Consider the following 56,209-nt stretch of genomic DNA (forward strand, 5'->3'; position numbering starts at 1 on the left):
TGGGCGCGCTGGGGTCGTTCTTCGGTTCGTGGTTCGTCGGCTATCTGAATGGCGCCACCGGCAGCCCGGCGGCCTCTTACATGTTTATGGCCATCGCACTGGTGGTGGCGGTGGTGCTGACGCTGATCGTCAAACCCGCCCGCAACGAGATCCAGCCGCAATTGGCTTGATCCGGTTATACTTTTTATCTGTTAACCCAACCGGGGGGGCGCCATGCCCCCTTTGGCCCAGCTGGAGTTCGTGATGAAGCCTTCTATCGTATTGTACAAAAGCCTGCCTGCCGATCTGCGTGAACGTCTGGAACAGCACTTCACCGTGCACGCCTTCAACGGCCTGCAGCCGGAGAACCGCGACGAACTGCGCCAGGCGCTGCAGCAGGCCGAAGGGATCATCGGTTCCGGCGGTAAAATTGACGAAGCCTTCCTGCAGCAGGCACCCAAACTGCGCGCGGCCTCGACCGTTTCCGTCGGCTACGACAACTTCGACGTCGAGGCGCTCAACGCCCATAACGTGCTGCTGATGCACACCCCGACGGTGCTGACCGAAACCGTCGCCGACACCATCATGAGCCTGGTGCTGGCGACCGCGCGCCGGGTGGTGGAAGTGGCCGAGCGGGTGAAGGCCGGCGAATGGCGCGGCAGCATCGGGCCGGACTGGTTCGGCGTCGACGTGCACCATAAAACCATCGGCATCCTCGGCATGGGGCGCATCGGCCTGGCGCTGGCGCAGCGCGCGCATTTCGGCTTCGGCATGCCGGTGCTGTACAACGCCCGCCGCACGCATGAAGAGGCGGAACAGCGCTTCAACGCGCGCCGCTGCGATCTGGACACCCTGCTGGCCGAGTCGGATTTCGTTTGCATCACGCTGCCGCTGACCGAACAAACCTTCCACATGATCGGCCGCGAACAGCTGGCGAAAATGAAGAAAAGCGGCATTCTGATCAACGCCGGCCGCGGGCCGGTGGTGGATGAGCAGGCGCTGATCGAAGCGCTGCAAAACGGCGTGATCCACGCCGCCGGGTTGGACGTGTTCGAGAAAGAGCCGCTGCCGGCCAACTCGCCGCTGCTCAGCATGCCGAACGTGGTGGCGTTGCCGCACATCGGCTCCGCCACCCATGAAACGCGCTACGGCATGGCCGCCTGCGCGGTGGATAATTTGATCGCCGCGTTGACCGGCACGGTGAAAGAAAACTGCGTCAACCCGCAGCTGTTGCGGAAATAACTCAGCGCGGCCGGTGCTCTGCGGATAACCGGCCGTGTTGCTCTTCCTGCTGCGGTGCGAACAGCGCCTGCAGCTGATGTTCTTCGGCGAAGTGCTGCAATTCGGCATCCTGAATTGCCTGAACGATCTCTTCTCGCCAGTTTTTGTCCGTCATCGCTAACCTCCTTTGATGTTCATCGTTTAATCTGCCGCAGCGCGCGCGCAAAGCCAAGCCGAATCAATCCGAAAACGCTCCGCCCTTCCTCTCCTCCCCGAAAACCCCCCGCAGGGAGGAGGCCATTTTTCCACCGTTTGCCACACTGGGCGCTACCCTGCGAAAAAACGCTTCCTGCCGCGCGTAAGGAGAGCCATGAAACTGTTACCCCTGCCCTTGTTGATGCTGCTGTCGCCTTCGGCGCTGGCCGGCTGGACGCTGCCGGGCTTCCCGGCCTTCGACGAAACGGCCGCCGGGCTGTTCGCCAGCCAGGCCGCGCTGCCCAAAGGCCAGCTGCCGCTGCGGCTGTATCAGGATAACCATTGCTGGCAGCCGGCCGAGGCGGTGAAGCTTAACCAGACGCTGTCGCTGCAGCCCTGCGGCACTCATCCGCCGGTCAGCTGGCGGCAGTTCCGCGCCGGCGACTATCAGGTGCGCATCGACACCCGCAGCGGCACGCCGACGCTGCAGCTCAGCCTGAGCAGCGCGCCGGAAAGCACCGCCGTTGCCGTCCGCAGCTGCCCGCGCTGGGACGGCAAGCCGGTCACGGTCGACGTCGCCTCCACCTTCGCCGAAGGCGAAACGCTGCGCGATTTCTATTCCGGTCAAACGGCGCAGGTGAGCCAGGGGAAAATCACGCTGCAGCCCGCCGCCGCCAGCGGCGGCCTGTTGCTGCTGGAATCCGCCGCCACGGCGAAACCGGCGGCGTTCAGCTGGCATAACGCCACGGTTTACTTCGTGCTGACCGATCGCTTTGAGAACGGCAACCCGGCCAATGACCACAGCTACGGGCGCCGCAGCGACGGCCTGCAGGAAATAGGCACCTTTCACGGCGGCGATCTGGCCGGCCTGACGCAGAAGCTGGATTATCTGCAGCAGCTGGGCGTCAACGCCTTGTGGATCAGCTCGCCGCTGGAGCAGATCCACGGCTGGGTTGGCGGCGGCACCAAAGGCGATTTCCCGCATTACGCCTATCACGGCTATTACGCGCTGGACTGGACTCGCCTCGACGCCAACATGGGCACCGAACAGGAGCTGCGCACGCTGGTCGAGCAGGCGCATCGGCGCGGCATTCGCATTCTGTTCGACGTGGTGGTGAACCATGTCGGTTACGCCACGCTGGCGGATATGCAGACGTTCCACTTCGGCTCGCTGTATCTGCAAGGTACAGAGGTGGAGAAAACCCTGGGGAAAAACTGGAGCGACTGGCGCCCCGGACCGGGGCAAAACTGGCACAGCTTCAACGACTACATCAACTTCAGCGACAAAGCGGGCTGGCGCCAATGGTGGGGGAAAAACTGGATCCGCACCGACATCAGCGACTATGACTCACCGGGCTATGACGACCTGACGATGTCGCTGGCCTTCCTGCCGGACATCAAAACCGAAGCGCCCGGCGCCAGCGGCCTGCCGCTGTTCTATCGCCACAAACCCGACACCGCCGCGCGCGACATTCCCGGCGCCACCACCCGCGATTACCTGACCGTCTGGCTCAGCCAGTGGGTGCGCGATTACGGCATCGACGGTTTCCGCGTCGATACCGCCAAGCACGTGGAAAAACCGACGCTGGCGCTGTTGAAACAGCGCGCCACGGCGGCATTAGCGGCGTGGAAAGCGGAGCATCCGCAGCAGGCGCTGGATGACGCGCCGTTTTGGATGACCGGCGAGGCCTGGGGCCACGGGGTGATGAAAAGCGACTATTACCAAAACGGCTTCGACGCGATGATCAACTTCGACTTCCAGGACCAGGCGGCGCAGGCATTGGGCTGCTTTGCCGACATCGATGCCACCTACCGGCAGATGGCCGAGCGGCTGCAGGATTTCAACGTGCTGAGCTACCTCTCTTCGCACGACACCCGGCTGTTCTTCGCCAGCGACGCCAAAGGCTCGCTGCCGCTGCAACAGCGGGCGGCGAACCTGCTGTTGCTGGCGCCGGGCGCGGTGCAGATTTACTACGGCGATGAAAGCGGCCGCCCGCTCGGCCCAACCGGTTCCGATCCGCTGCAGGGCACCCGCTCCGACATGAACTGGCGTGAGCTGCTGGGAGAAAAAGCCCCGCTGCTGGCCCACTGGCAACGGTTGGGGCAGTTCCGCGCTCGCCACCCGGCGATCGGCGGCGGCGTGCAAACCCCGCAGCCGCACGCCGCCTACTACGCCTTCAGCCGCCGGCTCGGCGACGATAAGGTGATGGTGGTGTGGGCCGGCGAACGGTCACAATAATCCAGTGTAATATGCTACCAATCGGCCAATGGGCGAAGTTTGTGCCCATTGGTCGATTTGTCGGCCGCATTGCAGCGGGATTTGTCTGGCGGTATGGTGGGGGATTACCTGCTAAGAAACAGTACTGCTGCACCTATGACTTTCTCACTTTTCGGCGAAAAATTTACCCGTTATGCGGGCATTACCCGTTTGATGGACGACCTGAACGAAGGCCTGCGCACCCCCGGTGCCATCATGCTCGGCGGCGGCAACCCGGCGCAGATCCCAGAGATGGAAGCCTACTTCAAACAGCTGTGCCAGGAGATGCTCGATCAGGGCAAACTGACCGAAGCGCTGTGCAACTACGACGGCCCGCAAGGCAAGGACGCGCTGCTGAAAGCGCTGGCCAATCTGCTGCGCGACGAGCTCGGCTGGGAGATTTCGCCACAGAATATTGCACTGACGAACGGCAGCCAAAGCGCGTTTTTCTACTTGTTCAACCTGTTCGCCGGCCGCTATGCCGACGGTTCGCGCCGCCGCGTGCTGTTCCCATTGGCGCCGGAATATATCGGCTATGCCGACGCCGGGCTGGACGAAGGGCTGTTCGTCTCCGCCAAGCCGAACATCGAGCTGCTGCCGGATGGCCAGTTCAAGTATCACGTTGATTTCGAACACCTCACCATCGGCGACGACATCGGCATGATCTGCGTTTCACGGCCGACCAACCCGACCGGCAACGTGATCACCGACGAAGAGCTGATGAAGCTCGACCTGCTGGCACAGCAGCGCGATATTCCGCTGGTGATCGACAACGCCTATGGCGTGCCGTTCCCCGGCATCATCTTCAGCGACGCCACGCCGCTGTGGAACCCGAACACCATCCTGTGCATGAGTCTGTCCAAGCTCGGCCTGCCGGGCTCGCGCTGCGGCATCGTGATCGCCGACGAGAAGGTGATCACCGCGCTGACCAACATGAACGGCATCATCAGCCTGTCGCCGGGCAGCATGGGGCCGGCGATGGCGACGGAAATGATCGCGCGCGGCGATCTGCTGCGCCTGTCGAACGAGGTGATTCGCCCGTTCTACAAACAGCGCGTCGAGCACACCATCGAGATTATCCGCCGCTACCTGTCGCCGGAGCGCTGCCTGATCCACAAACCGGAAGGGGCTATCTTCCTCTGGCTGTGGTTCAAGGATCTGCCGATCACCACCGAAGTGCTGTATCAGCGCCTGAAAAAGCGCGGCGTGCTGATGGTGCCGGGCCACTACTTCTTCCCGGGGCTGGAGCACGACTGGCCGCACACCCACCAGTGCATGCGCATGAACTACGTGCCCGACCCGGAGAAAATCGAGCGCGGCGTAGCGATCCTGGCGGAAGAGATCGAACGCGCGCATCAGGAAGGCTAACGCCAGCTGATTGAAAATCGACCGATAAAGATATACGATGCATATATCGTATATCTTTTTTTTGGAGGGCTAGCGATGACCCGCATCGTGATCGATTTACCTGAAGAAGACCTGCGGCAGCTCGACAATTTGAAAAATATCCGCCACGTTCCCCGGGCCGAAATCATCCGTCAGGCCGTCTCCCGTTATCTGACGGAGAACCACGTTGAAGATCCCAGCAATGCTTTCGGGCTCTGGTCCGGGGCGATGGGCGATGGCGTAGACTACGAAAATCGTCAGCGCGAGGAGTGGGAATAATGGTGGTTCAACGGGCGCTATTCGACACCAATATCCTGATCGATTATCTCAACGGCATTCCTCAAGCCAAAGACGTTCTGACCGAATACCACATCAACCCGGCTATTAGCGCCATCACCTGGATGGAAGTGATGGTGGGTGCCAAAAAACAGGGGCCGGCGCTGGAGCTGAAAACGCGCCAGTTTTTAGGGCAATTCCTGCTGTTGCCTATTACCGATGAAGTTGCCGAACGCGCCGTAGAACTACGCCACTCACAGCATGTGAAGCTGCCGGACGCCATTATCTGGGCCACCGCGCAGGTGGGGTTCCGGACGCTCATCTCCCGCAACCCCAAAGATTTCGGCACTGACAACGGCGTGTTAATGCCTTACCGGCTGTAGTCGGGCAGCGTTACAGCGTCCAGAACAGCACCGCCAGCAGCTGCGGCGACATGATGCGCAGGAACATCGCCAGCGGATACACGGTGGCGTAAGACAGCGCAGCGGCGCCGCTGGTAGGATGCAGACCGTTGGCGAAGGCCAGCGCCGGCGGATCGGTCATCGATCCCGCCAACATGCCGGACAGCGTCAGGTAGTTCATCTTGCCCACCGTGCGCGCCAGAATGCCGACGCTCAGCAGCGGAATGGCGGTGATCAGCGCGCCGTACCCGACCCACGTCAGCCCCTCGCCGTGCAACAACGTATCGATGAAGTTGCCGCCCGACTTCAATCCAACCACCGCCAGAAACAGCACGATGCCCAGTTCGCGCAGCGCCAGGTTGGCGCTCGGCGGCATAAACCAATACAGCTTGCCGATGCTGCCGATGCGCCCTAGGATCAGCGCAGCCACCAGCGGCCCGCCGGCCAACCCCAGCCGCAATGCCGCCGGGAAGCCGGGCACGAACAGCGGAATGGAGCCGAGCAGCACCCCGAGCCCGATGCCGATAAAGACCGGCAGCATCTGCACCTGCTGCAGTTTTTGTTGGGCGTTGCCGACGATTGCCGTCACCGCGTCGATGGCCTCCGGTCGACCGACCAGGTTGAGAATGTCGCCGAACTGCAGCGTCACGTTGCTGCCGGCCACCAGCTCCACGCCGGCGCGGTTGAGGCGTGAAATCACCACGTCATACTTCTGCTTCAGGTTCAGATCGCGGATTTTCTTGCCCAACACCTGTTCGTTGGTCACCACCGCCCTCACCACCTGCAGCGCGGTGCCGCGCGTCGACAGCGAGGCATCCACCTCTTCGCCGATCACCAGCCGGGCATTTTCCAGATCTTCGCGTTTGCCCACCAAATGCAGGTAGTCGCCAAGCTCCAGCCGCTCATGCGGCGCCGGCACCATCAGCAGCTCCCCGCGTTTGAGGCGCGAACAGACGATCGCTTCACCGTTGAGCAGCGGCACCTGCTTGATCGCCATGCCCTGCAGATTGGGATTGCGCACCGCCACGTTCATGGCGTGCAGCAGCTCACGCTGATTGCCCAGGCTGCTTTCAAACGCCTGCGCCTCGCGCTCGATGTTGATGCGGAAAAACAGCCGGATCAGCCACATCACCAGCAGGATGCCGCAAATGCCGAACGGATAGGCCATGGCGTAGCCCATGCCCATCCCGTCCACCAACGCCGGATCGGAACCGAGATCGGTCAGGATTTGTTGACCGGCACCCAGCGCCGGAGTGTTGGTGACCGCGCCGGAGAACACGCCGAGGATGATCGGCAGCGGCACGTCGAACAGCTTGTGCACCGCCGCCGCCACGACGCCGCCGGTCAGCACCAGCAGCACCGCGAAGGCGTTGAGGCGCAGACCAGAGACGCGCAGCGAAGAGAAGAAACCGGGGCCGACCTGAATACCGATGGTGTAGACGAACAGGATCAGGCCGAACTCCTGGATAAAGTGCAGCATGTCCCCGTTCAGGCTGATTTGCCCGCTCTGGGCGAAGTGACCGACCAGGATGCCGCCGAACAGCACGCCGCCGATGCCCAGTCCGACGCCGTACAGCTTCCAGTTCCCCATCCACAACCCAATGACGGCCGCCAGCGCCAACATGCTGACGGTCAGGGCGATATCGCTCATAGGTCACATCCTTGCCAAAGTTGAAACGGGAATTCACGGTTAAAAGCACACAATTAACAAGGATTATGACATCGGACAGACGGGGGGACTGTGGCGTGCGCCACATAACGCAGCGGGGGAGATCCGTCTGGATCTCCCCCGCATGATGATGACCGTTTTTCAGTCGGTTATTTGGCTTCCAGCTCCGGCGTCGCACCGATGGCGATGCGCTGCGGCTGCAAGGCTTCCGGCACCTGACGCACCAGATCGATGTGCAGCAGGCCATTTTCAAATTTGGCCTCGGACACCTGCAGATGCTCCGCCAGGGTGAAGGTCAGCTGGAACTCTTTGCACACCAGGCCTTGATGCAGGTATTCGACCTGTTTTTCCGGCGGCGTAGGTTTACCGCTGACGGTCAGCCGCGGCCCTTCCACCTCGATATTCAGTTCGCTCTGCCGGAAACCGGCCAGCGCCAGAGAAATGCGGTAGTGATTGTCATCGCTTTTCTCGATGTTGTACGGTGGGAACCCCTGGGGTTCCTGGCCCCCCATTGAACTGGCCAATTTATCAAAACCAATCCACTGACGCAGAAGCGGGGATAAATCGTAATTACGCATAGGAACAACTCCTTTCATTAAGCGAGATGTGTTTATTCAGCCCCCTGACGGCAGGCTAGGTATTATTTGCCGGCAGCGTACCTGCCGGCGAAACGGAAATTTATTTAATTTCGATGCGGCGCGGTTTTAATGTTTCCGGCACGATGCGTTGCATGTCGATATACAACAGGCCATTCTCCAGTTTGGCGCCTTTAATTTGAATATGTTCGGCCAGCTGGAATTTACGCTCAAAATTACGCTCGGCGATGCCCTGGTATAAATAGGTTTTTTCTGCCGGTTCGTTATTGTGCGCCCCGCGCACGATCAGCAGATTATCTTGCGTGGTGATCTCCAGCTCCTGCTCGGCAAACCCGGCTACCGCGATGGCGATGCGATAATGATTTTCGTCCACCAGCTCGACATTATAAGGCGGATAACCGCCGTTGCCCTGACTCTGACCGGCTTCCAGCGCGTTGAACAAGCGATCGAAACCAATGGCGGAACGGTATAGCGGGGAAAGATCAAAATTACGCATAAAACAGCCTCCTAAGGCACTTCAGCGAGGTTGAAATAAATACGCCTTCCACTCTGGACAGGCTAATTAAGCCAGAATTCCCTTACGGCGAATTCTCAATTCGGCTCTGATGATAAAATGGGGGTTGATTTCATCAATTCAACAGGCGAGGATCAAAAAAACTTCGCACCGATTAGGCGAAAGTTTTTTTACCACTTACACTAAAGTGAGAGAGCCGCCACAGAGCGGGATTTTGCTTCTTTAAAAGCAGCAACAGGATGTTATAAATCAGCTTAATTTAGGGGAACAGCAACCCTGCAGGATGGATTAATGACGACGATGAAAGCGATAGCGACGGGCTGCATGTTGTTGGCGACCAGCGGTTGCTCCAGCGTGATGAGCCATACTGGCCCGAATCAGGGTTACTACCCCGGCACCCGCGCCAGCGTGGACATGCTGAAGGACGACAACACCAGCTGGGCGATGATGCCGCTGGTGGTGCTGGATCTGCCGTTTTCCGCAGTGATGGACACCGTACTGCTGCCTTACGACTATCTGCGTTCCGGCAACGACGCCACCGCAGACTCGCCAAAAGCGCGCATCCTGCGCAGCGAGCAGCAGAATCTGGCGGCAACCGGCAATCCCGGCGAAGGCAACGACAGCACCGCCACCCACTAATCGCGCACGCAGCGGGCCGCCAGGCCCGCCTTACACCTCAACCACAAAGATCTGGTTGAACCCCGCTATCTCGCGCATAAACGCCACTTTCTTGCCATCCGGTGAAAACACCACGGCATCCGCCGACGGCGGCTGCGCGCTGCGCTGCGTTAAACGCTGCAGGCGGCCGCCGGCGACCTCGCACAGCATCACGCTGTTGTCGCACACCAAGGCAATCGCCCCGCCCTGCGGGTGCCAGCTGAACGCTGACTGGATGTCATGCTCGCTGCGGCTCACCTGCCGCGGCTCCCCGCCGTTCGGCGACACCGTCCACAGCTGCACCACGCCGCCGTCGTCCTTCATCAAAAATGCGATTTGGCTGCCGTCCGGCGAGCTGCGCAGCCAATGGCGCGGCGCACCGGCAACGCCCGGATAACGACGATCGCCGGTAAAGGTTACCCGCCGCTGCCTGACGCCCTGCGGCGGCGCCGGCAACTCGCTTTCCGTCCCCTGCAACGGCAAAGCGCCCGCCCTGGCGTAATCGGCATCGTTCTCCGGCAGATCGACAATAAACACCTCCGGCAGCTTCTCGCCGGCGGCGGACAGCGTATCGCCGATGAACGCCAACGCCCAGCGCTGCCGGCTGCCGTCGGCCTTACGGTAACCCTCGCGGCCGATCCAGCCTTCTTCGTAGGCGCGATTGATCTGATCGCTGCCCGGCTGCGGCTGCGGCACCGTCTCGCTGACCAGCACGCAATAGTGGCTACCGTCATACTCGCGCGGGTGCTGTTTCGGCGGATTGACCCCGTGCAGCGGCACGGCCACCCCGACGTTGCGCAGATCGCGCGCCGGATCGCGTTCGTGCATGACGTGGTCGTTGTAGGTAAAGCTGAGGCGGCTGCCGTCCGGACTGAAAACGTGCACATGGCTGCCGCCGCGCAGCGCACCGGGCGTGTAGGGGGCGGTGATATCCAGCGCGTCGAGGGTGATGGCCAACTCGCGATCCGGTTCGCTGACGATCACCCCGCGGCGGTGGTGAAAATCATACTGCCAGGCGCTGTCGGGGTGCTCCGGACCGTGGATAAAGGCATAGCGCGCCGGCGCATCGGGGCTGACCGTGACCACGCCGACGTGGGCGCCGTGCTGGGCGCGATAAACCACCTCCACCGCGCCGCTGGCGACGTTGACCCGCTCGATGCTCAGACCGGTGAAAGAGGCGCCGCGCGGGCGCACGTCATAAGCCAGCCATTGGCTGTCCGGCGTCCAGACGTTGATATTGGTTAACTGATGCCCGCGAGGGTCGAAAGTCAGTTGTTTTTCCCGATGGCTCATGGCGGTTCTCCTGCGCATGCCGGCACTGAGTCGCCATCTTACCGGATCGGCGACAGCGTTTCACATGGCCTGCGCGGGTAAGGCGGGAGGATTTTTCGGTTCGAAATGACGCAATTATTTTTCAGCGTCTTATCATTTAAACCGAACGACGGCGTCGGCAGGAAATAAGCGGCCGATTAGGCATTCGCATTCCTGGCGGCGAAACTCAACGGCGCCCATGCCGTATAGGCGGATGCCGCGAGCGCTATTTTTTTCATTCTCATTTCCTTCATCAAAATAAATCAGCGGCAGCACCTTCCTTAACGCAAATAAATAAAAAATCGTGTCGCTAAACGACAGGTTAATGATTATTTTCAACGCCAATGCGATGCTCTTCCCCGGCCGTTGCCGCTGGCGGGCCGGGTTGCCCGGCGGTCGGGCGACGGGGTTTACAATCAATACAAAAAAGTACAAACTGGATTTTTAAGTCCAAAACATTCTGGAGCCGGTATGAACGCCCTCTTCGATGCCATTGTTTCTGCCCATCAGCAACTGCGCCCTCAGGTACGGGTCACGCCCCTGGAGCGCAGCGTGCTGCTTTCACAGCAGCTCGGCTGTGAGCTGTATCTGAAATGCGACCATCTGCAGCACACCGGCTCCTTTAAATTTCGCGGTGCCAGCAACAAGCTGCGATTGCTGGATAGCGAACAACGCCGGCGCGGCGTGATCGCCGCCTCAACCGGCAACCACGGCCAGGCGGTCGCCCTGGCGGGGCAGCTGATGGGCGTTGGCGTCACGGTGTATGCGCCAGAGACGGCGGCGAGCATCAAGCTAGACACCATCCGCGCGCTGGGCGGCACCGTGGAATTGGTGCCGGGCGATGCGCTGAACGCCGAACTGGCGGGGGAACAGGCCGCACGCGAACAGGGAAAAACCTATATCTCGCCGTATAACGACGAGCAGGTGATCGCCGGCCAGGGCACCTGCGGCATGGAGCTGGTTGAACAGCTCACCGGTCTGGACGCCGTGTTCGTGGCGGTGGGCGGCGGTGGCTATATCGCCGGTATTGGCACCGTTTTGCGACAATTGTCGCCGAACACGCAGCTTATCGCCTGCTGGCCGGAAAACGCCACCAGCATGTACAGCGCGCTGGAAGCGGGCCATATCTTCCCGGTGGAAGAGCAAGAAACGCTGTCCGACGGCACCGCCGGCGGCGTCGAACCGGGCGCCGTGACCTTTCCCCTGTGCCAGCAGCTGATCGACCGTAAAGTGCTGGTCAGCGAGGCAGAGATCAAACACGCGATGCGCCGGATCGCCGCCAGCGATCGGTGGATTATCGAAGGCGCGGCCGGCGTGGCGCTGGCGGCGGCGATCAAACTGGCGCCGGAATATCAGGGGAAAAAAGTGGCGGTGGTGCTGTGCGGTAAAAACATCGTGCTGGAAAAATACCTTAAGGCCATCGCCGATGCGCATCCTTAATCAGCAGCAAATCCTCGCCGCGTTCGACGCCGAGGCCATAACCGCGCTGCTGAAGCAGGGGTTTATCGCCTATTCGCAGCGGCAGGTGCAACAGCCGCCGGTGCAGCATTTCCTGTTCGAACAGGCCGCCGGCGATTGCTGCATCAAATCCGCCTGGCTGGAAGGCGACGAGCTGTTCGTGGTCAAGGTGTCCGCCGGTTTCTATCGCAACGCCGAACGCGGCCTGGCCAGCAATCAGGGATTGGTGATGGCGTTCTCCGCCCAGACCGGCGAACCCCGGGCGCTGCTGCAGGATGAGGGCTGGCTGACCGCGCTGCGCACCGCACTGGCCGGCCGCATCGCCGCCGAGCTGTGCGCGCCGCCGCATATTCAGGCGATCGGCATGGTCGGCACCGGCCTGCAGGCGCGGCTACAGCTGCAATGCCTGAAACCGGTGACCGATTGCCGCGAGGTGTGGGTGTGGGGCCGCAACGAACAGGCGCTGGCGGCGTATCGGCGCGATGCCGAGGCAGAAGGTTTTCGGGTGCTGACCACGCAGGACGCGGCGGACCTGGCGGCGCACTGTCAGCTGATCGTGACCACCACGCCCAGCCGCGAACCGATCTTGCAGGCGGCGGATATCCGGCCCGGCACGCACATCACCGCCGTGGGCGCCGACGCGCCAGGCAAGCAGGAGCTGGCGACCGATCTGGTGGCCAATGCGGACGCGCTGCTGGTCGATGCGCTGGCGCAATGTGCTGACTACGGCGAGATCGCGACGGCTTATCGGCAAACTAGGCTCACTTCAACGCCAATCGTCGAAATGGGCGCCCTCTTGGCGCAGGGCGGGCGGTTGCGAAGCGAGTCGCAGCACATCACCATCGCCGATCTTACCGGGCTGGCGATTCAGGATCTGCAGATCGCCAAAGGGGTGTTGGCGGCAATATAAAGGGGCGCCGCAGCGCCCCATTTTATCAGCCGTTGAGCACGAACTTCTCGATGGCGCGCGCCACGCCGTCTTCGGTATTGGCGCTGGTGACAAACTGCGCCACCGCTTTCAGCTCGGGAATGGCGTTGCCCATCGCCACGCCGACGCCGGCATACTCGATCATCGCCGTATCGTTGGCCTGATCCCCCAGCGTCATGATGTTTTCCCGCGCCACGCCGAGATGCTCGGCCAGCATTCTCACCCCGGCGCCCTTATCGACGTTCTTATGCAGGATTTCGAGGAAGTAAGGCGCGCTTTTCAGAATGGTGTAACGCTCGCGCGTTTCCGCCGGGATGCGCGCGATAGCGCGGTCCAACAGCTCCGGCTCGTCGATCATCATCACTTTAGGGAAACGCATCTGGCGATCCATCTCTTCCACGCTGCGGTATTTCAACGGAATACCGGTCATTGCCGCCTCGTGTATGGTGTATTTGCCAATGTCCTTGTTCGGGGTATACAGGGTGTCGAAATCAAACGCCTGGTAGTGAACGCCGAACTCGCGCGCCATCTGCTCGAAGTGCAGATAGTCCTCGAAGCCCAGCGTTTCCTGCAGGATGCAAGCGCCGTCGACCGCACGCAGCACCAGTGCGCCGTTATAGGTTATACAGAAATCGCCGGGGCCCTGAATGTCCAACTGGCGCAGATAATCCTGCACGCCGACATAAGGCCGCCCGGTGGCCAGCACCACGTGCACCCCTTTGCGCCGCGCTGCCGCGATAGCCTGCTTTACCGCCGGCGTGATTTGGTGCTGCGGATCCAGCAACGTGCCGTCCATGTCGATCGCAATCAGTTCAATAGCCATTCAACGCTTCTCCCAGTGGTTTTTTCTCATGCTAACGCGTTTCAGCCTCGGCTGTCAGCGCCAAAAAAGGCGTAAAAAAATCCGCGCGGGTCGCCCGGCGCGGATTTTCACAGCCATTAACGCATCAGATATCGATGTTCGCCGCTTTCAGGGCGTTTTCTTCGATAAAGGCACGGCGCGGTTCAACCGCATCGCCCATCAGCGTGGTGAACAGCTGATCGGCAGCGATGGCGTCCTTGACGGTCACGCGCAGCATGCGGCGGCTTTCCGGATCCATGGTGGTTTCCCACAGCTGCTCCGGGTTCATCTCGCCCAGACCTTTATAACGCTGCACCGACAGGCCGCGGCGCGACTCTTTCACCAGCCACTCCAGCGCCTGCTCGAAGCTGTCTACCGGCTGACGACGTTCGCCACGCTCGATGAACGCACCGTCTTCGATCAGCCCGCGCAGCTTCTCGCCCAGCTGGCAGATCTTGCGATATTCGCCGCCGTGGATGAAGTCGAAGTCCAGCTTATAGTCGGTATCCACGCCGTGGGTGCGGATGCGCAGCGCCGGCTCGAACATCTGGCGCTCACGGTTCTCGAAGATCACGAAGTCATAGCTGCTGCCGTGCTGCTCTTTGTCGTTCAGCGCCTGCACCAGCGAAGCGATCCAGGTTTTCACCTTGGCTTCATCGCTGAGATCGCCTTCGTTCAGCGTCGGCTGGTAGATCAGGCTGTTCAGCAGCGCGCGCGGGTAGCGGCGCTCCATGCGGCCGATCAGCTTCTGCACGCCGTAGTGTTCGGCCACCAGTTTTTCCAGCTGCTCGCCGCCGAGCGCCGGTGCGCTGGCATTGGTGTGCAGCGTAGCGCCGTCCATCGCGATGGCGATCTGGTACTGATCCATCGCCTCGTCATCTTTGATGTACTGCTCTTGCTTGCCTTTCTTCACCTTGTACAGCGGCGGCTGCGCGATGAACACGTGGCCACGCTCGATGATTTCCGGCATCTGGCGGTAGAAGAAGGTCAACAGCAGCGTACGGATGTGCGAACCGTCGACGTCGGCATCGGTCATGATGATGATGCTGTGGTAACGCAGCTTGTCCGGGCTGTACTCGTCGCGGCCAATGCCGCAACCCAGCGCGGTGATCAGCGTCGCCACTTCCTGCGAGGAGAGCATTTTGTCGAAACGCGCTTTCTCGACGTTGAGGATTTTCCCCTTCAGCGGCAAGATAGCCTGGTTCTTGCGGTTGCGCCCCTGCTTGGCAGAGCCGCCCGCGGAGTCCCCTTCCACCAGGTACAGTTCGGACAGCGCCGGATCGCGTTCCTGGCAGTCCGCCAGTTTGCCCGGCAGGCCGGCCAGATCCAGTGCGCCTTTGCGGCGGGTCATCTCACGCGCTTTACGCGCCGCTTCGCGCGCGCGCGCCGCGTCGATGATTTTGCCGACCACGATTTTCGCATCGCCTGGATTTTCCATCAGGTAATCCACCAGCTTCTCGTTCATCAGCGTTTCAACCGCGGTTTTCACCTCGGAGGAGACCAGCTTGTCCTTGGTCTGAGAAGAGAACTTCGGATCCGGCACCTTCACCGACACCACGGCAATCAGGCCTTCACGCGCGTCATCGCCGGTGGCGCTGACCTTGGCCTTCTTGCTGTAGCCTTCCTTTTCCATGTAGCTGTTCAGCGTACGGGTCATCGCGGTACGGAAACCGACCAGGTGCGTGCCGCCGTCGCGCTGCGGAATGTTGTTGGTGAAGCAGTAGATGTTTTCCTGGAAACCGTCGTTCCACTGCAGCGCCACTTCCACGCCGATATCGTCTTTCACGGTCGAGAAGTAGAACACGTTCGGGTGGATCGGGGTTTTGTTCTTGTTCAGATACTCGACAAACGCCTTGATGCCGCCTTCGTAATGGAAGTGGTCTTCACGGTCGGTGCGCTTGTCCTTCAGGCGGATAGACACGCCGGAGTTGAGGAAGGACAGCTCGCGCAGACGCTTGGCCAGAATGTCGTACTCAAAATCGGTCACATTGGTGAAGGTCTGGTGGCTCGGCCAGAAGCGCACCATGGTGCCGGTCTGTTCGGTTTCGCCCACCACGGTCAGCGGCGCCTGCGGCTCGCCGTGGCTGTAAGTCTGTTCGTGTACTTTGCCTTCGCGGCGGATCACCAGCTCCAGTTTCTCCGACAGGGCGTTAACCACCGAGACGCCCACGCCGTGCAGGCCGCCGGAAACTTTATAGGAGTTGTCGTCGAATTTACCGCCGGCGTGCAGCACGGTCATGATGACCTCTGCGGCTGAAACCCCTTCTTCCGGGTGAATGCCGGTCGGAATGCCGCGGCCGTCATCCTGTACCGATACCGAGTTGTCGGCATGGATGGTGACCTGAATGTCACTACAGTGGCCCGCGAGCGCTTCGTCGATAGCGTTGTCCACAACCTCGAATACCATGTGGTGCAGACCGGTGCCGTCATCGGTATCGCCGATATACATGCCCGGGCGCTTGCGCACCGCATCCAGCCCTTTTAATACCTTGATACTTGAGGAGTCATAAGAATTCGACATCAACGTTTCTCGCTCATTTTAGTCCTGTGGTTGAACCTCTATTTTACCCTGTTCCACGCGGAACATCTTGCCCTTTTCACCGGCCATGTCGGTCACTTGTTCAGCGCTGACCGCGCTGACAAAAACCTGGGCCTGGGTGGCTTTCAGGCGATCGGCCAGCAACCGGCGACGGCCGGTGTCCAGCTCGGAGGCAAAATCATCAATCAGATACAGGCAACGCCGCCCGCTCTGCCGGGTGAGAAACTCACCCTGCGCCAAGCGCAACGCGCACATCAGCAGCTTAAGCTGACCGCGCGATAACAAATCCTCTACCGGCGTGCCGTCGGCACGAATGCGGAAGTCCGCTTTATGCGGCCCCACCGCGGTATAGGTCAACGCCCTGTCGCGCTCGAACTGGCGCTCCAGCAGCTCGCCGTAGTCGCTCTCTTTGTCCCAGCCGCGCTGGAAGGAGAAGCTCAGGGCGAATTCAGGCAGAAACTGCGCGCAGGTCGCGGTGATATCCGCGGCGATCGCGTCGCTGTATTCCGCCCGCCATTCGCTGATGCGCTCCGCGAGCGGGATCAGTTCCTGATCCCAGGCGCGGATCTGCGCATAGCGACTCACCTGGCGCAGCGCGGCATTGCGCTGCTTCAGTAACCGTTTCAGGTTGCTCCAGGCGGTGAAAAAACCGGGTTCGTTATGAAAACAGCCCCAGTCAAGGAAGGCGCGCCGGAATTTCGGCCCGCCGTTCAGCAGGGTAAAACCTTCGGGGGTGATCAGCTGCATGGGCAGCAGCTGCGCCAGCTCGGCCACCTTGTGGCCGTCGCTGCCATCGATGCGTACTTTGCTGTCACCCTGACGGCTCTTGCTCAATCCTACCGACAGCTCGCGCTCCGTACCTTCTATGCGGCCGTGCAGCACGAACTCCGGCTGGTCGTGACGGATCACCCGACCGGCCTGCAGGCTGCGAAAGGCGCGGCCGTGCCCGAGCGTATATACCGCTTCCAGCACGCTGGTCTTGCCGCTGCCGTTGGCGCCGACCAGGAAGTTGAATCCCGGCGCCAGCGCCAAATCCGCCGCCTCGATATTGCGGAAATCTTTAATCAATAAACGCGTCAGAGCCATGCAATCTCTTTACCGATGACGGTGCTGTAATTCAAGGTAACGAGACTACAACCGCATTGGCATGACAACGTAGGCCGCCGCCTGGCTGGCGCCGTCTTCGATCTGCACGCTGGAGACCGAGTCGGTCAACAGCAGGCGCACGTCTTCACACTTGAGCGCGTTCAACACGTCCAGCACGTAGCTGACGTTGAAGCCGATCTCCATCTCCGCGCCGTCGTAGCTGACGTCGAGGATCTCTTCCGCCTCTTCCTGCTCCGGGTTGTTGGCGGTGATCTTCAGCTGGTTCTGGCTGACGTACAGCCGCACGCCGCGGAATTTCTCGTTCGAGAGAATGGCCGCGCGCGCAAACGCCTGCTTGAGCAGATCGCAGCCGGCTTCCAGCGTTTTATCCGGGTTCTTCGGCAAGACGCGGCGATAGTCCGGGAAACGGCCGTCAACCAGCTTGGAGGTGAAGATGAAATCGCCGACGTGGGCGCGAATGTTGTTGCTGCCGATCTGCAGCTGCAGCAGCGAATCGCCGCCGTCCAGCAGACGCACCAGCTCCATCACCCCTTTACGCGGCACGATCACCGAATGCGACGGCAGCTGTTGGCCGATCGGCATCGAACACACCGCCAGGCGGTGGCCGTCGGTCGCGACGGTGCGCAGCTCTTCGCCTTCGGTTTCAAACAGCATGCCGTTCAGGTAGTAACGCACGTCCTGATGGGCCATCGAGAACTGGGTGGCTTCGATCAGGCGCTTCAGCGTCGCCTGCGGCAAGGTGAACTCCACCTCGCTCTGCCAGTCGTCCAGGTTCGGGAAGTCCGCCGCCGGCAGCGTGGACAGCGAGAAGCGGCTGCGGCCGGACCGCACCAGCATGCGCTCGCTCTCCAGCGTGACGGCGATCTCCGCCCCTTCCGGCAGGCCACGGCAGATATCAAAGAATTTACGCGCGGGCACGGTGGTCGCGCCCGCCTCGTGCGGTTGGGACAGGGCGACGCGCGCCACCATCTCCATCTCCAGATCGGTGCCGGTCAGCAGCAGGGAGCCTTCCGTCACCTGCAGCAGCAGGTTGCCCAGGATCGGCAAGGTCGGGCGGCCGCCCAGCGGGCTGCTCACCTGTTGCAGCGGTTTTAGCAGATGCTCACGTTCAACGATAAATTTCATAGCGCTATGAAGATAATGTTCTGATTAAATTGGAGAAATCTTCTTTGATGTCGTGACTTTCCTCACGCAGCTGCTCGATCTTCCGGCAGGCGTGCAACACCGTGGTATGGTCGCGGCCACCAAACGCATCGCCGATTTCCGGCAGGCTGTGGTTGGTGAGTTCCTTCGCCAGCGCCATCGCCATCTGGCGCGGGCGGGCAACGGATCGCGAACGCCGCTTGGACAGCAAATCCGCGACTTTAATCTTGTAATACTCCGCCACCGTCTTTTGAATATTGTCGATGGTGACCAGCTTTTCCTGCAGCGCCAGCAGATCGCGCAGCGCTTCGCGCACGAAATCGATGGTGATGGCCCGGCCGGTAAAGTTGGCGTTGGCGATCACGCGGTTCAGCGCCCCTTCGAGCTCACGCACGTTGGAACGCAGGCGCTTGGCGATGAAGAACGCCACTTCGCCCGGCAGGCGAATGTCGTTCTCGTCGGCCTTTTTCATCAGGATCGCCACGCGGGTTTCCAGCTCCGGCGGCTCGATCGCCACCGTCAGCCCCCAGCCGAAGCGGGACTTCAAACGATCTTCCACCCCGTTGATCTCTTTAGGGTAGCGATCCGAGGTCAGGATGATCTGCTGATTGCCTTCCAACAGGGCGTTAAAGGTATGGAAGAACTCTTCCTGCGAACGCTCCTTGTTGGCGAAGAATTGGATGTCATCGATCAGCAAGGCGTCGACCGAACGGTAGTAGCGCTTAAACTCTTCGATGGCATTGTTCTGCAACGCTTTGACCATGTCCTGCACGAAGCGTTCCGAGTGCATGTAGACCACTTTGGCGTTGGCTTTGCGCGCCATGATGCCGTTGCCGACCGCGTGCAGCAGGTGAGTTTTACCCAGGCCGGTGCCGCCATACAGGAACAGCGGGTTGTAGGCGCCGCCCGGGTTGTCCGCCACCTGGCGAGCCGCCGCGCGCGCCAGCTGGTTGGACTTACCCTCGACGAAGTTGTCGAAGGTGTGCTTGGGGTTGACGTTGGAGCGGTAAGAGAGCTCGGGTTGCGCCGCCGCGTTGTCCCAGCTCGGGCGCGAAGGCGCGGCCGTGCGTGCCGCCGGGGCTGCGGGGGCGCTGCTGACGCTGGCGGTCACGGTCTGGCTGATCACCTGCGTGATCGGCTTGCTGCCGACTTCAAAACGCAGCAAAGGCGCATCCGTGCCGCAGAAATCATTCAGCAGACCATTGATGTTGTTTAAGTACTTATCGCGAACCCAATCCAGCACAAAACGGTTAGGCGCGTACAGCGCCAGGGTGTTGTCACTCAGTTCCGCCTGCAATGGGCGAATCCACATACTAAATTCTGTGGCAGGTAACTCATCCTGCAATCGGGCAAGACACTGCTGCCAAAGCGAAAGTGACACGGCGGACTCCACTCGAACAAGATCAATAAAGAAAAGAAACGGGCAACTTTTTTATAACTCATGATTTTTGACACATACCCAGCATCGGCTGTTTGCCTGTGGGGGATGCGAACCGCCTTTCACGGTTTGTGTCCCTCACGATCCCGGTATGAGGGATCGCGATCGGAATGACGGATCATAGCGCAATCCGCGCAAGAGATCCTCCCCTTCCTCACAGATTAGATCCATTTTATCCACAGGCCGCAGCCGGCGGCGATCTTTTCGCCGCTGGCGCCGAATGGCCGCGCAGATCCCGGCCGCTGCGCCGCGTTTTTTACATTGTCAACCGGTTATACCCTGTTATCCACGCCGGATCCTGCGATCGCGCGCAAAGGATCTCACGGGGATCCTTGCGATTTCACCCCGAGTCCGTATAATCTTCGCCCTACGTGTGATACCTGGTTCCTTATGGTGCGTCATTAGCCAGACAGGATTCTGCGGTGACCACGGGCCAAGACCGGATTTTGTTCCGTTATTGGCAGACAACCAGGTAGGCTGGCGCGATGCGAATTGACTCAGGACTGTACAATTATTACAATCCCGCTTCTTTATGTATTGCGATTGAGGCGTCGGTCATCTTCACGCCGAGTAGCCAAACGCGTTTACTGATCAGTAATTATTTTAAGTTTAGGTAGAAATCGCTATGAAACGCACTTTCCAACCGTCCGTATTGAAGCGCAACCGTAGCCACGGTTTCCGTGCTCGTATGGCCACCAAAAATGGTCGTCAAGTTCTGGCCCGCCGTCGTGCGAAAGGCCGTGCTCGTCTGACTGTTTCTAAGTAATAAAGCTAACCCGCTGAGTGGTTAAGCTCGCTTTTCCCAGGGAGTTACGTTTGTTAACTCCCACTCATTTCACTTTCGTCTTCCAGCAGCCACAACGGGCTGGCACGCCGCAAATCACCATCCTCGGCCGCCTGAACCAGCTGGGGCATCCCCGCATCGGTCTTACCGTCGCCAAAAAACACGTCAAACGCGCGCACGAGCGTAATCGGATCAAACGCCTAACCCGCGAAAGCTTCCGCCTGCGTCAGCACGAATTACCGGCGATGGATTTTGTCGTGGTGGCCAAAAAGGGGATAGCGGATTTGGATAACCGCGCGCTGACGGAAGCTTTGGATAAATTATGGCGTCGCCACTGTCGCCAGGCTCCCGCATCCTGATCGGGCTGGTGCGGGCCTATCAGCTCGTCATCAGTCCGCTGCTAGGGCCTCGTTGTCGCTTCCAGCCGACATGCTCTCATTACGCAATTGAGGCATTAAGCAGGTTTGGCATGATAAAAGGCAGTTGGTTAGCATTGAAACGCGTATTAAAATGCCACCCTTTGAACCCAGGTGGCGATGATCCGGTGCCGCCAAAAACCGACGATAACAGAGAACACTAACGATGGATTCGCAACGCAATCTTCTCCTCATCGCTCTGCTGTTCGTGTCTTTCATGATCTGGCAGGCATGGCAAACGGACAACGCTCCGCAGCCGGCCGCACAGACCACGCAACAGACTTCGAACGCAGTAGCCGGTGATGCCGCCAGCCAGGCCGTGCCAGCCAGTGGTCAGGGTAAGCTGATTACCGTGAACACCGACGTGCTGTCACTGACCATCAACACCCGTGGTGGCGATATCGAGCAGGCTAAACTGTTGGCCTACCCGGATACTCTGGGTTCATCGACTCCGTTCCAACTGCTGGAAACCACTCCGTCATTCGTCTATCAGGCGCAAAGCGGCCTGACCGGTAAAAACGGCCCGGACAACCCGGCCAACGGCGAACGCCCGCTGTATCAGGCGGCGCAGGACAGCTACACCCTGCCGGAAGGCCAGGACGAGCTGCGCATCCCGCTGACCTACACCGATAAAGACGGCGCGGTCTACACCAAGACCTTCGTGCTCAAACGCGATCACTATGCGGTCGGCGTGGATTACAGCATCGACAACAAAGGCGCGACGCCGCTGGAGCTGACCCTGTTCGGCCAGCTGAAGCAGACCACCGAATTGCCTAAGCACCGCGATACCGGCAGCAGCAACTTCGCGCTGCACACCTTCCGCGGCGCGGCGTACTCGTCCAGCGATGACAAGTACCAGAAATACGCATTCGACAAAGACGAAAACCTGAGCGTCACCACCAAAGACGGTTGGGTCGCCATGCTGCAACAGTACTTCGCCACCGCGTGGGTACCGGCGACCAAGGGTGACAACACCTTCTACACCGCCAAACCAGGCGACAACCTGTCCACCATCGGCTTCAAATCTACGCCGGTCGTGGTGCAGCCGGGCGCTCAGCAGCAGCTGAACGCGACCCTGTGGGTCGGCCCGGAGCTGCAGGACCAGATGGCCCAGCTGGCGCCGCACCTGGACCTGACCGTGGATTACGGTTGGCTGTGGTTCATCTCCCAGCCGCTGTTCAAACTGCTGAAGTTCATCCACGGCTTTATCGGTAACTGGGGCTTCTCCATCATCATCATCACCTTCATCGTGCGCGGCATCATGTACCCGCTGACCAAGGCGCAGTACACCTCGATGGCGAAAATGCGCATGCTGCAGCCGAAGCTGCAGGCGATGCGCGAGCGCATCGGCGATGACAAACAGCGCATGAGCCAAGAGATGATGGCGCTGTACAAGGCGGAGAAAGTGAACCCGCTCGGCGGCTGCCTGCCGCTGATCATTCAGATGCCGATCTTCCTGGCGCTGTACTACATGCTGATGGGTTCGGTCGAGCTGCGCCACGCGCCGTTCGCCCTGTGGATCCATGACCTGTCGGCGCAAGACCCGTACTACATCCTGCCAATCCTGATGGGCGTGACAATGTTCTTCATTCAGAAGATGTCGCCGACCACCGTGACTGACCCGATGCAGCAGAAAATCATGACCTTCATGCCGGTGATCTTCACAGTGTTCTTCCTGTGGTTCCCGTCCGGTCTGGTACTGTACTACATCGTCAGTAACCTGGTGACCATCCTGCAGCAGCAGCTGATTTACCGTGGTCTGGAAAAACGCGGTCTGCACAGCCGCGACAAGAAAAAAAGCTAAGCGTATTGTAGGGGTTCGGCGCGCCGACCCTTGCAGTCACACCAAAGGCGGTCATTAGACCGCCTTTTTGCATCTTAATCGTCAGAGAGAACCGTTATGAGCACCACCGATACCATCGTAGCCCAAGCCACCCCGCCGGGACGCGGCGGCGTCGGCATTCTGCGCATTTCCGGAAGCCAGGCCAAAGACGTCGCCCAGGCGTTGCTCGGCAAGCTGCCGAAGCCGCGCTACGCTGACTATCTGCCGTTCCGCGACGCCACGGGCGCCACCCTCGATCAGGGTATCGCGCTGTGGTTCCCGGGGCCGAACTCCTTTACCGGCGAAGACGTGCTGGAACTGCAGGGCCACGGCGGGCCGGTGATCCTCGATCTGTTGCTCAAGCGCGTGCTGGCGCTGCCCGACGTGCGCATCGCACGGCCCGGCGAATTCTCCGAACGCGCGTTCCTCAATGACAAACTCGATTTGGCGCAGGCCGAAGCGATTGCCGATCTGATCGACGCCAGCTCCGAGCAGGCGGCACGTTCGGCGATGAACTCGCTGCAGGGCGCCTTCTCCACCCGCATCCACCAGCTCGTGGAAGCGCTCACTCACCTGCGAATCTACGTGGAAGCGGCGATCGACTTCCCCGACGAGGAAATCGACTTCCTGTCCGACGGTAAAATCGAGGCGCAGCTCAACGACGTGATGGCGGATCTGGACAGCGTGCGCGGCGAAGCGCGCCAGGGCAGCCTGCTGCGCGAAGGGATGAAGGTGGTGATCGCCGGGCGCCCCAACGCCGGTAAATCCAGCCTGCTCAATGCGTTAGCCGGGCGTGAGGCGGCGATCGTCACCGATATCGCCGGCACCACCCGCGACGTCCTGCGCGAACATATCCATATCGACGGCATGCCGCTGCACATCATCGACACCGCCGGCCTGCGCGACGCCAGCGACGAAGTTGAGCGTATCGGTATCGAACGTGCCTGGAACGAGATCGAACAGGCCGACAGAGTGCTGTTTATGGTGGACGGTACCACCACCGCTGCCACCGAGCCGGCGGAGATCTGGCCGGAGTTTATGGCGCGCCTGCCGGGCACGCTGCCGATCACCGTGGTGCGCAACAAGGCCGACATCACCGGTGAAACGCTGGGTCTGACAGAAGTGAACAACCACTCACTTATTCGCCTGTCGGCGCGCACCGGCGAAGGCGTCGATGTGCTGCGCGATCATCTGAAACAGAGCATGGGCTTCACCAGCAACATGGAAGGCGGCTTCCTGGCGCGCCGTCGCCACCTGCAGGCGCTGGAGCTGGCGGCACAGCACCTGGTGCAAGGCAAAGAACAGTTAGTGAGCGCTTACGCGGGCGAGCTGTTGGCCGAGGAGCTACGCCAGGCGCAGCTGGCCTTGAGTGAAATCACCGGCGAATTCACCTCCGACGACCTGCTGGGCCGCATCTTCTCCAGCTTCTGTATCGGTAAATAACACCGCCAGACGCCTTCACGGCCGGGACAAACCCTTGTTCCGGCCGTTTTTCTTTCCCGCGCTCGCTCTGCGCGCCGGCTCACAGAGCCGCTACCGCCCTCCACGCTATACTGAAAAGTCAGGAATCTCTCTCAGGAACGAGTCAACATGGCATTGACCCTCAAGGTACTGCTGGAAAACCGCCGCGCCGCCGGCGCCGACCCATTATTGCAGGCCAAGGCCGGGCTAAGCCTGCTGATTGAGGATGAGACGACGTCCATACTGTTCGATACCGGCCCCGACGACAGCTTTCTGCGCAATGCGGCGCTGATGGGCGTCGATCTCTCCCGTATTACCGCAACGGTGCTCTCCCACGGCCACTATGACCACTGCGGCGGCGTCGCCTGGCTGCCGGACAACAGCCGCATCATCTGCCACCCGCAGATCGGGGATGAACGCTATGCGGCGCTGAAGGTGCTGGGCCACACCCGCAAAATCAAAAAGCTCTCCTTGGATATCGACTACTCGCGCCACCGCATGCACTACAGCCGCGAACCGCTGGCGATCGGCGATCGCTTTATGTGGTCAGGCGAAATCGCGGTACCCGCCCCGCGCGCCTACGGGGTGATCGCCGGGGAAAACGCGGCGGTAGATTACGTGATCGACGAAGGGGTGCTGATTTACAAATCGGATCGCGGTCTGGTGATCGTGACCGGCTGCGGGCACCGCGGGATCGTCAATATCGTGCGCCATTGCCAGAAAATCACCGGGATCGATCGGATCCACGCCCTGATCGGCGGTTTTCATCTACGCTGCGCTTCCCCGCGCACGCTCTGGCGCGTCCGCCGTTTTTTACGGCAGTATCCGCCGGAAAAGATCATGGGCTGCCACTGTACCGGCGCCTGGGGCCAGCTATGGCTGCCGGCAGGGATCTCACCGGCCACCGGCGATACGCTGATCCTGGATTAGACGTACCGCCTTACACAAATAGCGTCGCTATCACCGCGATGCCGCAGCACAGCACCGCTATTCCCACCATCTTTTGCCGGCCGTCGCCCCGCTGTAAAAAATACAGTGATGGGATGAAAAAGACGGTCATCACGATAACGGGTATCGACCAGCTCGAGATGATCTTGATAATACTCGGATTAATCGTGCCGATAAGCGTACAGACAATAATGTTCCCCGCGATAATTCCCTTTTTTCCCGCCATGCCGAAGGACGTAATACCGTCGATTACACCAGTCAACGTGCCCATATAAGCACCACCGGTGAGCAAACACAGCAATAGGGCTGCGCCTAACCATGCCATCGAGTTGCCGGTCAAGCCGGCGGTATAAAACAGCGCATCCACATTACGGCCGTTAATGATCGAGATATCATCCAACGTCAGCAAGCGGCTGATAGCGATAACGATCATGGCGATAAACGCCAAGATCAGTATCTTGCCGAACAGAATACTGCGCGCCTGCGGCCGCACTGCGCTTTTCGCAAACCGCTGGATGCACGGGGTAAAGTTAAACGTAAAAAGAAAAATCGGCAGCAGCATCAACGTCTGCAATGAAATGCTCGGCGGCGCAGGCGCCAGCTGAGCCCCAGCAGGTTGTAACAGGAAAAACACCGTCAGGATCGCCACCATCACGATAGAAACCAGTGCCATTCTGGAGATCAGGTGCTCAATTCGCTGGCTAAACGCCAACCATGCAGCCGACAGCATCACACTCAACAACAGCGAAATGCCGCCCCGAATCCAGAATCCATCGTGGAGAAAAGACACGACGACGTTAACCAGGGTAATGAAATTTATCAGCACGATAATGATCATCGACAGAATAAACAGCACACAGACAATTGCCGCCGCCCGCTCGCCGATAAACGTCGATGATGCCGCCAGGAAATCTTTCTCCGGGTGCGAAGTGATGAATTTGAAAAAAAGATAGTGCGCCATCATCGATACCGACATGGCGATAACGATAAACAGCGCGAACGCTTTCATCCCCAACACGCCCGGCCCCACAGCCTGGGGCAAAAAGAAAATCCCGGCGCCGAATGCCGTGGAGAAAAAGGTAACTGGCCAATACAGGTGTGAAATTTTCATGATGATGCTCGACCATCATGGCTATGCGGCAACGCATAGCCAACTGGCACAAAAAATGTCATTCGAAACAGGATCTGCCGAAGAAGACCAGTAAGGAAGGCAAGGAGAAGTTATCGTAAAAAGTCGCGGCTGCACGATAGCCGTTAAGCACGTTAACGCACGAACACAGCGGAAAAACGCCAATATGCGACGTGTAATTATCGAAGACTTTATTGGAGGAAATGCGATACCGAATGGCCCTGAACGTCGCGGCATTTCCCGCCGCGCAGGTCGGTTTATTTTCCTTGATGATATCGAACCTATGCTCTCCCACCGTCATCTTCACATTGCCGTCTTGGCGCTGAAAATACGCCTCTTTATCCATACGGTTCTTAATATGGCGTTTAAAGCGATCCGCCATGTTTTTTTCACTGACATAAAATGTATTTATATCAATACTATGGCTTTGATTCGACGCCAGAATGTAGTCATTTATTTTTTCCGGAATAATATACGGCGATGTCGCTATCTTCCTGAATTCGTTAGCGCCGTCTATCTCGCTGCCATCGCTTTTTTCCATATAGAAATCATTTATTTCCATCAAGAAGTCAGGCTGAACATTGAGCTGTCGAATGGATTCGACTATGTAGTCAATGCAGAATTGCGCTGATTTTTCCACTTCATTGCTGACAGAAAAACGATCGTCCAAATTAACCACGGTATGCCCACCGGAAATCAGCACCTTATCCGTCAAAAAAGACGATGCCAGCGCGATGAGCTCTTCGACGTTGTTATTTGAAACCTCATTATTTACCACCTCAATGATTCCATTCTGATCGGCTTTGTAGACGATAAAACGATCTTCGCCCTTCCAACCTTTTTTGCAGTTGCATTTATATTCTTTAAAAACAACACGTTCAGCTGTCTTATAAAATTCGGCGCTTTGCAGCGGCATTAACTCGAGATCTGGCATGCCCTTCTTCCCTATTCGTAGCCAATGACGCCAATTTTTTATAACAATAGCTAATGTAAATTTAGTGATCTGACTCTGATAATTAACAACCACCCACATAAATCATGGTTTTTTTTGGCCTTGGTCACACTTCCAAGTTTAGGTTATTTTAACCATTTTTATTTTGTGGTTTTATGTGTCCAACAAACGGATGCGGAGAGGTGGGCGAGTGATTTAAGCCAGATTTAAGAAACTAACCGTTTCTTAAATCCACACGAGTCATCGTGTCGTAGGTTCGAATCCTGCTCTCTCCGCCAACTTTTTCTTATCTGATAGTTATTTTTATAGATTCATTAGACGCCGTCGATTCGAACGTGGTTGGTTTCGGTACTGATTAATTTTATGCGCTTATTCAGATCCGCACGCTCTTCTCCCTCCCCCGCCTATATAGCGCAAAAGCCAACAAATCGGATAAAACGCATAGTGTTTTTTGATGATAAATCCTCAACTTAGTCTTAATCTAACACCCCTGCGTTCTTAGCGACCCTCTGTCATGGAGTGAACAATGGCGTGTCATTTTGCCCGCTGGACCCCGGCCTCCGCTGTCCTGGATACCCAAAGACTCTCCGACGAAGTGATAGCCGCCACCCGCACCTTTTCCGTTAAACGCCGCACGCGCTTTCTGCAAGGGCGCATTCTGCTCGCCGAAATGATGTTCTATCTGTACGGCCTGCCGACGCTGCCCCCCATCGCCACCACGCCGACCGGCCGCCCCTGTTTCGCCGATCATCAGCTGCCCGATTTCAGCCTCGCTTACGCCAGCAACACCGTGGGCGTGCTGCTCAGCGACGAAGGCAAAGTCGGACTGGATATCGAAGTGATGCGCGCGCGCGGCACCCGGCAAAGCGCGCTGCAACACGCGCATCAGACGCCGGCAGAAAGTGCCTGGATCGGCGCGCAGGACGATCGGCTGGAGGCAGAGACTCAGCTGTGGAGCATCCGGCAAAGCGTGCTGAAAATTTCCGGCCTCGGCAACAGCGGCCAGGCTACGCTGCGTCTGCATCCCTTCTCCGGCCACCTGCGCTCCAGCGCCACGCCGGACGTTCAGGTGATGAGCGACGCCGACGAATACCTGAGCTGGGCCTGCGCCGGCAGCCCCGGCCTGGACCGCCTGCTGTGCTGGCGCTACGAAGAGCGCCGCGGCCTGCACAAAGACGGGGAAATCTCGCCGCGCAGCCCGGCGGCATCCTCGCGCTTCGTTAAACTGACGGGCCTGAAGACGCCCGGTTAACGCAGCGCAAAGCGGATAACGCTGTCTTTACCGCACAAGTTGCTGGATTAAATTGTAAAGACAGCTAAATGTTGAGCAATCGCCTATTCTCGACCCGCGCTTTAGCCTACTATTCGCCCATGTTGTACGCTGAATCTGCTCATTCGAAAGGGAGAATCACCATGTCAGACCAAGCCTTGAAAATCGTCACTCTGCTCGGCAGCCTGCGCAAAGGCTCCTACAACGCCATGGTGGCCCGCGCCCTGCCTGGGCTGGCCCCACAGGGCGTCACCATTGAAGCGCTGCCTTCCATCCGCGATATCCCGCTGTACGACGCCGACATGCAACAGGGTGAAGGCTTCCCTGCCGCTGTCGAGGCGATCGCCGAACAGATCCGCCAGGCCGACGGCGTGATCATCGTCACCCCTGAATATAACTATTCCGTGCCCGGTGGGTTGAAGAACGCCATCGACTGGCTGTCTCGCTTGCCGAATCAGCCGCTGGCCGGCAAGCCGGTCGCCATTCAAACCAGCTCGATGGGGCCGATCGGCGGCGCGCGCTGCCAATACCATCTGCGCCAGATCCTGGTGTTCCTCGATGCGATGGTAATGAACAAGCCTGAGTTTATGGGCGGCGTGATCCAGAGCAAGGTCGATGAACAGGCCGGTGAACTGAGCGATCAGGGAACGCTGGATTTCCTGACCGGCCAGCTGTCCGCGTTCAGCGATTTTATTCGCCGCGTGGAGTGACCGTCTCGCGGTGCCCGCGGGGCGCCGCAACAGGACATGAAGTCCGTCAATTCATTGAAAATTAAAGCCATAGCATCATGTATTTTTTCATTTTAGCGTTATTTTTTGTTTCCATCACCAGTCCCGCTTTCGCCGCAGACATGCGTTATCCCGCCGGTGAAGAGCCGCTGGAGCTGCCGGCACACAGCGCGCTCAACGCCCAGCTGTCGCGATCCGCGCAAAACCAGGAAGACAAAAAGCTGGGCGCCATGTCGCTGTACCTGACGCTGATGCGCGAAGACGGCCGCAACGTCTGGGCGCCCTACCAGCTGGCGGTATCGTCGGCGGAGAAAGGCCAAACCGAGCTGGCGGAGCGCTACCTGCAGCTGAGCGCCGACCGCGGCCTGTGGTACTACTACAACCTGCTGGAGGACGACGCCTTCAACAGCATCCAGCACTCCGCCACCTACCAATCGATCCTGGCCGCCACCAAAGCGCGCTATCTGCAGCACGCCCGTCACTATGAAGGCAAGGCCAGCTACGCGATGCCGGACGGCGAAGCGCCGCCCGAAGGCTGGCCAACGGTGATCTTCCTGCATACCTACGGCAAAGCCGCCGCCATCAGCCCCGAAGAACGGCTGCTGTTCGGCGAAATGGGCGTGGCGTACATCGAGATCAACGGCACGCAGATGCTGTCGGAAAACAGCTTCCGCTGGTCGAATTACAGCGACGAGAGCACCCACACCGCCATTCAGCGTACGCTGCAACAGCTGGCTCCCCAGCTAAAGCTGAATACCCAACGGATTTACCTCAGCGCCCGCGGCCAGGGCGCACTGCACGCCGCCAACCTGATCGCGAAGTACCCGCAGTTTTACGCCGGCGCGCTCCTGATCGCCCCCAACGGGGAGATCAAGCCGGCCCAGCAGTCGCTGGCGGCGCAAAAGAAAATCGTGATGGCGTATTACGATCGGCAGAACTTCAGCGAGCAGGCGCTGGCATTGCACTTCGCCAATCTGTTCGGGGAGGATAATCAGGTGCAGACGCTGCACTTCGCCCAAGGAGAGGATGCCGCCGGCAGTTGGCAGGCGCGCTTCAGGCGGCCGTTGCAGTGGGTGTTGGATCGGGCGCCGGATGCGACGCCGGGCGTCTAGGGGTTCAGGGCCGGCAGGCGCCGGCCCTTTGGCGGTCAATGGCCGTCGACGAAGACGATCTTCAGCACGAACAGCAGCGCCACCACCACCACACACGGGCTGATTTCACGCCAGCGGCCGGTGCCGAGCTTCATCACGCAGTAGGAGATAAAGCCGAGCGCGATACCTTCGGTGATCGAGAAGCTGAACGGCATCATCACCGCGGTAACAAACGCCGGTACCGCTTCGGTCAGATCGTCCCACTTCACCCGCGCCAGGCTGGAGGTCATCAGCACGCCGACGTAGATCAGCGCGCCGGCGGCGGCGTAAGCCGGCACCATGCCCGCCAGCGGCGACAGGAAGATCACCAGCAGGAACAGCAGGCCGGTGACCACCGCCGTCAAACCGGTGCGGCCGCCGACGGCGACGCCGGAAGAGCTTTCGATGTAAGCGGTCACGGAAGAGGTGCCCGCCAGCGAACCGGCCACCGAGCTGATGCTGTCGACGTACAGCGCCTGCTTCATGCGCGGGAACTTGCCCTGGCTATCGGTCAGGCCGGCTTTATCGGTAACGCCGATCAGGGTGCCCGAAGAGTCGAACAGGTTCACCAGCATAAACGAGAAAATAACCCCGGCCAGCCCGATGTTCAGCGCACCGGCCACGTCGACCTGGCCCACCACTGAGGTGATGCTCGGCGGCAGGGAGAACAGGCCGCCGTATTTCACGTCGCCCAGCATCCAGCCGATAAGGGTGGTGACCACGATCGACACCAGCACCGCCGCGTGGAAGTTACGCGAAGAGAGCACGGCGATGATGAAGAAGCCGAGCGCGCCCAGCAGCACGTTGTGCGAAGTCAGGCTGCCGATGGTCACCAGCGTGTCCGGGTTGGCCACTACGATGCCGGCGTTTTTCAGCCCCATCATGCCGATGAACAGACCGATGCCGCTGGTGATGCCGACCCGCAGGCTGACCGGAATGTTGGCGATCATCCAGTAGCGGATGCGGAAAATGGTCAGCAGCAGCAGGCCGACCGCTCCCCAGAAGATGGCGCCCATGCCCACCTGCCAGGAGATGCCCATCGCCCCGACCACCACGAAGGCGAAGAAGGCGTTCAGGCCCATCGCCGGCGCCAGCGCCACCGGCAGGTTCGCCAGCAGGCCCATAAAGATGCTGCCGAAGGCGGCGATCAAACAGGTAGTGACAAATACCGCCTGGGTATCCATGCCCGCCGCGCCCAAAATTTGAGGGTTAACGAACACGATATACACCATGGTGAGGAAGGTGGTGATACCGGCAATCGTTTCCGTACGCGCCGTCGTGCCATGTTGCTTGAGTTTAAACACGCGCCCAAGCAAGCCTTGCTCAGCGTCAAGGCCAGATACTGGTTTGGTCATTATCAGAATTCCGAAAATGGGAATGGACAGTCGCCGGCTATCCTATAACAAAAAGTGGGGCTTTTGACGCCGGTCACAGGTTTTTTTCGCCGTCTTTACGGCTAAACGCGTCAACGGCTTGTATTTACAGGCTTTCATCCCCCGTTCCCGCCCGCTGCGTTGCCGTTTGCCGGCACGGCCGATAAAATGGCCTATCGCATCTCTTACCCTACCCGCTAAAAAAACAGGAATCCGCATGTCTTCGACCTTTATCGATAAGCTCGCGTTAATTACGCTGAAAGATGACAAAGTGGCGCTGGTGCGTTCACACAATAAGACGCTGTTTTATGTCCCGGGCGGTAAACGCGAAGCGGGTGAAACCGACGAACAGGCGCTGTGCCGCGAAATCGACGAAGAGCTGACCGTGGCGCTGCTGCCGAGCTCCATCGCGTTTTACGGCGAGTTCACCGGCCCGGCGGACGGCAAGCAGGACGGCACCCAGGTGCGCATTCGCTGCTATCAGGCCGACTTTACCGGGCAGCTGCAGCCGGCCGCCGAAATCGCCGAACTCAGGTGGTGCGACAGCCGCGATTTGCCGCACTGCTCACACGTCGCCGCGCTGATTTTGCACGATCTTAAGGCGCGTAACCTGATCAAGTGATCGCTGAGCGGCCTCAGCGGCGTTAACCCGAAGGAACCTGTCCCGCATGAATCAGATTGACTGCATTTTGTTCGACTGCGACGGCACGCTGGTGGACAGCGAAGTGCTGTGCAGCAAAGCCTATGTGCACATGTTCGCCCGATACGGCATTCACCTGTCGCTGGAAGAGGTGTTCAAGAAATACAAAGGGGTGAAGCTGTACGAGATCATCGATCGGGTCAACGCCGAGCAGGGCACTAACCTGGCAAAAGAGGCGCTGGAACCGCTGTATCGGCAGGAGGTGGCGCGGCTGTTCGACAGCGAATTACAGCAGATTGCCGGCGCCCGCGAGCTGCTGGCGCAGGTGACGGTGCCTGTCTGCACCGTCTCCAACGGGCCGGTCAGCAAGATGCAGCACTCGCTCGGCCTGACCGGCATGCTGCCTTATTTTGATGACCGGTTGTTCAGCGGCTATGACATTCAGCGCTGGAAGCCGGATCCGGCGATCGTGTTTCACGCCGCCGAACGGATGCAGGTGCCGGTGGCGCGCTGCATCCTGGTGGACGATTCGCCCGCCGGCGCCCAGGCCGGCATCAACGCCGGCATTCCGGTCTTTTACTTCTGCGCCGATCCGCATAACCCGCCGATCGACCACCCGCTGGTGACGACGTTCGACGACCTGGCCCAGCTGCCGGCGCTGTGGCGCGAACGCGGCTGGCGACTGACGGCCGATTAACTGGCCGGCAACGGCGGCTTGTTGCGCCACCAGCGCCAGGACCGCTTCAGCGCGCGGGTTTGCGCGCCGAAGCGGCGGTTAACCGCGTTGGCCAGCAGATCGAGCGCCAGGCAGAACACGAAATAGACCAGCGCCACGAACAGGAACACTTCCATCGGGTAAACCATGCTGCGGTTGTTGACCTGGGTCGCCAGGAAGGTCAGTTCGCCAACGCCGACGATATAAGCCAGCGAGGTGTCCTTGATCAGGGAGATCCACTGGTTAATGAACGACGGCACCATCATGCGCAGCGCCTGCGGCAGCACGATCATGCGCAGCGTCTGCCAACGGGTCAGCCCCAGAGAAAGCCCGGCCTGCCACTGGCCGGGGCCGATCGCGGCGATGCCGGCCTTCACCGCATGGGCCAAATAGGCCGAAGCGATCAGCGCCAGCGCGCACACCACGGTAGTGATTTCCGGGATCTCGACGCCAAACACCATCGGCAGCAGGAAATAGGTCCAGAAGATCAGCATGATGACCGGAATGGCGCGGAAAAAGCCCAGCACCGCCGCCAGCAATCCGGCAGCGACGCCGCGTGACATCGCCAGCGCCACGCCGAATAACGTGCCGAGCACCGCCGAAGCCACGCCGGCCATCAGGCTGATCGCCAACGTCAGCGCCGCGCCGCCCAGCGGTCCGTCCGGCCAGGTGCCCCACAGCAGGTAGCCCAGGTTATCGTGAATTACGCTGAAATCCATCTCAATGTCCTCCCAGCGGTTTACGCTGTTGGCACCACATGCCCCAGCCTTCCAGCAGCGCGATGATGGCGATATACAGCACCGTCGCCACGCCGAACGCCTGGAAGGTGCGCAACGTTTCGGTTTCGACCTGACGCGAGGCGTAAGAGAGTTCGGCAACGCCGATCGCCATGGTCAACGACGAGTTCTTGATCACGTTCATGTATTGCCCGAGCAGCGGCGGCAGCGCGATTTTCAGCGCCTGCGGCAGCACCACGTAGCGCATCGCCTGCCAGCCGGTCAGCCCCAGCGCCTGGGCGGCATATTTCTGCCCGCCGGCGACGCCGCGAATACCGGAACGGATCTCTTCGGCGATAAAGGCGGTGGAGTAGAGCGTCAGGCCGAAGAAACCGGCGAGAAACTCGAACGACGGCCACTCCAGCGGGCCGACCTGATGCGAGCTGTTCAGCCACTGCATGGCGGCGGACGGCAGGATCTGCCCGGCGGCGAAGTACCAGAAGAACAGCTGCACCAGCAGCGGCGTATTGCGAAACAGCGAGCTGTACTCCATCGCCAGCCAGCGCAACGGCCGCAGGCTGCTGTCGCGCATTGCCGCCAGCACAAAGCCCAGCAGCGTGGCCGCCAGGCCCGCGCAGGCGGAAAGCCACAGCGTCAGCAGGAAGCCGTGCCACAGCCAGCTCAGGTATTGCGGCGCCAGCAGCCAGTCCAGGTTCATGTTCAATCCTTGTCTTGCAGAATGCATCAGGGGCGCAGCAAGCTGCGCCCCTCCGTGCCGATCTCAGCGCGAGCGGTTAAATCAGGCTTTCGGTTGCTGATCCAAAGGCGCGATTTTGAAATCACCGCGCGGTTGGGCGGATTGGGTTTCCGGCCCGAACCAGCGATCGTAAATCTTAACCGCTTCGCCGTCTTTTTCCAGCTTGATCAGCGTCTCGTTCACCGCGGCGGTCAGGCGATCTTCGCCCTTGGGAATGCCGACGCCCTGGTACTCTTTGGTCAGGCTGAACGGCGAAATTTCAAACTCCGCCTTCTGCGCCGCCGGCAGGTTGCCGAGCAGGCCGACCAGCTTGGCGTCGTCCTGAGTGATCGCCTGCACGTTGCCGTTACGCAGCGCCACAAACGCCAGCGGGGTGTCATCATAAGAGATCACTTTCGCCGTCGGGAAACGCTCGCGCAGGGTGATTTCCTGCACCGTGCCCTTATCCGCGCCGATGCGCAGCTTCTTGATGTCTTCCGGGGTTTTCAGCACGCCTTTGCGGGCGATGAATTTCTGGCCGGTGGCGAAGTACGGCACGCTGAAGTTCACTTCCTTGGCGCGCTCGTCGGTAATGGTGAAGTTGGCGGCGATCAGGTCAACCTTCTTCGACACCAGCAACGGAATGCGGTTGGCCGGGTTGGTGGCGCGCAGCTCCACTTTTACCCCCAGCGCTTTGCCGATCGCATCGGCGACGTCCACATCGTAGCCCACCAGCTTCTTGCTCTGCGGATCGATGTAGCCGAACGGCGGGTTGCTGTCGAACACCGCGATACGCACCACGCCGGCTTGCTTGATATCGTCAAGTTTGTCCGCGTGCGCGGCGCCGGCGGCGAGGCCGGTCAGACTGGCTAACAACGTTAAGGCCAAAGCGCGATGTTTCATAGAAAGCTCCTAAGTGGTTGATGTCCTGCTGGCGGATAAGCTAGCAAGCGCCACATAGGTCAGGAAATAATATAAAAAGCTATATTTATAACCTTTTTATCTTTACGCGCTTAAGATGGAATAAAGGCGCGGGAAACCGCGCCTTTGAAGGATATTACCCGGAAAGGGTTAGTCGGCCTTTTCGTCTTTACCGCCCGGAGAGAGAAGCTTTTCCAGGGCGTCACCGCCCAAATGACGGAAGTCCTGCCCTTTGACGAAATAGAAGATAAATTCGCAGATGTTCTGGCAGCGGTCGCCGATGCGCTCGATAGAACGGGCGCAGAACAGCGCGGTCAGCACGCTGGGAATGGTGCGTGAGTCTTCCATCATGTAGGTCATCAGCTGACGCACGATGCCTTCATACTCCTGGTCGACCTTTTTATCTTCACGGTAGATACGGATCGCCTCGTCCAGATCCATGCGCGCGAAGGCGTCCAGCACGTCGTGCAGCATCTGCACGGTGTGGCGCCCCAGCGATTCCAGGCTGACCAACAGCGGCTGGTGCTGGTGCGAGAACTTTTCCAGCGCGGTGCGGCAAATTTTGTCCGCCACGTCGCCGATGCGCTCCAGCTCGGAAATGGTTTTGATGATCGCCATCACCAGGCGCAGATCGCTGGCGGTTGGCTGGCGCTTGGCGATGATGCGCACGCAGGCTTCGTCGATCGCCACTTCCATCATGTTGACCTTGGCGTCGCCTTCGATCACGCGCTTGGCCAGCTCGCCATCCTGATTGTGCATCGCGGTGATAGCGTCAGTCAGCTGCTGCTCCACCAGCCCGCCCATGGTCAGCACCTGGGTGCGGATATGCTCAAGCTCTGCGTTGAACTGGCCGGAAATGTGTTTGTTTAAATTCAGGTTATCCATGATGCTTCCTATCAACCATAACGGCCAGTGATGTAGTCTTCAGTCTGCTTTTTCTGCGGCGCAGTGAACAGGTTATCAGTATCACTGAACTCGATCAGCTCGCCCAGATACATAAATGCGGTAGAGTCGGAGCAGCGCGCCGCCTGCTGCATGTTGTGCGTCACGATCACCACGGTGTAGTCGGCCTTCAGCTCGCTGATCAGCTCTTCAATCTTGCCGGTGGAGATCGGATCCAGCGCCGAGCAAGGCTCATCCAGCAACAGCACTTCCGGACGAATGGCGATGCCGCGGGCGATGCACAGACGCTGCTGCTGGCCACCGGAGAGGCTGTAGCCGCTCTGGTGCAGCTTGTCCTTGGTTTCGTTCCACAGCGCCGCCTTGGTCAGCGCCCACTGCACGCGCTCGTCCATATCGGCGCGCGACAGCTTTTCAAACAGGCGAACGCCGAAGGCGATGTTGTCGTAAATCGACATCGGGAACGGCGTCGGCTTCTGGAACACCATGCCGACCTTGGCGCGCAGCAGCGCGATATCCGAGTTGTCGGTCAGGATGTTCTGGCCGTCCAGCAGGATGCCGCCTTCCGCACGCTGTTCCGGGTACAGCTGATACATCTTGTTGAAGGTGCGCAGCAGGGTGGATTTGCCGCAGCCGGACGGGCCGATAAACGCGGTGACCTTGTTTTTGGCGATATCCAGCGTGATGTTCTTCAGCGCATGGAATTTGCCATAGTAGAAGTTCAGATCGCGTACCTGAATTTTGCTGCTGGAAGCGTCAGTAACCATACTCATCAAGACTTCTCTCTTTTCATCAGCGCCGCCAAAGCGGCGCTCAAAATTTTATGAATGCTTTTTCTTGGCGAAAATCACGCGCGCCAGGATATTCAGTAACAGTACGCACAGGGTGATCAACAGCACCCCGGCCCAGGCCAGCTGTTGCCATTCGGCGAACGGGCTCATGGCGAATTTGAAGATGGTCACCGGCAGGTTGGCGATCGGCTGCATCAGGTCGGTGCTCCAGAACTGGTTCGACAGCGAGGTGAACAGCAGCGGTGCGGTTTCCCCCGCGATGCGCGCAATCGCCAGCAGCACGCCGGTGATGATGCCGGACACCGACGCCTTCAGCGTGATGGCGGAAATCATGCGCCATTTCGGCGTACCCAGGGCGTACGCGGCCTCGCGCAGCGTATCCGGTACCAGCTTCAGCATGTTTTCGGTGGTGCGAATGACGATCGGCACCTGCAGCAGCGCCAGCGCTACGATGCCGGCCCAGCCGGAGAAGTGTTCCATCTTCGCCACCACGATGGTGTAAACGAACAGGCCCACCACGATCGACGGTGCGGACAGCAGGATATCGTTGATAAAGCGGATCACTTCCGCCAGCCAGGATTTACGGCCGTATTCCGCCAGGTAGATGCCGGCCATGATGCCCAGCGGCGTACCGAAGATGGTCGCCCACAGGATCAACAGGCCGCTGCCAGCGATGGCGTTGGCCAGGCCGCCGCCCGCGGTATTCGGCGGCGGGGTCATTTCGGTGAACAGCGCCAGCGACATACCGTCGAAGCCTTTGGTGACGGTGGCGATCAGGATCCAGATCAACCAGAACAGCCCGAACGCCATGGTCGCCATCGACAGGAACAGCGCGAGGCGGTTTTTCTGCCGGCGCCAGGCCTGCATTTTGCGGCGGCTTTCCGCCAGAACGACTGCGTTTTGCATATCCATCGTCGCCATGTTAACGCCCCTCATTCTTGGCCAGACGCATGATCATCAGTTTCGACAGCGCCAGCACGATAAAGGTGATAACAAACAGAATCAGACCCAGCTCCATCAACGCGGCGGTGTGCACGCCGGACTCGGCTTCGGCGAATTCGTTGGCCAGCGCCGAGGTGATACTGTTGCCCGGCATGTACAGCGAAGCGCTGTCGAGCTGGTAGGTGTTACCGATGATAAAGGTCACCGCCATGGTTTCCCCCAGCGCGCGGCCCAGGCCCAACATCACGCCGCCGATGACGCCGTTTTTGGTGAACGGCAGCACGATACGCCAGATGACTTCCCAGGTGGTGCAACCGATGCCGTAGGCCGACTCTTTCATCATCACCGGCGTCTGTTCGAACACGTCGCGCATGACCGCGGCGATGTAAGGAATGATCATGATCGCCAGGATCACCCCGGCGGCCAGAATGCCGATGCCGAAGGCCGGGCCGGAGAACAGCTCGCCGACGATCGGAATGCCCGACAGCACTTCGCCCACCGGCGTCTGGAAGTATTCGGCGAACAGCGGGGCGAACACGAACAGACCCCACATGCCGTAGACGATGCTCGGGATGGCCGCCAGCAGCTCAATGGCGATGCCCAGCGGCCGCTTCAACCAGTTCGGCGCCAGTTCGGTCAGGAACAGCGCGATGCCGAAGCTCACCGGCACGGCGATGATCAGCGCGATAAGCGAGGTGACCACGGTACCGTAGATCGGCACCAGCGCGCCGAACTGCTCCGCCGGCGCGTCCCACTCTTTGGTCCACAGGAAAGCGAAGCCGAATTTCTGCATGCTTGGCCAGGAGGCGAAGATCAGCGAAACGATAATGCCGCCCAGCAACAATAGGGTAATCAGCGCAGCCAGTCTCACCAGCGCGCTGAAAATGATGTCACCGTTTTTGCCCGGTGCTTTGATGGTCGGCTTGTACTCAGCCATAGATTACTCTCTGTTTGAACCCTGTCAGCCCCAACCGGGATCGGAGCCTGAAGAACTGTGTGGGGCGCGGCGAACCCGCGCCCCTGCGTTGTTAGTACAGCGCTTTACCTGAACTGTCTTTTACGTTGGTTTTCCAGGCCGCGCGCACCTGCTCAACCACTTCTTTCGGCAGGGTGGCGTAATCCAGCTCGTTAGCCTGTTTGCCGCCGGTTTTGTAGGCCCAGTCGAAGAACTTCAGCACTTCGGCGCCCTGAGCAGGGTTTTTCTGCTCTTTGTGCACCAGGATGAAGGTGGTGGAGGTGATTGGCCACACGTTGTCGCCTTTCTGGTCTGTCAAATCCTGAGCGAAGGTCTTGCTCCAATCCACGCCTTTGGCCGCGTTGCTGAAGCTCTCTTCGGTCGGGCTGACCGGTTTGCCGTCGGCAGAAACCAGCTTGGTGTAAGCCAGGTTGTTCTGTTTGGCGTAAGCGTATTCTACGTAGCCGATAGAGCCAGGCAGACGCTGAACGAAGGCGGCGATGCCGTCGTTGCCTTTGCCGCCCAGACCGGTCGGCCAGTTAACGGTAGAACCGGCGCCAATTTTTTCTTTCCACTGCGCGTTGGCCTTGGACAGGTAGCTGGTGAACACGAACGAGGTGCCGGAACCGTCGGCGCGGCGTACCACGGCGATGTTCTGGTCAGGCAGTTTCACGCCTGGGTTCAGCTTGGTGATAGCCGGATCGTTCCATTTTTTGACGTTGCCCAGGTAGATATCGCCCAGGGTTTTGCCGTCCAGCGTCAGTTCGCCGGATTTAATGCCCGGAATATTCACGGCCAGCACCACGCCGCCGATCACGGTCGGGAACTGGAACAGGCCGTCAGCCGCCAGCTTGTCGTCAGACAGCGGGGCGTCGGAGGCGCCAAAGTCAACGGTGTTGGCCACGATTTGCTTCACGCCGCCAGAGGAGCCGATGCCCTGATAGTTAACTTTGTTGCCGGTTTCTTTCTGATAAGAATCTGCCCACTTGGCGTAAACCGGAGCGGGGAATGTCGCACCTGCACCGGTCAGGCTGGCAGCAGCGAACGCGGACACGGCGGTCAGGGAGAAGGTCGCTGCCACAATACTGGCGACGGTGGTACGCATCAGTTTCATAATCCCTCCTAATGGGATATTTAAAATCGACTTCGAGTCGTTTTAATCAGAGTAAGTATTGCTGCAGGAGGGAAAATAGGACAGTTTGGTGACAGAAAAATGTACGCAATATGACAGTTATATTACAGTGCGTTTTAGGGGTATTGATTTATATTAAAATCAATTTGTTATATTGAAAACAGCGCAATTGACAAGCAATAAAAAAACCGTTTGGCCACGCCCTATCCGCTTGAATATGACAACGTTTATCCCTGAATCGGCGCCGCTGTTATCTTTCGCGTTGCTCATGAAAAAAGCCGGCGCTAAGGCCGGCTTTTGCAGTTTACCTGCGGCAGATTACTCTACGGTGACAGACTTCGCCAGGTTGCGCGGCTGGTCAACGTCGGTGCCTTTGATCAGCGCCACATGGTAAGACAGCAGCTGCAACGGCACGGTGTAGAAGATCGGCGCGACGATTTCCTCGACGTGCGGCAGAGGAATGATGGTCATGCCTTCGCTGCTGACGAAGCCGGCATCCTGATCGGCGAACACGTACAGCTGGCCGCCGCGCGCGCGCACTTCTTCAATGTTGGACTTCAGCTTTTCCAGCAGTTCGTTGTTCGGCGCCACGACGATCACCGGCATGTCGGCATCGATCAGCGCCAGCGGGCCGTGTTTCAGCTCCCCCGCCGCATAAGCTTCAGCGTGAATATAGGAGATCTCTTTCAGCTTCAGCGCCCCTTCCATGGCGATCGGATACTGATCGCCGCGGCCGAGGAACAGCGCATGGTGCTTGTCGGAGAAACCTTCCGCCAGCGCTTCGATCTCTTTATCCATCGACAGCATCTGCTCGATGCGCGCCGGCAGCGCCTGCAGGCCGTGCACGATCTCCTGCTCCACGCTTTCTGCCATGCCTTTCAGGCGGCCCAGGCGCGCCACCAGCATCAGCAGCACGGTGAGCTGCGTAGTGAAGGCCTTGGTCGAGGCTACGCCGATTTCCGTGCCGGCCTTGGTCATCAACGCCAGATCGGATTCGCGCACCAGCGAAGAGCCCGCAACGTTACAAACGGCCAGCGAACCGAGATAACCCAGCTCTTTGGACAGGCGCAGCGCCGCCAGGGTATCGGCGGTTTCGCCGGACTGCGACAGGGTGATGATCAGGCTGCCCGGACGCACCGCCGATTTGCGGTAACGGAACTCGGAGGCGATCTCGACGTCGCACGGCACGCCGGCCAGCGCTTCGAACCAGTAACGCGCCACCATACCGGAGTGGTAAGAAGTGCCACAGGCGATGATCTGCACGTGCTGCACCTTGGCCAACAGCTCATCGGCGCGCGGGCCCAGCTCGCTCAGGTTGATTTGGCCATGGCTGAAACGCCCTTCCAGGGTGTTTTTCAGCGCCAGCGGCTGTTCGTAGATCTCTTTTTGCATGTAGTGACGGTAAGCGCCCTTGTCGCCGGCGTCATACTGCACCTGGGATTCGATCTCAGGGCGCTCGATGGCGTTGCCCTGCTTGTCGAAGATGTTGACGGTGCGGCGCGTCACTTCCACCACGTCGCCTTCTTCCAGGAAGATGAAGCGGCGGGTGACCGGCAGCAGCGCCAGCTGATCGGAAGCAATGAAGTTTTCCCCGACGCCGCGGCCGATAACCAGCGGGCTGCCGGAGCGCGCCGCGACCAATACGCTCGGATCGCGGCTGTCCATCACCACGGTGCCGTAGGCGCCGCGCAGCTGTGGGATCACGCGCTGAACCACTTCCAGCAGCGTACCGCCCTGCAGTTGTTCCCAGTGCACCAGGTGCGCAATCACTTCGGTGTCGGTTTCGGAGCTGAAGCGATAACCGCGTTCGATCAGCAGTTCGCGCAGCGGTTCGTGGTTTTCGATGATGCCGTTATGCACCACGGTAATGTAGTCGGAAACATGCGGGTGCGCGTTCGCCTCGGTCGGTTCACCGTGCGTTGCCCAACGGGTGTGAGCGATGCCGGTACCGCCGTGTAGATCGGTCTGCTCCGCTGCTTCGGCCAGTTTTTGCACCTTGCCTACGCGGCGCAGGCGGCTGACGTTGCCCTGCGCGTCGACCACCGCCAGACCGGCGGAGTCATAACCGCGGTACTCGAGACGGCGTAAACCTTCCAACAGGATTTCTGCGATATCACGTTGCGCTACTGCGCCTACAATTCCACACATCAGTTGTATTCCTAATGAACGCCCTTCATGGGCGCTTTCGATGCCTTGACCTGATTTTTGCCGGTTTTTACCGTGCGTCCCCCGAGCCTGTAGATGGTGGGGGTTATTATGTTTTGTATTGGGCTCGTGAACGGAGCCCAACGAAAAACACACTATGACTTCTTCTTCACCGGACGTTGCCAGCCCTGAATGTGCACCTGCTTGACGCGGCTCAGCACCAGTTCGTTCTCGGCGATATCGCGCGTCACCGTGGTGCCGGCGGCGATGGTGGAGCCTTTGCCGACCGACACCGGCGCCACCAGCTGAGTATCGGAACCGACGAATACGCCGTCGCCGATCACCGTCTTGTGCTTGTTGGCGCCATCGTAGTTGCAGGTGATGGTGCCGGCGCCGATATTCACGTCATCGCCGATTTCGGCATCGCCCAGATAGCTGAGGTGGCCAGCCTTGGAGCCTTTACCCAGACGCGCCTTTTTCATTTCCACGAAGTTGCCGACGTGAGCCCCTGCCGCCAGCTCCGCGCCTGGGCGCAGGCGGGCGAACGGCCCCACGGTGCAGTCAGCCTCCAGCACGCTGTCTTCCAGCACGCTGTAAGGGCTGATCTCGCAGTCATCGCCAATCACGCAGTTTTTCAGCACGCAGCCGGCGCCGATTTTCACCCGGTCGCCCAGCTTGACGTGACCTTCGATAATCACATTCGCATCAATAGTGATGTCGCGGCCATGAACAAGTTCCCCGCGCAGATCGAAACGCGCCGGATCCAGCAACATCACGCCGGCCAACAGCAGCTTTTCAGACTGTTCCGACTGGAAGACGCGCTCCAGGGTCGCCAGCTGCAGGCGGTTGTTCACGCCTTCCACTTCGCTCAAACGCGACGGGTGCACGGTTTCGATTTTCTTGCCGTCGGCATGGGCCAACGCAATGATATCGGTGATGTAGAACTCACCCTGTGCGTTGTCGTTATTCAACATCCCCAGCCAGCGCTTCAGATCGCGCCCGTTCGCCACCAGGATGCCGGTATTGATCTCGTTAATCTGGCGCTGCGCCTCGCTGGCATCCTTGTGTTCGACGATGCCCACTACGTTGCCCTGCTCCCGCACGATGCGGCCATAACCGCTCGGATCGTCCAGCTTGACCGTCAGCAGCCCGATACCGCCCTGTGGCTTGGCCGCCAGCAGGCGTTGCAGCGTATCCACGGAGATCAACGGCACGTCACCGTACAGCATCAGCACGTCTTCATCGTCGGCAAAGTGCGGCGCGGCCTGCTGCATCGCATGGCCGGTACCCAGTTGCTCGGCCTGCAGCACCCAGTTCAGCGCGCCGTCAGTCAACGTACTCTTCAGCAGATCGCCGCCGTGGCCGTATACCAGGTGGACATGTTGCGCGCCCAGTTTCATCGCGGCATCAATGACGTGTTGCACCATCGGCTTGCCGGCCAACGGATGTAAGACCTTGGGAAGATCGGAATACATGCGTGTTCCCTTGCCCGCGGCGAGGATAACCACGCTCATTGCGCTGTTCGACATAAGCAACCTGATAACTCCATTTTGATAGACGAAAGTAAAACCGTTTAGCGACGATATTACTACATATTTCTCTGCACGAACCCGGCGCAGACCACGTGGGCCTTGGCCTGCCGCCATCGCGGCCAATTCGGCGTCGGGACGAAAAAACTGTCGGCGATCGGCGACGTTTATTTCCCGATATCAGGGGTTATACACCACACTGTCCGCCGGGCTGAAATGCTTATTTTAAAGTAAAAAAAAAGCGACCCTATAGGCCGCTTTCTTAAAGTTGGGTGCCAGGCACCCAAACATTACATCGCTTTTCTGGTGAGCTCGATAACGCGCAGTTTTGCGATCGCTTTCGCCAGTTCAGCGGATGCCTGAGCATAGTCGACATCGCCATGAGAGCTGCGAATGTGTTCTTCAGCTTTACGCTTAGCTTCCAACGCTCTCGCTTCGTCGAGGTCAGTACCACGGATAGCAGTGTCCGCCAGCACGGTAACCACGCTCGGCTGCACCTCTAGGATGCCGCCGGACAGGTAGATGAATTCTTCTTCACCGTGCTGCTTAACAATACGCACCATGCCAGGCTTGATGGCAGTCAGCAGCGGCGCATGGCCAGGGAAGATCCCCAGTTCACCTTCGCTGCCTGTCACCTGGATCTTCTGCACCAGGCCGGAAAACATCTGTTTTTCCGCGCTGACTACATCCAGATGGTAAGTCATAGCCATATCACCCTCCTCTCAAGGCGTTACAGTTTCTTGGCTTTTTCCACTGCTTCTTCAATGGTGCCAACCATGTAGAACGCCTGCTCCGGCAGGTGGTCATAGTCGCCGTCCATAATGCCTTTGAAACCACGGATGGTGTCTTTCAGCGATACGAACTTGCCCGGAGAACCGGTGAAGACTTCTGCCACGAAGAACGGCTGAGACAGGAAGCGTTGGATCTTACGCGCACGAGATACGACCAGTTTGTCTTCTTCAGACAGCTCGTCCATACCCAGGATCGCGATGATATCTTTCAGTTCCTGGTAGCGTTGCAGAATGGACTGCACGCCACGCGCTACGTCGTAGTGCTCCTGGCCAACAACCAGCGGATCCAGCTGACGGCTGGTGGAATCCAGCGGGTCAACGGCCGGGTAGATACCCAGAGAAGCGATGTTACGGCTCAGTACCACGGTTGCGTCCAAGTGCGCAAAGGTGGTGGCTGGTGACGGGTCAGTCAAGTCATCCGCAGGAACGTAAACGGCCTGTACGGAAGTGATGGAACCGGTCTTGGTCGAGGTGATACGTTCTTGCAGAACGCCCATCTCTTCCGCCAGCGTTGGCTGATAACCTACCGCGGATGGCATACGGCCCAAAAGTGCGGACACTTCGGTACCGGCCAGGGTGTAACGGTAGATGTTGTCAACGAACAGCAGAACGTCACGGCCTTCGTCACGGAATTTCTCCGCCATGGTCAGACCGGTCAGCGCAACGCGCAGACGGTTACCTGGTGGCTCGTTCATCTGGCCGTAAACCAGGGATACTTTGTCCAGAACGTTGGAGTCGGTCATTTCGTGGTAGAAGTCGTTACCCTCACGAGTACGCTCGCCCACGCCCGCAAATACGGAATAACCGGAGTGCTCGATCGCGATGTTACGGATCAGCTCCATCATGTTTACGGTTTTACCCACGCCCGCACCGCCGAACAGACCGACTTTACCGCCCTTGGCGAATGGACAAATCAGGTCCATTACCTTGATACCGGTTTCCAGCAGTTCCTGGGAGCTGGACAGCTCTTCGTAGCTTGGCGCCGCGCGGTGAATCGCCCAACGCTCTTCTTCGCCGATGTCGCCTTTCATGTCGATCGGTTGACCCAATACGTTCATGATACGGCCCAGGGTAGCTTTACCCACCGGCACTTCAATCGGGTGGTCCAGGTTGTTCACTTTCAGACCGCGACGCAGACCGTCGGAGGTCCCCATTGCGATACAGCGAACCACGCCACCGCCCAGCTGTTGCTGAACTTCCAACACCAGTTTTTCGGTGCCGTTTTCTACCTCAAGGGCATCGTACACTTTTGGTACGGCATCCTGAGGGAACTCGACGTCCACCACGGCGCCGATTACCTGGATAATCTTTCCAGTAGCCATCTTGAATCCTCTACGTAATTCGTAAACCTAGCTTAAACCGCGGAGGCTCCCGAAACGATCTCGGTGAGTTCCTGAGTGATGCTGGCCTGACGCGCCTTGTTGTATACCAACTGCAGCTCTTTGATCAGGCTACCGCCGTTATCGGTTGCGGCTTTCATCGCGACCATTCGTGCGGCCTGCTCGCTGGCCAGGTTTTCCACGACGCCCTGATAAACCTGCGACTCCACATAGCGGCGCAGCAAGGTATCAAGCAGCACTTTTGGATCGGGTTCATACAGGTAATCCCAAGGCGTTTTCTTCAGCTCTTCGTCATCGGCTGGCGGTAACGGCAGCAGCTGAAGCACCTGTGGCTCTTGGGACATCGTATTAACAAATTTGTTGCTGACAATGTACAGCTTGTCCAAACGACCTTCGTCGTAGGCCTGCAGCATCACTTTCACCGGCCCGATCAGATCCGACAGGGAAGGTTTGTCCCCCATGCCGGTCACCTGGGCAACCACGTTGCCGCCCACGGAACCAAAGAAAGAGGCCGCTTTAGAGCCAATCAGCGCCAAATCGGTTTCGACGCCTTTTTCGGACCAGGCTTTCATCTCCGCCAGCAGCTTTTTGAACAGGTTGATGTTCAAGCCGCCGCAGAGACCACGGTCAGTAGACACCACCAGATACCCGACGCGCTTAACGTCACGCTCATCCAGGTACGGGTGCTTGTACTCCAGATTCCCTAACGCAAGGTGACCAATCACTTTGCGCATGGTCTCTGCATAAGGACGGCTGGCCGCCATGCGATCCTGCGATTTACGCATTTTGGAGGCGGCGACCATTTCCATCGCTTTAGTGATCTTTTGCGTGTTTTGCACGCTAGCGATCTTACTACGTATCTCTTTTGCGCCGGCCATCTCTGCTTCTCCTCAGTGCCAGACGGCCTGCTGTCTTTCAACAGCAGGACCGTTCGGCGTTACCAGGACTGGGTTTTCTTGAAGGTCTCGAGGATGTCTTTCAACTTGCCCTCGATCTCATCATTGAAGTTGCCAGTTTGGTTGATGTGGTTCAGCAGTTCGGCGTGCTCGCGGTCCGCATAGGCGACCAGCGCGGCTTCGAAGCTCACCACTTTGGCGACTTCGACGTCGTTCAGGTAACCGCGTTCTGCGGCAAACAGCACCAGAGACTGTTGTGCAACCGACATCGGCGCATACTGTTTCTGTTTCAGCAGCTCGGTCACTTTTTGACCGTGGCTCAGCTGTTTGCGGGTCGCGTCGTCCAGATCGGAGGCGAACTGGGAGAACGCAGCCAATTCACGATACTGCGCCAGCGCGGTACGGATACCACCGGACAGTTTTTTCATGATCTTGGTCTGCGCGGCGCCACCAACACGGGATACGGAGATACCCGGGTTAACTGCCGGACGAATACCGGAGTTGAACAGGTTGGATTCCAGGAAGATCTGACCATCGGTAATCGAGATTACGTTGGTCGGAACGAACGCGGAAACGTCACCCGCCTGGGTTTCAATGATCGGCAGAGCGGTCAGTGAACCGGTTTGGCCTTTAACTTCACCTTTGGTGAAGGCTTCAACGTATTCGGCGTTAACGCGCGCTGCACGCTCCAGCAAGCGGGAGTGCAGGTAGAATACGTCGCCTGGGTAAGCTTCACGACCTGGCGGACGACGAAGCAGCAGGGAAATCTGGCGGTAAGCAACGGCCTGTTTGGACAGGTCATCGTACACGATCAGCGCATCTTCACCGCGGTCACGGAAGTATTCGCCCATTGCGCAACCGGCGTATGGCGCCAGGTATTGCAGTGCAGCGGATTCGGAAGCGGTCGCCACCACCACGATGGTGTTGGCCAGTGCGCCGTGCTCTTCCAGTTTGCGCACCACGTTAGCGATGGTGGACGCTTTCTGGCCGATAGCCACGTAAACGCATTTGATGCCGGAGTCGCGTTGGTTGATGATCGCATCGATCGCCAGCGCGGTTTTACCGGTCTGACGGTCACCGATCACCAGCTCACGCTGGCCACGGCCGATTGGAATCATGGCGTCAACGGATTTGTAGCCAGTCTGAACCGGCTGATCAACGGACTGACGCTCGATAACGCCTGGCGCGATAGCTTCTACCGGAGAGAAGCCGTCGTTCTCAATCGGGCCTTTGCCGTCGATTGGTGCGCCCAGGGTGTTAACTACGCGGCCCAGCAGACCACGACCGACTGGAACTTCCAGGATACGGCCGGTGCATTTAACCTTCATGCCTTCGGCCAGATCCGCGTACGGACCCATAACCACGGCACCTACGGAGTCGCGCTCCAGGTTCAATGCGATTGCGTAACGGTTGCCAGGCAGCGCGATCATTTCGCCCTGCATAACTTCAGCCAGGCCGTGTACGCGGATGATCCCGTCGCTGACGGAAACGATAGTACCTTCATTGTGAGCTTCGCTCACTACATTGAACTGAGCAATGCGCTGCTTGATCAGTTCGCTGATTTCGGTGGAATTCAGTTGCATGCTCCAGTCCCCTTAAGACTGCAAGACGTCTGTCAGGCGTTCAAGACGACCGCGAACGCTGCCATCAATCACCATATCGCCGGCGCGAACAACGATGCCGGCCAGTACAGACTTGTCAATTTTGCAATTCAGCTTAACTTTGCGTGACAGACGTTTTTCCATCGCAGCGGCGATTTTCGCCTGCTGTTCGTCGCTCAGCGCGCTCGCAGAGAGCACTTCGACTTCGACGGTGGATTCCAGCGAGGCGCGCAGTTCGATGAACTGCTGCAGCACGGCAGGAAGAACCAGTAAACGTCCATTTTCGGCCATTACACGGATAAAGTTCTGGCCATGTTCGTCGAGCCGATCGCCACAAACCGCGATGAACGTCTTGGACAGCGTTTCTGGCGCGACCGCGCCAGACAGCAGTTCAGAAATCTGTTCATTGCGAGTGACTTCAGCCGCAAACGCCAGCATTTCCTGCCAGCGCTCTACGCTTTGGTGCTCAACGGCAAAGTCAAAAGCTGCTTTGGCGTAGGGGCGAGCTACAGTTACAAATTCAGACATCAGCCCCTCCCTCCTTACAGTTCAGCGACCAGTTTATCAACGATGTCGCTGTTAGCAGCTTCATCCACGGAACGTTCGATGATCTTCTCGGCGCCGGCAATTGCCAGCATCGCGACTTGCTTACGCAACTCTTCACGAGCGCGCTTACGTTCGGCTTCGATCTCAGCCTGAGCCTGCGCCACGATTTTGTTACGTTCCTGCTCGGCTTCGGCTTTCGCTTCATCCATGATCTGAGCTTTGCGTTTGTTCGCTTGCTCGATGATCACCTGAGCTTCTGCTTTAGCAGTTTTCAGCTGGTCGGTCGCATTGGCTTGCGCTAAGTCCAGATCTTTTTTGGCACGCTCTGCAGAAGCGAGGCCGTCAGCGATTTCTTTCTGACGTTTCTCGATGGCAGCCATGATCGGCGGCCATACGTACTTCATGCAGAACCAGACAAACAGAACGAACGCGATGGCCTGGCCGAGGATTGTTGCGTTAAGATTCACAGCACAATGCCTCTTTAAAAGTTAATAGTTTGGTTACGTCGTAGAGAGTTACTCTACTTACGCGACGGCGAACATCACGTACAGACCCAGACCTACAGCGATCATCGGGATGGCGTCGACCAGACCCATAACGATAAAGAACTGTGTACGCAGCAGAGGAATCAGGTCAGGCTGACGAGCAGCGCCTTCCAAGAATTTACCACCCAGGATGCCGATACCGATCGCAGCACCGATTGCCGCTAAACCCATCATCACAGCGGCAGCCATGTACAGCAGATCCATACTCAGGTTTTCCATGACAGTCTCCAGTTTGTTTCAGTTTAAAAGTGCAAGTGTTTTAAGAAAATCAGTGCTCTTCAGACGCCATCGACAGATAGACGATCGTCAGAACCATGAAAATAAAGGCTTGAAGCGTAATGATCAGGATGTGGAAGATAGCCCAAGGCAAGCTCAGGACCCACTGTGACCACCACGGCAACAGGCCGGCAATCAGGATGAAGATCAACTCACCCGCATACATGTTGCCGAACAGTCGCAGACCCAGTGAAACAGGTTTGGACAGCAGGCTGACACCTTCAAGAATCAGGTTGATAGGAATGAATACAGGGTGGTTGAACGGCTGCATGGTCAACTCTTTAACGAACCCGCCAACGCCTTTCATTTTGATGCTATAGAACAGAATCAGGATAAACACGCCCAGCGCCATCGACAGCGTGACGTTCACGTCGGCGGTAGGCACGACGCGCAGCGCAGGCAGACCGAGAACGTGGGTGCCGAGATAAGGCAGGAAGTCAACCGGGATGAGGTCCATCAGGTTCATCAGGAACACCCAGACGAACACGGTCAGTGCCAACGGCGCAATGACCTTGCTCTTGCCGTGGTACATATCGCGCACGCTGCTGTCGACGAAACCGACCACCAGCTCCACGGCGGTTTGCAGTTTACCCGGCACGCCGCTGGTGGCGTTTTTGGCCACTTTGCGGAAGATCACCAGGAAGAGCGCCCCGAGGACGACGGAGAAAAACATCGAGTCGAGGTTAATCGACCAAAACCCAGTCCCGACCTGAAGCTGCGTCAGGTGGTGACCGATATACTCCTGTGGAGTCAAGACTTCTCCTGCAGACATGATGCCTCTTACCCTTATTTAGTTAAGTTCGGTAACTGTTAATCACGGCCGGTGCCACTATCTGCACCACTAACACCGCTAAATAGGTCAGGCCAAGCGGTATAAACTCCGCCTTGAACACCCCCAGCGCCACGATCAGCAAAACGATGGTGATCACGACCTTTAGCCCCTCGCCGATGGCGAACGACCAGGCAACCCTACCGGGCGCCGGCGTTTGCGCCTGATGGCGCAAGGCAAACAGCATAAACATTGCACTCGGCAACCAGGCGGCGAGACCGCCTGCCAGCGCCGAAGCGCTCCATTCCGGGCTTTTCAGCCAGAAAGCAACGCTGATCAGAACAAAAGTCATTAACTGCAAAAACAGCAGTTTGCGTGCGACTTTCCCGCTGTAAAGGGACACAGACATGACGTTTGTTCTCTCCGTACCCCAGAGGGGGTATGCTGAGTGACGTATACAACTGTTTTTGCTGTCCTGAGTCAAGCAGCAAAAAACGAGCAAATTATACGGGGCATACCAACGAATTCAATCGATAAGTAGCGAAAAGGTGAACAATTATTTAAATTTCCCTATTCCAGCCTATTTTCACAAGAAAACGGTCGGAATAATAGGGCGCATTTAATTGTCTGATTATTCCAGCGTTGCGTTTAGAAACGCGAAGCCGATCACAGTAATGTCCCTTCCTGATTTATAGCCGATGGTCAACCAAACCGTCTTTAGCAATTTGAGCGATCAAAAGATTATATAAATCAAAACATTATCAGTTAACTGTTCAAAAACAATCCGTATACCCGATGAAAACCTTTTATTGACAAGCAGCGGGGCAATATTCCAACAGCCAATTAACATTAGCAGCAAACGCCAATCTTTCGCACATGATTGCTAACGTGACTATTTCCAAATGCAATTACTCTATTGTCGCTAATTAGCCGCGTTTTTTGTGTTAATAGGAAGTAAATTAACTAAAAAAAGCGGCCAACTAATTAGCCTGCTTATCTTTCTGCCTGGTACTGCCTTTAATTCACGCTTGTTTGATCAAAAGCAAACTCAGTTTGCCTTAAGAATCACCAGATGGCGTTCGCCTTCCAGTTCAGGCACCTGCAACCGCACGATGGACTCCAGGCTAACGCCAGCCGGCAGCTGCGTCAGCTCTTCATCCGGGCGCACGCCCTTCAACGCGTAAAAACGCCCCTGCCCTTTCGCCGGCAGATGATGGCACCAGGACAGCATATCCTGCAGCGAAGCGAACGCGCGGCTGATCACGCCATCGAACGGTGGCTCGGCCGGAAACGCTTCGACGCGGCTCTGCACCGGCTCGATATTGTTCAGGCCCAGCTCATGCTGCACCTGGCGCAGGAAGCGCACGCGCTTGCCCAGGCTGTCGAGCAGCGTGAAATGCGCGTCCGGGCGCACGATCGCCAGCGGAATGCCCGGCAAGCCGGGGCCGGTGCCGACATCGATGAAACGCGAGCCCTGCAGATGCGGATTGACCACGATGCTGTCGAGGATGTGGCGCACCAGCATTTGCTGCGGGTCGCGCACCGACGTGAGGTTATAAGCCTTGTTCCACTTATCCAGCATGCCAACATAACCCAGCAGCTGTTGTTTTTGCTGATCGGGCAGCTCAATGCCTGCCTCCGCAAGCAGCGAGTCTAATTTTTTTTGCACAACGGATCCTCTGGCAGGCGCTGAACGACCAGCGGATGGTTAGCTGGCGCAATGAGGCGACTATGATAATTCAGGGCGCAAGTGATGTCAGCGGCCGTTTGGCTACGGGATGAACAAACGGCCGCCTGGATGCGAGATTTATGCGCTGCGGCGCAGCAGTCCCTGCTTTTTCAGCCAGATCAGCAAAATCGAGATCGCCGCCGGCGTAATGCCGGAGATGCGCGAAGCCTGGCCGATGGAGTTCGGTTTGTGATCGTTCAACTTGGCGATCACCTCGTTCGACAGTCCCGAAACCTGACGGTAGTCGAGATCCAACGGCAGCAAGGTATTCTCGTTGCGCTGCTGTTTTTCGATCTCTTCCTGCTGACGAGCGATGTAGCCTTCGTATTTGACCTGGATCTCGACCTGTTCAGCGGCTTGCACGTCGTCCAGCGGTGGCGCGAAGGCGTCGGTGCCGGTCAACTGCGCGTAATCCATCTCCGGGCGGCGCAGCAGCTCTTCGCCGTTCGCTTCACGCGACAGCGGTGCTTTCAGCAGCGCATTGACCTGTTCGACGTTCTCGGCGTGCGGGTGCATCCAGATGTCGCGCAGGCGCTGGCGTTCGCGTTCGATTCGCTCCAGCTTCTCGCTGTAACGTGCCCAACGCACGTCGTCCACCAGACCCAGCTCGCGGCCTTTTTCTGTCAGGCGGAGATCGGCGTTGTCTTCGCGCAGCATCAGACGATACTCGGCGCGTGAGGTAAACATGCGGTACGGCTCTTTGGTGCCGAGGGTGCTGAGATCGTCCACCAGCACGCCCAGGTAAGCCTGATCGCGACGTGGCGCCCAGCCTTCTTGTTCGTCGGCGAAGCGCCCGGCGTTCAAACCGGCCAGCAGGCCCTGCGCAGCGGCTTCTTCATACCCGGTGGTGCCGTTGATCTGACCGGCGAAGAACAGCCCCTGAATGAATTTGCTTTCCAAAGTAGGCTTCAGATCGCGCGGATCGAAGAAATCGTACTCGATGGCATAACCAGGGCGAATAATACGCGCGTTCTGCATCCCTTCCATCGAACGGACGATCTGCATTTGCACGTCGAACGGCAGGCTGGTGGAAATCCCGTTAGGGTAAATCTCGTTGCTGGTCAGGCCTTCCGGCTCGAGGAAGATCTGGTGCGCGTTGCGATCGGCAAAACGCATGACCTTGTCTTCGATCGACGGGCAATAACGTGGGCCGATCCCTTCGATGATCCCGGCATACATTGGGCTGCGATCGAGGTTATTGCGGATCACGTCATGGGTTTTTTCATTGGTGTGGGTGATGTAGCACGCCATTTGTTCCGGATGCTGGCTGGCATCGCCCAGGAACGAGAATACCGGTACCGGCGTATCGCCGTGTTGCGGCGCCAGTACGCTGAAATCGATAGTGCGGGCGTCGATGCGCGGCGGCGTACCGGTTTTCAAGCGGTTAACGCGCAGCGGCAGTTCACGCAAACGCTGTGACAGCGAGATCGAAGGAGGATCCCCGGCGCGGCCACCGCTGTAATTTTCCAGACCGATATGGATCTTGCCGTCCAGGAAGGTGCCTACGGTCAATACCACCGCCTTGGCGCGGAATTTCAGACCCATTTGGGTGACGGCGCCCACGACGCGATCGTTTTCGACGATCAGATCCTCAACGGGTTGTTGGAAGATCATCAGGTTGGGCTGGTTCTCCAACGCGGTACGGATCGCCTGGCGATACAGTACGCGATCCGCCTGGGCGCGAGTGGCGCGAACGGCAGGGCCTTTGCTGGCGTTTAGTATCCTAAACTGGATGCCGGCATGGTCGATCGCTGTCGCCATCAGGCCGCCGAGTGCATCAATTTCCTTAACCAGATGCCCTTTACCAATACCGCCAATCGCCGGGTTGCAGGACATCTGTCCCAGCGTATCGATATTGTGTGTCAATAATAAAGTCTGACGTCCCATGCGCGCCGCGGCCATGGCGGCCTCGGTACCTGCATGGCCACCACCGATGATGATGACGTCAAATTGATCTGGATAAAACATGGAACTGCACCTCGCCGTATTGCGAACGATCGTATTTGCCCTGGGGTGGGGGATTCTACTCAAGTTTAGACGATCGACCAAGTGGTCAGGATCGTCGGTAATTAAAAGAAGATCTTTTTTATTTAAAGATCTCTTTATTAGATCTCTTATTAGGATCGCGATCCTCTGTGGATAAGTGACTATTCACGATGAAGATCAGCAGATTAAGGAGGATCGTTTGCTGTGAATGATCGGTGATCCCGACGCAGATAAGCTGGGATCTAAAAGGCTTGTTATGCACAGGACAAAAAGCGAACAACGGTTGTTATTGGGATAACTACGGCTTTTACCCTGCTTTTAAGCATAGTTATCCACAATCGTTCGCGCGATCTTTAGACGAATTAGAGTAAATTAATCCAGGTTTTTACCCATTCCTCGGCCGGATCCTCGGGAATTTCATGCTCGGTCACGTCGATCTCGAGACGATCGCCGATCCTTTTAGCGCCTCTGGCGATCAACAGATCGTCGATCTGTTTGATCGCGCCGCAGAAGGTGTCGTATTCCGAACTGCCCAAACCGACGGCGCCGAACTGCACCTCGGAAAGATCCGGCTGTTGTTCGGCGATCTGCTCCAGCAACGGCTGAAGGTTATCCGGCAGTTCGCCGGCGCCGTGCGTGGAAGAGACCACCAGCCAGCGACCGGTCAACGGCAGCTCATCCAGTTCAGGGCCGTGCAGCATCTCGGTAGAGAAACCCGCGTCTTCCAGCTTTTCAGCCAAATGTTCAGCCACGTATTCGGCGCTGCCAAGCGTACTGCCACTGATCAGAGTAATGTCTGCCATGAACCAACGATCCCAACCTTCTCACTCAAAGTGGCTGCATTGTACGCTGTGAATCGGCTGGGATCTACCTGTGGATAATGTGGGTATGCAATTTGGCGGGTTACGGCACGATGGTACGCATAATGGGGTTCTGCAGCGAGATCAGCGTTTCGGTAGACTGGATCTCGTCGATGGTCTGGATCTTGTTGATAAGTACCTGTTGCAGCGCGTCGATCGATCGACACATCACCTTGATAAAGACGCTGTAGTGGCCGGTGGTGTAATAGGCTTCCACCACTTCTTCCAGGCTTTCCAGCTTCTTCAGCGCCGAAGGATAGTCTTTGGCGCTCTTTAATATGATGCCGATAAAGCAGCACACGTCGTAGCCCAGCTGTTTGGGGCTGACGTCGATGCGCGCGCCGGTGATGATCCCGGCCTGTTTCATCTTCTCTACCCGCACATGAATGGTGCCGGGGCTGACGGCGAAGTTTTTCGCCAGTTCGGCGTACGGTGTGCGCGCATTGTCCATCAGAGCGTTGAGGATGCCGCGATCGAGATTATCGATCTGATAAATTTCCGCCATTTAATCCCCCATTAATTAACGATTGTTGAATTCTGTCCGGGTAAAAATGAACGATTAAAAGTGAAAAGGCAATATTGATTAGTGGATATTGAATTGGCGTATCATTTTGTTGCTTAATCGATGGCAACAGAGACAGGTTTACAAGAGATACGGCAATGAAAAAACAGTTTATCCAAAAACAACAACAAATCAGCCAGGTCAAATCCTTCTTCTCCCGCCAGCTGGAGCAACAGCTCGGTCTGATCGAAGTGCAGGCCCCGATCCTCAGCCGTTTGGGCGATGGCACGCAGGATAACCTCTCCGGCAGCGAGAAA

Annotated in this window: 58 protein-coding genes and 1 pseudogene (2 of these 59 running past the window's edge); 22 read left to right on the plus strand and 37 right to left on the minus strand. The window is 58.5% G+C overall.

What is annotated here, in order from left to right; translation table 11 throughout:
* Together WCL58_RS21480 and ghrB are read left to right on the plus strand one after the other, a co-directional pair.
* Nucleotides 1-170 carry the 3' portion of an MFS transporter gene (locus WCL58_RS21480; protein ID WP_060424334.1) on the plus strand. The gene continues 1,099 nt to the left of window position 1, outside the view, so only the last 170 of its 1,269 coding nucleotides appear in the window; its start codon lies beyond the left edge, outside the window; it ends in the stop codon at nt 168-170.
* Between the two features lie 73 nt (nt 171-243).
* Nucleotides 244-1,221 (plus strand): glyoxylate/hydroxypyruvate reductase GhrB, encoded by a 978-nt coding sequence (gene ghrB, locus WCL58_RS21485; protein WP_060424337.1) that lies wholly within the window; start codon nt 244-246, stop codon nt 1,219-1,221.
* Nucleotide 1,222: 1 nt separating this feature from the next.
* Here the strand turns inward: ghrB and WCL58_RS21490 are convergent, their stop codons facing one another.
* Nucleotides 1,223-1,375: a hypothetical protein gene (locus WCL58_RS21490; protein ID WP_187181583.1), complete on the minus strand. Its 153-nt coding sequence runs from the start codon at nt 1,373-1,375 to the stop codon at nt 1,223-1,225.
* Between the two features lie 195 nt (nt 1,376-1,570).
* On the opposite strand from WCL58_RS21490, the gene WCL58_RS21495 reads away from it, so the two are divergent.
* The 4 genes from WCL58_RS21495 (at nt 1,571) to WCL58_RS21510 (ending at nt 5,697) form a co-directional block, all read left to right on the plus strand.
* The gene (locus tag WCL58_RS21495) at nt 1,571-3,634 is read left to right on the plus strand and encodes an alpha-amylase (RefSeq protein WP_336851588.1); all 2,064 of its coding nucleotides are present in this window, start codon (nt 1,571-1,573) and stop codon (nt 3,632-3,634) included.
* A gap of 135 nt (nt 3,635-3,769) precedes the next feature.
* A complete protein-coding gene (locus tag WCL58_RS21500) occupies nt 3,770-5,020 on the plus strand; it encodes a valine--pyruvate transaminase (RefSeq protein ID WP_004933935.1) in 1,251 nt (416 codons plus the stop codon).
* Nucleotides 5,021-5,095: 75 nt separating this feature from the next.
* Complete coding sequence (locus WCL58_RS21505) at nt 5,096-5,317, plus strand: ribbon-helix-helix domain-containing protein (RefSeq protein ID WP_004933932.1); 222 nt, start codon at nt 5,096-5,098, stop codon at nt 5,315-5,317.
* Nucleotides 5,317-5,697 (plus strand): type II toxin-antitoxin system VapC family toxin, encoded by a 381-nt coding sequence (locus WCL58_RS21510; protein WP_060424343.1) that lies wholly within the window; start codon nt 5,317-5,319, stop codon nt 5,695-5,697. Before WCL58_RS21505 ends, WCL58_RS21510 begins: the two co-directional genes overlap by 1 nt.
* A gap of 10 nt (nt 5,698-5,707) precedes the next feature.
* On the opposite strand, the gene WCL58_RS21515 is transcribed toward WCL58_RS21510, so the two are convergent.
* The 3 genes from WCL58_RS21515 to ibpA form a co-directional block, all read right to left on the minus strand.
* On the minus strand, nt 5,708-7,366 hold the full coding sequence (locus WCL58_RS21515; RefSeq protein WP_047729572.1) for a putative transporter: 1,659 nt from the start codon (nt 7,364-7,366) through the stop codon (nt 5,708-5,710).
* Nucleotides 7,367-7,533: 167 nt separating this feature from the next.
* Nucleotides 7,534-7,962, minus strand: a complete 429-nt coding sequence (gene ibpB, locus WCL58_RS21520) for a small heat shock chaperone IbpB (protein WP_004933922.1) — start codon at nt 7,960-7,962, stop codon at nt 7,534-7,536.
* 100 nt (nt 7,963-8,062) lie between these two features.
* Nucleotides 8,063-8,476 (minus strand): small heat shock chaperone IbpA, encoded by a 414-nt coding sequence (ibpA, locus tag WCL58_RS21525; RefSeq protein ID WP_004933919.1) that lies wholly within the window; start codon nt 8,474-8,476, stop codon nt 8,063-8,065.
* A 309-nt stretch (nt 8,477-8,785) separates the two neighbouring features.
* Between ibpA and WCL58_RS21530 the strand changes: the two genes are divergently transcribed.
* A complete protein-coding gene (locus WCL58_RS21530) occupies nt 8,786-9,133 on the plus strand; it encodes a YceK/YidQ family lipoprotein (RefSeq protein WP_336851589.1) in 348 nt (115 codons plus the stop codon).
* Between the two features lie 30 nt (nt 9,134-9,163).
* Here WCL58_RS21530 and WCL58_RS21535 read toward each other — a convergent pair whose 3' ends face one another.
* On the minus strand, nt 9,164-10,444 hold the full coding sequence (locus tag WCL58_RS21535) for a DUF3748 domain-containing protein (protein WP_055316928.1): 1,281 nt from the start codon (nt 10,442-10,444) through the stop codon (nt 9,164-9,166).
* 132 nt (nt 10,445-10,576) lie between these two features.
* Nucleotides 10,577-10,897 (minus strand): hypothetical protein, encoded by a 321-nt coding sequence (locus WCL58_RS21540; RefSeq protein WP_142109031.1) that lies wholly within the window; start codon nt 10,895-10,897, stop codon nt 10,577-10,579.
* Between the two features lie 36 nt (nt 10,898-10,933).
* Here WCL58_RS21540 and WCL58_RS21545 point away from each other — a divergent pair, with 36 nt between their 5' ends.
* Entirely contained in the window at nt 10,934-11,902 is a 969-nt protein-coding gene (locus WCL58_RS21545; protein WP_060424350.1) for a threonine/serine dehydratase, read from the plus strand.
* The gene (locus tag WCL58_RS21550; RefSeq protein ID WP_149571845.1) at nt 11,889-12,830 is read left to right on the plus strand and encodes an ornithine cyclodeaminase family protein; all 942 of its coding nucleotides are present in this window, start codon (nt 11,889-11,891) and stop codon (nt 12,828-12,830) included. Before WCL58_RS21545 ends, WCL58_RS21550 begins: the two co-directional genes overlap by 14 nt.
* A 25-nt stretch (nt 12,831-12,855) precedes the next feature.
* Here WCL58_RS21550 and yidA read toward each other — a convergent pair whose 3' ends face one another.
* The 5 genes from yidA to dnaA form a co-directional block, all read right to left on the minus strand.
* Nucleotides 12,856-13,671, minus strand: a complete 816-nt coding sequence (gene yidA / locus WCL58_RS21555; RefSeq protein WP_060441262.1) for a sugar-phosphatase — start codon at nt 13,669-13,671, stop codon at nt 12,856-12,858.
* 124 nt (nt 13,672-13,795) lie between these two features.
* Nucleotides 13,796-16,210 carry a DNA topoisomerase (ATP-hydrolyzing) subunit B gene (gyrB, locus tag WCL58_RS21560; protein ID WP_060424357.1) on the minus strand — a complete coding sequence of 805 codons (2,415 nt, stop codon included), beginning with the start codon at nt 16,208-16,210 and terminating at the stop codon, nt 13,796-13,798.
* An 18-nt stretch (nt 16,211-16,228) separates the two neighbouring features.
* Entirely contained in the window at nt 16,229-17,314 is a 1,086-nt protein-coding gene (gene recF / locus WCL58_RS21565; protein ID WP_033636531.1) for a DNA replication/repair protein RecF, read from the minus strand.
* Nucleotides 17,315-17,359: 45 nt separating this feature from the next.
* Nucleotides 17,360-18,460, minus strand: a complete 1,101-nt coding sequence (gene dnaN, locus WCL58_RS21570) for a DNA polymerase III subunit beta (protein ID WP_064290625.1) — start codon at nt 18,458-18,460, stop codon at nt 17,360-17,362.
* Nucleotides 18,461-18,464: 4 nt separating this feature from the next.
* Complete coding sequence (gene dnaA / locus WCL58_RS21575) at nt 18,465-19,859, minus strand: chromosomal replication initiator protein DnaA (protein ID WP_004933889.1); 1,395 nt, start codon at nt 19,857-19,859, stop codon at nt 18,465-18,467.
* Nucleotides 19,860-20,541: 682 nt separating this feature from the next.
* Between dnaA and rpmH the strand changes: the two genes are divergently transcribed.
* The 6 genes from rpmH to WCL58_RS21605 all read left to right on the plus strand — a co-directional run bounded on the left by rpmH (nt 20,542) and on the right by WCL58_RS21605 (nt 25,329).
* Complete coding sequence (gene rpmH / locus WCL58_RS21580) at nt 20,542-20,682, plus strand: 50S ribosomal protein L34 (RefSeq protein ID WP_000831330.1); 141 nt, start codon at nt 20,542-20,544, stop codon at nt 20,680-20,682.
* Between the two features lie 17 nt (nt 20,683-20,699).
* Complete coding sequence (rnpA, locus tag WCL58_RS21585) at nt 20,700-21,059, plus strand: ribonuclease P protein component (RefSeq protein WP_004933883.1); 360 nt, start codon at nt 20,700-20,702, stop codon at nt 21,057-21,059.
* Nucleotides 21,023-21,280 carry a membrane protein insertion efficiency factor YidD gene (yidD, locus tag WCL58_RS21590; protein WP_004933881.1) on the plus strand — a complete coding sequence of 86 codons (258 nt, stop codon included), beginning with the start codon at nt 21,023-21,025 and terminating at the stop codon, nt 21,278-21,280. The genes rnpA and yidD overlap by 37 nt, the downstream gene beginning before the upstream one ends.
* Before the next feature lie 2 nt (nt 21,281-21,282).
* On the plus strand, nt 21,283-22,920 hold the full coding sequence (gene yidC, locus WCL58_RS21595) for a membrane protein insertase YidC (RefSeq protein WP_049200579.1): 1,638 nt from the start codon (nt 21,283-21,285) through the stop codon (nt 22,918-22,920).
* Nucleotides 22,921-23,016: 96 nt separating this feature from the next.
* A complete protein-coding gene (mnmE, locus tag WCL58_RS21600) occupies nt 23,017-24,381 on the plus strand; it encodes a tRNA uridine-5-carboxymethylaminomethyl(34) synthesis GTPase MnmE (protein WP_038876016.1) in 1,365 nt (454 codons plus the stop codon).
* Nucleotides 24,382-24,528: 147 nt separating this feature from the next.
* The gene (locus WCL58_RS21605) at nt 24,529-25,329 is read left to right on the plus strand and encodes an MBL fold metallo-hydrolase (RefSeq protein ID WP_147840598.1); all 801 of its coding nucleotides are present in this window, start codon (nt 24,529-24,531) and stop codon (nt 25,327-25,329) included.
* Between the two features lie 10 nt (nt 25,330-25,339).
* Here WCL58_RS21605 and WCL58_RS21610 read toward each other — a convergent pair whose 3' ends face one another.
* Together WCL58_RS21610 and WCL58_RS21615 are read right to left on the minus strand one after the other, a co-directional pair.
* The gene (locus WCL58_RS21610) at nt 25,340-26,458 is read right to left on the minus strand and encodes a threonine/serine transporter (RefSeq protein ID WP_336851590.1); all 1,119 of its coding nucleotides are present in this window, start codon (nt 26,456-26,458) and stop codon (nt 25,340-25,342) included.
* A 58-nt stretch (nt 26,459-26,516) separates the two neighbouring features.
* Complete coding sequence (locus WCL58_RS21615; protein ID WP_336851591.1) at nt 26,517-27,410, minus strand: hypothetical protein; 894 nt, start codon at nt 27,408-27,410, stop codon at nt 26,517-26,519.
* 194 nt (nt 27,411-27,604) lie between these two features.
* On the opposite strand from WCL58_RS21615, the pseudogene WCL58_RS21620 reads away from it, so the two are divergent.
* The 4 genes and pseudogenes from WCL58_RS21620 (at nt 27,605) to WCL58_RS21635 (ending at nt 30,538) form a co-directional block, all read left to right on the plus strand.
* Nucleotides 27,605-27,706, plus strand: a pseudogene (locus WCL58_RS21620).
* 248 nt (nt 27,707-27,954) lie between these two features.
* The gene (locus WCL58_RS21625) at nt 27,955-28,680 is read left to right on the plus strand and encodes a 4'-phosphopantetheinyl transferase family protein (RefSeq protein ID WP_038876020.1); all 726 of its coding nucleotides are present in this window, start codon (nt 27,955-27,957) and stop codon (nt 28,678-28,680) included.
* A gap of 161 nt (nt 28,681-28,841) precedes the next feature.
* A complete protein-coding gene (locus WCL58_RS21630; RefSeq protein ID WP_025304752.1) occupies nt 28,842-29,408 on the plus strand; it encodes an NADPH-dependent FMN reductase in 567 nt (188 codons plus the stop codon).
* A 77-nt stretch (nt 29,409-29,485) separates the two neighbouring features.
* Nucleotides 29,486-30,538, plus strand: a complete 1,053-nt coding sequence (locus WCL58_RS21635) for a hypothetical protein (protein ID WP_038876022.1) — start codon at nt 29,486-29,488, stop codon at nt 30,536-30,538.
* Between the two features lie 35 nt (nt 30,539-30,573).
* Here WCL58_RS21635 and WCL58_RS21640 read toward each other — a convergent pair whose 3' ends face one another.
* On the minus strand, nt 30,574-31,911 hold the full coding sequence (locus WCL58_RS21640) for an NCS2 family permease (RefSeq protein ID WP_028128066.1): 1,338 nt from the start codon (nt 31,909-31,911) through the stop codon (nt 30,574-30,576).
* 235 nt (nt 31,912-32,146) lie between these two features.
* Here WCL58_RS21640 and WCL58_RS21645 point away from each other — a divergent pair, with 235 nt between their 5' ends.
* Both WCL58_RS21645 and yieH read left to right on the plus strand, forming a co-directional pair.
* Nucleotides 32,147-32,551, plus strand: coding sequence for an NUDIX hydrolase (locus tag WCL58_RS21645; protein ID WP_060424368.1), 405 nt, complete (start codon nt 32,147-32,149; stop codon nt 32,549-32,551).
* A 46-nt stretch (nt 32,552-32,597) separates the two neighbouring features.
* Nucleotides 32,598-33,266, plus strand: a complete 669-nt coding sequence (gene yieH / locus WCL58_RS21650) for a 6-phosphogluconate phosphatase (RefSeq protein ID WP_060424370.1) — start codon at nt 32,598-32,600, stop codon at nt 33,264-33,266.
* Here the strand turns inward: yieH and WCL58_RS21655 are convergent.
* The 23 genes from WCL58_RS21655 to asnC form a co-directional block, all read right to left on the minus strand.
* On the minus strand, nt 33,263-34,003 hold the full coding sequence (locus WCL58_RS21655) for an amino acid ABC transporter permease (protein ID WP_049200565.1): 741 nt from the start codon (nt 34,001-34,003) through the stop codon (nt 33,263-33,265). The genes yieH and WCL58_RS21655 overlap by 4 nt on opposite strands.
* Nucleotide 34,004: 1 nt before the next feature.
* Nucleotides 34,005-34,718 carry an amino acid ABC transporter permease gene (locus WCL58_RS21660; RefSeq protein WP_336851592.1) on the minus strand — a complete coding sequence of 238 codons (714 nt, stop codon included), beginning with the start codon at nt 34,716-34,718 and terminating at the stop codon, nt 34,005-34,007.
* Between the two features lie 81 nt (nt 34,719-34,799).
* Nucleotides 34,800-35,639: an ABC transporter substrate-binding protein gene (locus WCL58_RS21665; RefSeq protein ID WP_019455482.1), complete on the minus strand. Its 840-nt coding sequence runs from the start codon at nt 35,637-35,639 to the stop codon at nt 34,800-34,802.
* A gap of 168 nt (nt 35,640-35,807) precedes the next feature.
* Nucleotides 35,808-36,542 (minus strand): phosphate signaling complex protein PhoU, encoded by a 735-nt coding sequence (gene phoU, locus WCL58_RS21670; RefSeq protein ID WP_016929613.1) that lies wholly within the window; start codon nt 36,540-36,542, stop codon nt 35,808-35,810.
* Nucleotides 36,543-36,553: 11 nt separating this feature from the next.
* On the minus strand, nt 36,554-37,324 hold the full coding sequence (pstB, locus tag WCL58_RS21675) for a phosphate ABC transporter ATP-binding protein PstB (protein ID WP_016929614.1): 771 nt from the start codon (nt 37,322-37,324) through the stop codon (nt 36,554-36,556).
* Nucleotides 37,325-37,378: 54 nt separating this feature from the next.
* Nucleotides 37,379-38,269, minus strand: coding sequence for a phosphate ABC transporter permease PstA (gene pstA / locus WCL58_RS21680; protein WP_019455481.1), 891 nt, complete (start codon nt 38,267-38,269; stop codon nt 37,379-37,381).
* A 1-nt stretch (nt 38,270) separates the two neighbouring features.
* Nucleotides 38,271-39,227: a phosphate ABC transporter permease PstC gene (gene pstC, locus WCL58_RS21685; protein WP_004933822.1), complete on the minus strand. Its 957-nt coding sequence runs from the start codon at nt 39,225-39,227 to the stop codon at nt 38,271-38,273.
* A 91-nt stretch (nt 39,228-39,318) separates the two neighbouring features.
* Nucleotides 39,319-40,359 (minus strand): phosphate ABC transporter substrate-binding protein PstS, encoded by a 1,041-nt coding sequence (gene pstS / locus WCL58_RS21690; protein ID WP_038876034.1) that lies wholly within the window; start codon nt 40,357-40,359, stop codon nt 39,319-39,321.
* Nucleotides 40,360-40,695: 336 nt separating this feature from the next.
* A complete protein-coding gene (gene glmS / locus WCL58_RS21695; RefSeq protein WP_060424377.1) occupies nt 40,696-42,525 on the minus strand; it encodes a glutamine--fructose-6-phosphate transaminase (isomerizing) in 1,830 nt (609 codons plus the stop codon).
* Nucleotides 42,526-42,677: 152 nt separating this feature from the next.
* Nucleotides 42,678-44,051 carry a bifunctional UDP-N-acetylglucosamine diphosphorylase/glucosamine-1-phosphate N-acetyltransferase GlmU gene (glmU, locus tag WCL58_RS21700; protein WP_038876038.1) on the minus strand — a complete coding sequence of 458 codons (1,374 nt, stop codon included), beginning with the start codon at nt 44,049-44,051 and terminating at the stop codon, nt 42,678-42,680.
* Nucleotides 44,052-44,341: 290 nt separating this feature from the next.
* The gene (locus WCL58_RS21705; protein WP_004933814.1) at nt 44,342-44,761 is read right to left on the minus strand and encodes a F0F1 ATP synthase subunit epsilon; all 420 of its coding nucleotides are present in this window, start codon (nt 44,759-44,761) and stop codon (nt 44,342-44,344) included.
* 20 nt (nt 44,762-44,781) lie between these two features.
* Nucleotides 44,782-46,164 carry a F0F1 ATP synthase subunit beta gene (gene atpD / locus WCL58_RS21710; protein WP_004933813.1) on the minus strand — a complete coding sequence of 461 codons (1,383 nt, stop codon included), beginning with the start codon at nt 46,162-46,164 and terminating at the stop codon, nt 44,782-44,784.
* Nucleotides 46,165-46,196: 32 nt separating this feature from the next.
* Entirely contained in the window at nt 46,197-47,060 is an 864-nt protein-coding gene (atpG, locus tag WCL58_RS21715; protein ID WP_004933811.1) for a F0F1 ATP synthase subunit gamma, read from the minus strand.
* Between the two features lie 59 nt (nt 47,061-47,119).
* Nucleotides 47,120-48,661, minus strand: a complete 1,542-nt coding sequence (atpA, locus tag WCL58_RS21720) for a F0F1 ATP synthase subunit alpha (protein WP_004933808.1) — start codon at nt 48,659-48,661, stop codon at nt 47,120-47,122.
* Between the two features lie 12 nt (nt 48,662-48,673).
* Nucleotides 48,674-49,207 carry a F0F1 ATP synthase subunit delta gene (gene atpH / locus WCL58_RS21725; RefSeq protein ID WP_033649565.1) on the minus strand — a complete coding sequence of 178 codons (534 nt, stop codon included), beginning with the start codon at nt 49,205-49,207 and terminating at the stop codon, nt 48,674-48,676.
* A gap of 14 nt (nt 49,208-49,221) precedes the next feature.
* Complete coding sequence (gene atpF, locus WCL58_RS21730; RefSeq protein WP_004933804.1) at nt 49,222-49,692, minus strand: F0F1 ATP synthase subunit B; 471 nt, start codon at nt 49,690-49,692, stop codon at nt 49,222-49,224.
* A gap of 57 nt (nt 49,693-49,749) precedes the next feature.
* Nucleotides 49,750-49,989: a F0F1 ATP synthase subunit C gene (atpE, locus tag WCL58_RS21735; protein ID WP_004093904.1), complete on the minus strand. Its 240-nt coding sequence runs from the start codon at nt 49,987-49,989 to the stop codon at nt 49,750-49,752.
* 49 nt (nt 49,990-50,038) lie between these two features.
* Nucleotides 50,039-50,818 carry a F0F1 ATP synthase subunit A gene (atpB, locus tag WCL58_RS21740; protein WP_025160299.1) on the minus strand — a complete coding sequence of 260 codons (780 nt, stop codon included), beginning with the start codon at nt 50,816-50,818 and terminating at the stop codon, nt 50,039-50,041.
* A 22-nt stretch (nt 50,819-50,840) separates the two neighbouring features.
* Nucleotides 50,841-51,224, minus strand: coding sequence for a F0F1 ATP synthase subunit I (atpI, locus tag WCL58_RS21745; protein ID WP_004933796.1), 384 nt, complete (start codon nt 51,222-51,224; stop codon nt 50,841-50,843).
* Between the two features lie 639 nt (nt 51,225-51,863).
* On the minus strand, nt 51,864-52,484 hold the full coding sequence (rsmG, locus tag WCL58_RS21750; RefSeq protein WP_336851593.1) for a 16S rRNA (guanine(527)-N(7))-methyltransferase RsmG: 621 nt from the start codon (nt 52,482-52,484) through the stop codon (nt 51,864-51,866).
* Between the two features lie 138 nt (nt 52,485-52,622).
* Nucleotides 52,623-54,512, minus strand: coding sequence for a tRNA uridine-5-carboxymethylaminomethyl(34) synthesis enzyme MnmG (mnmG, locus tag WCL58_RS21755; RefSeq protein WP_060434926.1), 1,890 nt, complete (start codon nt 54,510-54,512; stop codon nt 52,623-52,625).
* Nucleotides 54,513-54,892: 380 nt separating this feature from the next.
* Nucleotides 54,893-55,333 (minus strand): FMN-binding protein MioC, encoded by a 441-nt coding sequence (gene mioC / locus WCL58_RS21760; RefSeq protein WP_025304736.1) that lies wholly within the window; start codon nt 55,331-55,333, stop codon nt 54,893-54,895.
* A gap of 100 nt (nt 55,334-55,433) precedes the next feature.
* Complete coding sequence (gene asnC / locus WCL58_RS21765; protein WP_004933786.1) at nt 55,434-55,895, minus strand: transcriptional regulator AsnC; 462 nt, start codon at nt 55,893-55,895, stop codon at nt 55,434-55,436.
* 155 nt (nt 55,896-56,050) lie between these two features.
* Here asnC and asnA point away from each other — a divergent pair, with 155 nt between their 5' ends.
* Nucleotides 56,051-56,209, plus strand: the beginning of a protein-coding gene (asnA, locus tag WCL58_RS21770) for an aspartate--ammonia ligase (RefSeq protein WP_041037361.1). Its footprint extends 834 nt past the window's final position; only the first 159 of its 993 coding nucleotides appear in the window; the start codon lies at nt 56,051-56,053; the stop codon falls past the right edge of the window.

Origin of the sequence: Serratia sp. TMDUHS_CL (genome assembly GCF_037137105.1) — a bacterium.
GTDB classification, from domain to species: domain Bacteria; phylum Pseudomonadota; class Gammaproteobacteria; order Enterobacterales; family Enterobacteriaceae; genus Serratia; species Serratia nevei.

Excerpts from the sequence above, each read along its gene's own strand:
- WCL58_RS21505 (WP_004933932.1), top strand. The coding sequence starts at position 5,096 with ATGACCCGCATCGTGATCGATTTACCTGAAGAAGACCTGCGGCAGCTC.
- asnC (WP_004933786.1), bottom strand. The coding sequence starts at position 55,895 with ATGGCGGAAATTTATCAGATCGATAATCTCGATCGCGGCATCCTCAAC.
- atpE (WP_004093904.1), bottom strand. The coding sequence starts at position 49,989 with ATGGAAAACCTGAGTATGGATCTGCTGTACATGGCTGCCGCTGTGATG.
- atpB (WP_025160299.1), bottom strand. The coding sequence starts at position 50,818 with ATGTCTGCAGGAGAAGTCTTGACTCCACAGGAGTATATCGGTCACCAC.
- recF (WP_033636531.1), bottom strand. The coding sequence starts at position 17,314 with ATGGCTCTGACGCGTTTATTGATTAAAGATTTCCGCAATATCGAGGCG.
- WCL58_RS21630 (WP_025304752.1), top strand. The coding sequence starts at position 28,842 with ATGTCAGACCAAGCCTTGAAAATCGTCACTCTGCTCGGCAGCCTGCGC.
- pstS (WP_038876034.1), bottom strand. The coding sequence starts at position 40,359 with ATGAAACTGATGCGTACCACCGTCGCCAGTATTGTGGCAGCGACCTTC.
- gyrB (WP_060424357.1), bottom strand. The coding sequence starts at position 16,210 with ATGTCGAATTCTTATGACTCCTCAAGTATCAAGGTATTAAAAGGGCTG.
- WCL58_RS21515 (WP_047729572.1), bottom strand. The coding sequence starts at position 7,366 with ATGAGCGATATCGCCCTGACCGTCAGCATGTTGGCGCTGGCGGCCGTC.
- glmS (WP_060424377.1), bottom strand. The coding sequence starts at position 42,525 with ATGTGTGGAATTGTAGGCGCAGTAGCGCAACGTGATATCGCAGAAATC.
- atpG (WP_004933811.1), bottom strand. The coding sequence starts at position 47,060 with ATGGCCGGCGCAAAAGAGATACGTAGTAAGATCGCTAGCGTGCAAAAC.
- dnaN (WP_064290625.1), bottom strand. The coding sequence starts at position 18,460 with ATGAAATTTATCGTTGAACGTGAGCATCTGCTAAAACCGCTGCAACAG.
- atpH (WP_033649565.1), bottom strand. The coding sequence starts at position 49,207 with ATGTCTGAATTTGTAACTGTAGCTCGCCCCTACGCCAAAGCAGCTTTT.
- yieH (WP_060424370.1), top strand. The coding sequence starts at position 32,598 with ATGAATCAGATTGACTGCATTTTGTTCGACTGCGACGGCACGCTGGTG.
- rpmH (WP_000831330.1), top strand. The coding sequence starts at position 20,542 with ATGAAACGCACTTTCCAACCGTCCGTATTGAAGCGCAACCGTAGCCAC.
- WCL58_RS21500 (WP_004933935.1), top strand. The coding sequence starts at position 3,770 with ATGACTTTCTCACTTTTCGGCGAAAAATTTACCCGTTATGCGGGCATT.
- WCL58_RS21550 (WP_149571845.1), top strand. The coding sequence starts at position 11,889 with ATGCGCATCCTTAATCAGCAGCAAATCCTCGCCGCGTTCGACGCCGAG.
- WCL58_RS21530 (WP_336851589.1), top strand. The coding sequence starts at position 8,786 with ATGACGACGATGAAAGCGATAGCGACGGGCTGCATGTTGTTGGCGACC.
- mioC (WP_025304736.1), bottom strand. The coding sequence starts at position 55,333 with ATGGCAGACATTACTCTGATCAGTGGCAGTACGCTTGGCAGCGCCGAA.
- WCL58_RS21535 (WP_055316928.1), bottom strand. The coding sequence starts at position 10,444 with ATGAGCCATCGGGAAAAACAACTGACTTTCGACCCTCGCGGGCATCAG.
- WCL58_RS21645 (WP_060424368.1), top strand. The coding sequence starts at position 32,147 with ATGTCTTCGACCTTTATCGATAAGCTCGCGTTAATTACGCTGAAAGAT.
- WCL58_RS21705 (WP_004933814.1), bottom strand. The coding sequence starts at position 44,761 with ATGGCTATGACTTACCATCTGGATGTAGTCAGCGCGGAAAAACAGATG.
- atpD (WP_004933813.1), bottom strand. The coding sequence starts at position 46,164 with ATGGCTACTGGAAAGATTATCCAGGTAATCGGCGCCGTGGTGGACGTC.
- mnmE (WP_038876016.1), top strand. The coding sequence starts at position 23,017 with ATGAGCACCACCGATACCATCGTAGCCCAAGCCACCCCGCCGGGACGC.
- pstC (WP_004933822.1), bottom strand. The coding sequence starts at position 39,227 with ATGGCTGAGTACAAGCCGACCATCAAAGCACCGGGCAAAAACGGTGAC.
- ibpA (WP_004933919.1), bottom strand. The coding sequence starts at position 8,476 with ATGCGTAATTTTGATCTTTCCCCGCTATACCGTTCCGCCATTGGTTTC.
- WCL58_RS21605 (WP_147840598.1), top strand. The coding sequence starts at position 24,529 with ATGGCATTGACCCTCAAGGTACTGCTGGAAAACCGCCGCGCCGCCGGC.
- atpI (WP_004933796.1), bottom strand. The coding sequence starts at position 51,224 with ATGTCTGTGTCCCTTTACAGCGGGAAAGTCGCACGCAAACTGCTGTTT.
- WCL58_RS21615 (WP_336851591.1), bottom strand. The coding sequence starts at position 27,410 with ATGCCAGATCTCGAGTTAATGCCGCTGCAAAGCGCCGAATTTTATAAG.
- pstA (WP_019455481.1), bottom strand. The coding sequence starts at position 38,269 with ATGGCGACGATGGATATGCAAAACGCAGTCGTTCTGGCGGAAAGCCGC.
- ghrB (WP_060424337.1), top strand. The coding sequence starts at position 244 with ATGAAGCCTTCTATCGTATTGTACAAAAGCCTGCCTGCCGATCTGCGT.
- WCL58_RS21610 (WP_336851590.1), bottom strand. The coding sequence starts at position 26,458 with ATGAAAATTTCACACCTGTATTGGCCAGTTACCTTTTTCTCCACGGCA.
- yidD (WP_004933881.1), top strand. The coding sequence starts at position 21,023 with ATGGCGTCGCCACTGTCGCCAGGCTCCCGCATCCTGATCGGGCTGGTG.
- WCL58_RS21655 (WP_049200565.1), bottom strand. The coding sequence starts at position 34,003 with ATGGATTTCAGCGTAATTCACGATAACCTGGGCTACCTGCTGTGGGGC.
- yidA (WP_060441262.1), bottom strand. The coding sequence starts at position 13,671 with ATGGCTATTGAACTGATTGCGATCGACATGGACGGCACGTTGCTGGAT.
- WCL58_RS21510 (WP_060424343.1), top strand. The coding sequence starts at position 5,317 with ATGGTGGTTCAACGGGCGCTATTCGACACCAATATCCTGATCGATTAT.
- pstB (WP_016929614.1), bottom strand. The coding sequence starts at position 37,324 with ATGGTTACTGACGCTTCCAGCAGCAAAATTCAGGTACGCGATCTGAAC.
- glmU (WP_038876038.1), bottom strand. The coding sequence starts at position 44,051 with ATGTCGAACAGCGCAATGAGCGTGGTTATCCTCGCCGCGGGCAAGGGA.
- atpA (WP_004933808.1), bottom strand. The coding sequence starts at position 48,661 with ATGCAACTGAATTCCACCGAAATCAGCGAACTGATCAAGCAGCGCATT.
- WCL58_RS21665 (WP_019455482.1), bottom strand. The coding sequence starts at position 35,639 with ATGAAACATCGCGCTTTGGCCTTAACGTTGTTAGCCAGTCTGACCGGC.
- WCL58_RS21625 (WP_038876020.1), top strand. The coding sequence starts at position 27,955 with ATGGCGTGTCATTTTGCCCGCTGGACCCCGGCCTCCGCTGTCCTGGAT.
- phoU (WP_016929613.1), bottom strand. The coding sequence starts at position 36,542 with ATGGATAACCTGAATTTAAACAAACACATTTCCGGCCAGTTCAACGCA.
- WCL58_RS21495 (WP_336851588.1), top strand. The coding sequence starts at position 1,571 with ATGAAACTGTTACCCCTGCCCTTGTTGATGCTGCTGTCGCCTTCGGCG.
- WCL58_RS21490 (WP_187181583.1), bottom strand. The coding sequence starts at position 1,375 with ATGACGGACAAAAACTGGCGAGAAGAGATCGTTCAGGCAATTCAGGAT.
- mnmG (WP_060434926.1), bottom strand. The coding sequence starts at position 54,512 with ATGTTTTATCCAGATCAATTTGACGTCATCATCATCGGTGGTGGCCAT.
- WCL58_RS21640 (WP_028128066.1), bottom strand. The coding sequence starts at position 31,911 with ATGACCAAACCAGTATCTGGCCTTGACGCTGAGCAAGGCTTGCTTGGG.
- WCL58_RS21635 (WP_038876022.1), top strand. The coding sequence starts at position 29,486 with ATGTATTTTTTCATTTTAGCGTTATTTTTTGTTTCCATCACCAGTCCC.
- WCL58_RS21660 (WP_336851592.1), bottom strand. The coding sequence starts at position 34,718 with ATGAACCTGGACTGGCTGCTGGCGCCGCAATACCTGAGCTGGCTGTGG.
- WCL58_RS21545 (WP_060424350.1), top strand. The coding sequence starts at position 10,934 with ATGAACGCCCTCTTCGATGCCATTGTTTCTGCCCATCAGCAACTGCGC.
- ibpB (WP_004933922.1), bottom strand. The coding sequence starts at position 7,962 with ATGCGTAATTACGATTTATCCCCGCTTCTGCGTCAGTGGATTGGTTTT.
- yidC (WP_049200579.1), top strand. The coding sequence starts at position 21,283 with ATGGATTCGCAACGCAATCTTCTCCTCATCGCTCTGCTGTTCGTGTCT.